The organism is Morganella sp. BCCO 40_0007 (assembly GCF_032989665.1).
In the GTDB taxonomy this organism is placed as follows: domain Bacteria; phylum Pseudomonadota; class Gammaproteobacteria; order Enterobacterales; family Enterobacteriaceae; genus Morganella; species Morganella sibonii.
The window spans coordinates 1-57,671 of sequence record NZ_JAVBIN010000001.1; the positions used below are offsets into that span (position 1 = coordinate 1).

General features: G+C 48.5%; 43 protein-coding genes (1 of these 43 running past the window's edge). 28 read left to right on the forward strand and 15 right to left on the reverse strand.

The window, feature by feature from the left end:
• Positions 1–800: 800 nt before the first annotated feature.
• The 5 genes from narI to R5268_RS00025 form a co-directional block, all read right to left on the reverse strand.
• A complete protein-coding gene (gene narI / locus R5268_RS00005; protein WP_046895246.1) occupies positions 801–1,478 on the reverse strand; it encodes a respiratory nitrate reductase subunit gamma in 678 nt (225 codons plus the stop codon).
• On the reverse strand, positions 1,475–2,209 hold the full coding sequence (narJ, locus tag R5268_RS00010) for a nitrate reductase molybdenum cofactor assembly chaperone (RefSeq protein WP_046895247.1): 735 nt from the start codon (positions 2,207–2,209) through the stop codon (positions 1,475–1,477). Before narJ ends, narI begins: the two co-directional genes overlap by 4 nt.
• Positions 2,206–3,762, reverse strand: coding sequence for a nitrate reductase subunit beta (gene narH / locus R5268_RS00015; RefSeq protein WP_004241167.1), 1,557 nt, complete (start codon positions 3,760–3,762; stop codon positions 2,206–2,208). The genes narJ and narH overlap by 4 nt, the downstream gene beginning before the upstream one ends.
• Complete coding sequence (locus R5268_RS00020) at positions 3,762–7,523, reverse strand: nitrate reductase subunit alpha (protein ID WP_317418598.1); 3,762 nt, start codon at positions 7,521–7,523, stop codon at positions 3,762–3,764. The genes narH and R5268_RS00020 overlap by 1 nt, the downstream gene beginning before the upstream one ends.
• Positions 7,524–7,584: 61 nt before the next feature.
• Positions 7,585–8,967 carry a NarK family nitrate/nitrite MFS transporter gene (locus R5268_RS00025; protein ID WP_218410558.1) on the reverse strand — a complete coding sequence of 461 codons (1,383 nt, stop codon included), beginning with the start codon at positions 8,965–8,967 and terminating at the stop codon, positions 7,585–7,587.
• 298 nt (positions 8,968–9,265) lie between these two features.
• Between R5268_RS00025 and narX the strand changes: the two genes are divergently transcribed.
• The 13 genes from narX (at position 9,266) to R5268_RS00090 (ending at position 35,760) form a co-directional block, all read left to right on the forward strand.
• Positions 9,266–11,008 carry a nitrate/nitrite two-component system sensor histidine kinase NarX gene (narX, locus tag R5268_RS00030; protein ID WP_317418597.1) on the forward strand — a complete coding sequence of 581 codons (1,743 nt, stop codon included), beginning with the start codon at positions 9,266–9,268 and terminating at the stop codon, positions 11,006–11,008.
• Positions 11,009–11,011: 3 nt separating this feature from the next.
• Positions 11,012–11,713, forward strand: coding sequence for a two-component system response regulator NarL (gene narL, locus R5268_RS00035; RefSeq protein ID WP_317418596.1), 702 nt, complete (start codon positions 11,012–11,014; stop codon positions 11,711–11,713).
• A 45-nt stretch (positions 11,714–11,758) separates the two neighbouring features.
• Positions 11,759–12,496: a glycerophosphodiester phosphodiesterase family protein gene (locus R5268_RS00040; protein WP_317418595.1), complete on the forward strand. Its 738-nt coding sequence runs from the start codon at positions 11,759–11,761 to the stop codon at positions 12,494–12,496.
• A 685-nt stretch (positions 12,497–13,181) separates the two neighbouring features.
• Positions 13,182–13,475 (forward strand): helix-turn-helix domain-containing protein, encoded by a 294-nt coding sequence (locus R5268_RS00045; protein WP_046895252.1) that lies wholly within the window; start codon positions 13,182–13,184, stop codon positions 13,473–13,475.
• Between the two features lie 193 nt (positions 13,476–13,668).
• Positions 13,669–14,142: a hypothetical protein gene (locus R5268_RS00050; RefSeq protein ID WP_230060123.1), complete on the forward strand. Its 474-nt coding sequence runs from the start codon at positions 13,669–13,671 to the stop codon at positions 14,140–14,142.
• A 116-nt stretch (positions 14,143–14,258) separates the two neighbouring features.
• A complete protein-coding gene (locus tag R5268_RS00055) occupies positions 14,259–20,762 on the forward strand; it encodes an Ig-like domain-containing protein (protein WP_317418593.1) in 6,504 nt (2,167 codons plus the stop codon).
• 68 nt (positions 20,763–20,830) lie between these two features.
• Positions 20,831–21,799 (forward strand): heme utilization protein, encoded by a 969-nt coding sequence (locus R5268_RS00060; RefSeq protein WP_317418592.1) that lies wholly within the window; start codon positions 20,831–20,833, stop codon positions 21,797–21,799.
• Positions 21,800–22,624: 825 nt separating this feature from the next.
• Positions 22,625–32,587 carry an invasin domain 3-containing protein gene (locus tag R5268_RS00065; RefSeq protein WP_317418591.1) on the forward strand — a complete coding sequence of 3,321 codons (9,963 nt, stop codon included), beginning with the start codon at positions 22,625–22,627 and terminating at the stop codon, positions 32,585–32,587.
• 941 nt (positions 32,588–33,528) lie between these two features.
• Positions 33,529–33,837 (forward strand): helix-turn-helix domain-containing protein, encoded by a 309-nt coding sequence (locus tag R5268_RS00070; RefSeq protein ID WP_052926723.1) that lies wholly within the window; start codon positions 33,529–33,531, stop codon positions 33,835–33,837.
• 352 nt (positions 33,838–34,189) lie between these two features.
• Entirely contained in the window at positions 34,190–34,492 is a 303-nt protein-coding gene (locus R5268_RS00075; protein WP_243846908.1) for a hypothetical protein, read from the forward strand.
• A gap of 67 nt (positions 34,493–34,559) precedes the next feature.
• Complete coding sequence (locus tag R5268_RS00080) at positions 34,560–34,745, forward strand: hypothetical protein (RefSeq protein WP_107679276.1); 186 nt, start codon at positions 34,560–34,562, stop codon at positions 34,743–34,745.
• A gap of 169 nt (positions 34,746–34,914) precedes the next feature.
• A complete protein-coding gene (locus tag R5268_RS00085) occupies positions 34,915–35,385 on the forward strand; it encodes a polymer-forming cytoskeletal protein (protein ID WP_107679275.1) in 471 nt (156 codons plus the stop codon).
• A 36-nt stretch (positions 35,386–35,421) separates the two neighbouring features.
• Positions 35,422–35,760, forward strand: a complete 339-nt coding sequence (locus tag R5268_RS00090; RefSeq protein ID WP_218411023.1) for a sel1 repeat family protein — start codon at positions 35,422–35,424, stop codon at positions 35,758–35,760.
• Positions 35,761–35,809: 49 nt separating this feature from the next.
• On the opposite strand, the gene R5268_RS00095 is transcribed toward R5268_RS00090, so the two are convergent.
• On the reverse strand, positions 35,810–36,211 hold the full coding sequence (locus R5268_RS00095; protein ID WP_107679273.1) for a hypothetical protein: 402 nt from the start codon (positions 36,209–36,211) through the stop codon (positions 35,810–35,812).
• Between the two features lie 468 nt (positions 36,212–36,679).
• Here R5268_RS00095 and R5268_RS00100 point away from each other — a divergent pair, with 468 nt between their 5' ends.
• The 3 genes from R5268_RS00100 to R5268_RS00110 are packed head-to-tail and all read left to right on the forward strand — an operon-like array spanning position 36,680 to position 38,823.
• Positions 36,680–37,864: an MdtL family multidrug efflux MFS transporter gene (locus R5268_RS00100; RefSeq protein WP_218455666.1), complete on the forward strand. Its 1,185-nt coding sequence runs from the start codon at positions 36,680–36,682 to the stop codon at positions 37,862–37,864.
• Complete coding sequence (locus R5268_RS00105; RefSeq protein ID WP_317418590.1) at positions 37,857–38,375, forward strand: LysR family transcriptional regulator; 519 nt, start codon at positions 37,857–37,859, stop codon at positions 38,373–38,375. Before R5268_RS00100 ends, R5268_RS00105 begins: the two co-directional genes overlap by 8 nt.
• Positions 38,362–38,823, forward strand: coding sequence for a LysR substrate-binding domain-containing protein (locus tag R5268_RS00110; protein ID WP_317418589.1), 462 nt, complete (start codon positions 38,362–38,364; stop codon positions 38,821–38,823). The genes R5268_RS00105 and R5268_RS00110 overlap by 14 nt, the downstream gene beginning before the upstream one ends.
• Before the next feature lie 51 nt (positions 38,824–38,874).
• On the opposite strand, the gene ahpF is transcribed toward R5268_RS00110, so the two are convergent.
• Together ahpF and ahpC are read right to left on the reverse strand one after the other, a co-directional pair.
• Complete coding sequence (gene ahpF, locus R5268_RS00115; protein WP_317418605.1) at positions 38,875–40,449, reverse strand: alkyl hydroperoxide reductase subunit F; 1,575 nt, start codon at positions 40,447–40,449, stop codon at positions 38,875–38,877.
• A gap of 86 nt (positions 40,450–40,535) precedes the next feature.
• Positions 40,536–41,099 (reverse strand): alkyl hydroperoxide reductase subunit C, encoded by a 564-nt coding sequence (gene ahpC / locus R5268_RS00120; protein ID WP_046895262.1) that lies wholly within the window; start codon positions 41,097–41,099, stop codon positions 40,536–40,538.
• A gap of 415 nt (positions 41,100–41,514) precedes the next feature.
• Between ahpC and potA the strand changes: the two genes are divergently transcribed.
• The 5 genes from potA (at position 41,515) to R5268_RS00145 (ending at position 47,150) form a co-directional block, all read left to right on the forward strand.
• Entirely contained in the window at positions 41,515–42,630 is a 1,116-nt protein-coding gene (potA, locus tag R5268_RS00125) for a spermidine/putrescine ABC transporter ATP-binding protein PotA (RefSeq protein WP_317418588.1), read from the forward strand.
• Positions 42,614–43,474, forward strand: a complete 861-nt coding sequence (potB, locus tag R5268_RS00130) for a spermidine/putrescine ABC transporter permease PotB (protein WP_046895264.1) — start codon at positions 42,614–42,616, stop codon at positions 43,472–43,474. The genes potA and potB overlap by 17 nt, the downstream gene beginning before the upstream one ends.
• On the forward strand, positions 43,471–44,253 hold the full coding sequence (gene potC, locus R5268_RS00135; protein WP_046895265.1) for a spermidine/putrescine ABC transporter permease PotC: 783 nt from the start codon (positions 43,471–43,473) through the stop codon (positions 44,251–44,253). The genes potB and potC overlap by 4 nt, the downstream gene beginning before the upstream one ends.
• Before the next feature lie 217 nt (positions 44,254–44,470).
• Entirely contained in the window at positions 44,471–45,514 is a 1,044-nt protein-coding gene (potD, locus tag R5268_RS00140) for a spermidine/putrescine ABC transporter substrate-binding protein PotD (RefSeq protein ID WP_046895266.1), read from the forward strand.
• Between the two features lie 1,321 nt (positions 45,515–46,835).
• Entirely contained in the window at positions 46,836–47,150 is a 315-nt protein-coding gene (locus R5268_RS00145) for a helix-turn-helix domain-containing protein (protein WP_046895268.1), read from the forward strand.
• A gap of 47 nt (positions 47,151–47,197) precedes the next feature.
• Here the strand turns inward: R5268_RS00145 and R5268_RS00150 are convergent, their stop codons facing one another.
• Positions 47,198–47,611: a hypothetical protein gene (locus R5268_RS00150; protein WP_317418587.1), complete on the reverse strand. Its 414-nt coding sequence runs from the start codon at positions 47,609–47,611 to the stop codon at positions 47,198–47,200.
• Between the two features lie 23 nt (positions 47,612–47,634).
• A complete protein-coding gene (locus R5268_RS00155; protein ID WP_317418586.1) occupies positions 47,635–48,021 on the reverse strand; it encodes a hypothetical protein in 387 nt (128 codons plus the stop codon).
• Between the two features lie 15 nt (positions 48,022–48,036).
• Here R5268_RS00155 and R5268_RS00160 point away from each other — a divergent pair, with 15 nt between their 5' ends.
• The gene (locus tag R5268_RS00160) at positions 48,037–48,204 is read left to right on the forward strand and encodes a hypothetical protein (protein ID WP_317418585.1); all 168 of its coding nucleotides are present in this window, start codon (positions 48,037–48,039) and stop codon (positions 48,202–48,204) included.
• A 10-nt stretch (positions 48,205–48,214) separates the two neighbouring features.
• Here R5268_RS00160 and R5268_RS00165 read toward each other — a convergent pair whose 3' ends face one another.
• The 5 genes from R5268_RS00165 to R5268_RS00185 form a co-directional block, all read right to left on the reverse strand.
• The gene (locus R5268_RS00165; protein ID WP_317418583.1) at positions 48,215–48,778 is read right to left on the reverse strand and encodes a hypothetical protein; all 564 of its coding nucleotides are present in this window, start codon (positions 48,776–48,778) and stop codon (positions 48,215–48,217) included.
• A complete protein-coding gene (gene sctJ, locus R5268_RS00170) occupies positions 48,771–49,508 on the reverse strand; it encodes a type III secretion system inner membrane ring lipoprotein SctJ (RefSeq protein ID WP_317418582.1) in 738 nt (245 codons plus the stop codon). The genes R5268_RS00165 and sctJ overlap by 8 nt, the downstream gene beginning before the upstream one ends.
• Positions 49,508–49,816, reverse strand: coding sequence for a hypothetical protein (locus R5268_RS00175; RefSeq protein WP_317418581.1), 309 nt, complete (start codon positions 49,814–49,816; stop codon positions 49,508–49,510). The genes sctJ and R5268_RS00175 overlap by 1 nt, the downstream gene beginning before the upstream one ends.
• Before the next feature lie 68 nt (positions 49,817–49,884).
• A complete protein-coding gene (locus R5268_RS00180) occupies positions 49,885–50,148 on the reverse strand; it encodes a hypothetical protein (RefSeq protein WP_218454684.1) in 264 nt (87 codons plus the stop codon).
• 8 nt (positions 50,149–50,156) lie between these two features.
• Positions 50,157–51,212: a hypothetical protein gene (locus R5268_RS00185; RefSeq protein ID WP_317418580.1), complete on the reverse strand. Its 1,056-nt coding sequence runs from the start codon at positions 51,210–51,212 to the stop codon at positions 50,157–50,159.
• Between the two features lie 374 nt (positions 51,213–51,586).
• On the opposite strand from R5268_RS00185, the gene R5268_RS00190 reads away from it, so the two are divergent.
• The 6 genes in view from R5268_RS00190 to sctN are tightly spaced (at most 23 nt apart) and all read left to right on the forward strand, a layout consistent with a single transcriptional unit that may run on beyond the window.
• Positions 51,587–52,057, forward strand: a complete 471-nt coding sequence (locus R5268_RS00190; protein WP_247716691.1) for a helix-turn-helix domain-containing protein — start codon at positions 51,587–51,589, stop codon at positions 52,055–52,057.
• Positions 52,041–53,666, forward strand: coding sequence for a type III secretion system outer membrane ring subunit SctC (gene sctC / locus R5268_RS00195; protein WP_317418579.1), 1,626 nt, complete (start codon positions 52,041–52,043; stop codon positions 53,664–53,666). Before R5268_RS00190 ends, sctC begins: the two co-directional genes overlap by 17 nt.
• Before the next feature lies 1 nt (position 53,667).
• Complete coding sequence (gene sctW, locus R5268_RS00200) at positions 53,668–54,720, forward strand: type III secretion system gatekeeper subunit SctW (RefSeq protein WP_317418578.1); 1,053 nt, start codon at positions 53,668–53,670, stop codon at positions 54,718–54,720.
• A gap of 21 nt (positions 54,721–54,741) precedes the next feature.
• The gene (locus R5268_RS00205) at positions 54,742–56,814 is read left to right on the forward strand and encodes an EscV/YscV/HrcV family type III secretion system export apparatus protein (RefSeq protein WP_317418577.1); all 2,073 of its coding nucleotides are present in this window, start codon (positions 54,742–54,744) and stop codon (positions 56,812–56,814) included.
• A 23-nt stretch (positions 56,815–56,837) separates the two neighbouring features.
• Entirely contained in the window at positions 56,838–57,248 is a 411-nt protein-coding gene (locus R5268_RS00210) for a Type III secretion system protein BsaR (protein WP_182105540.1), read from the forward strand.
• 2 nt (positions 57,249–57,250) lie between these two features.
• A protein-coding gene (gene sctN / locus R5268_RS00215) for a type III secretion system ATPase SctN (protein WP_317418576.1) crosses the window boundary here: on the forward strand, positions 57,251–57,671 show its 5' portion. 872 nt of this gene lie beyond the right edge of the window; the window shows 421 of its 1,293 coding nt (coding positions 1–421); it begins with the start codon at positions 57,251–57,253; the stop codon falls past the right edge of the window.

A 57,671-nucleotide genomic window follows, 5' to 3' on the forward strand; every position in this document is an offset into this window, starting at 1 on the left:
ACATTAAATTCAACTATTTTTTAATGATTACAAAATCATTTTAATAACAAAAAAGCAGTGAAAAATAGCAAATGTGAACATCACAACCGGAATAAAACAGCGTGTTTCTGCTGGTTATGATTTACTGAATTGATTTAGCAGGAATTTTTGATAAGCGTAAAATGTTGAAAATGTTAGCGGGGCGTTACGACGGCTGCGAAAGCAGGGATTTTACCTCTGTGCCGGTAAACCGCTTCAACTTTTGTTGAAAGCCGGATCGCAGGCAATAAAAAAGCGCCCTGAGGGCGCTTTTCTTAAATCTGTCTGATAAATCAGAATGCTTTGCTGTATTTTGCAATGATAGCAGCAGCACGGCTCAGATTAGAGAAGAAAGTTTTGATACTTTTCATAATGAACTCCTGCTTGTGAATTAGGTTAGTAAGCTGTTTTGCTTCGATGGGGGTATGATACCAGTTTTGTGATGCGGGTCAACATTAAATTCAACTATTTTTTAATGATTACAAAATCATTTTAATAACAAAAAAGCAGTGAAAAATAGCAAATGTGAGCATCACAACCGGGATAAAACAGCGTGTTTCTGCTGGTTATGATTTACTGAATTGATTTAGAAGTGATTTTTCTGAGAAGCGCTGATGTTGAAAATGTTAGCGTGGCGTTACGACGGCTGCGAAAGCAGGGATTTTGCCTCTGTGCCGGTAAACCGTTTCAACTTTTGTTGAAGATATCACGCGATAGTAAAAAAAAGGGTGGCCGGAGCCACCCAAAACTGTGCATTTAAAGGATGAGACTGTTGTTGTTAATTAATGACGGTTGCGCACTAACTGGTAGCGGCGCGTAATATATTCGACCGGCGCACTCCAGATATGCACCAGACGGCAGAACGGGAAGATCAGGAACAGTGTCATACCCAGCACCAGGTGCATACGGAAGATAAAGGCAACGCCTTCCAGATGCTCTGATGCACCACCCTGAAATGTCACGACAGACTGTGCCCAGCCGACCAGCTTCATCATTTCACTGCCGTCAGTGTGCTGTGCGGAGAACGGAATAGTACCCAGGCCCAGAATGACCTGGATCACCAGCAGGGTGATGATCAGGATATCGCCTGCTGAAGATGTTGCACGGACACGCGGGTTGGTCAGACGGCGTTTGAGCAGCATACCGCCGCCGATCAGCGTCATCACCCCGCAGGCACCGCCCGCCACCATCGCCAGCATCTGTTTCTGCGCCACGGTGATAAACGGTTCATACATCCAGTGCGGGGTCAGCATCCCGACGAAATGTCCGAAGAAAATACCGATGATCCCGATATGGAACAGGTTGGAAGCCAGACGCATCCCTTTTTTATCCAGCATCTGACTGGAACCGGCACGCCAGGTGTATTGTCCGTAGTCGTAACGCAGCCAGCTGCCGATGATAAACACTGCGCCTGCGATATACGGGTAGATATCAAAGAAAAACGTATTCAGGAAATTCATGGAGTTACTCCTTTCGCCGCAGGGGAAACCGGCGCGTCACCCACCTGAATGTAATTCGGGGCAACACTCTGTGAAAAACGACGCTCATGTTGTGTCAGAACAGAATTATCACAGCCTTTATCGGCCAGGAATGTCACCTGTTCTTCTTCCCAGACTGCATCCAGTGCAGCCGGGGTATCATCACGGGCTTCACCGTTCACCTGACGGGTCAGTGCGCTGAGTGTCAGGTCACTGTCCGCCATTGCCAGCAGCAGGCTGAACAATTCATGGTAATGACTTTCGCGCTGGCGCAGGCGTTCACCGAGCAGGGCGAGGATTGGTGCGATATCTTTCAGTCCCTGACAGGCCTGTTCCGGCGGCATAACAGAGAGATATTCCAGGTAAACCGGCAGATAATCCGGCAGTTCGCGGCTGTTGAGGGTGATCCCGGCCTGCTCGTACTGCTCCAGCAGGGATACCATCGCCTGGCCGCGATCCCGCGATTCACCGTAAACGTGTTCAAACAGCAGCAGAGAGGTGGCTCTGCCGCGATCAAACAATTCACTGTAGCGCGCCTGACTGTCGAGCAGCGGCTCCGAGGTCAGTTCAGCGACGAAGTACATCAGTGCGGCAGCCTGAGTCAGGCGCAGTTCATGCGCCTGTTCAATTTCCGCAATCAGTTCGTCGCGGTGTGCCCACAGCTCCTCATTCGGGTAATCCAGCAGGCAGCCGATGATTTTTAAACTAATCATGATGAATGCCTCTCTGAGATTGGTGCATCTGCCGGTGTTTTCTGCGTGATATCAATGGCATCGATACGGCGGCTGTTAAACAGGTTAAATTTGGTATCGCTGCCGTGGCAGCCGTCACCGAAGCTGAATCCGCAGCCGTTGCGCTCAGGGAATGCCTCGCGGGCCAGTTCGCGGTGTGAAGACGGGATCACAAAGCGATCCTCATAATTCGCGATAGCCAGATAGCGGTACATTTCCTGTGCCTGAGCTTCTGTCAGACCCACTTCTTCCAGTGCACTGATATCCCTGGTTTTATCCACGGTTTCCGCACGTTTGTAGTGACGCATGGCCAGCATCCGTTTCAGGGCACGCAGTACCGGCGCGGTATCCCCGGCGGTCAGCAGGTTGGCGAGGTACTGAACCGGGATGCGCAGACTTTCCACATCCGGCAGTACGCCGCTGTGCGGCAGCATACCCGCATCGCTGACAGACTGAATCGGTGACAGAGGCGGCACATACCAGACCATCGGCAGGGTGCGGTATTCCGGGTGCAGCGGCAGGGCGAGTTTCCACTCCATTGCCATTTTGTAGACCGGCGATTTCTGTGCCGCGTCAATCACACTCAGCGGAATGCCGTCTTTCTGTGCCTGGCGGATCACTTCCGGGTCGTTCGGGTCGAGGAAGATCCCGAGCTGACGCTCATACAGATCTTTTTCGTTATCCGCACTTGCCGCTTCTTCAATACGATCCGCATCATAGAGCAGCACACCGAGGTAACGGATACGGCCGACACAGGTTTCCGAGCACACGGTCGGCTGACCGGCTTCGATACGCGGATAGCAGAAAATACATTTCTCGGATTTGCCGCTTTTCCAGTTGAAGTAGATTTTTTTGTACGGACAGCCGGTCAGGCACATACGCCAGCCGCGGCATTTATCCTGATCGATAAGCACGATACCGTCTTCCGCACGTTTGTAGATTGCACCGCTCGGACAGGTTGCGACGCAGGCCGGGTTCAGACAGTGTTCGCACAGACGCGGCAGATACATCATAAAGGTCTGCTCAAACTGGCCGTACATCTCTTTCTGCATATCGGCGAAGTTTTTGTCCGCACTGCGGCGGCTGAATTCGCCGCCGAGGTCATCTTCCCAGTTCGGGCCGTTCTCAATTTTTGTCATGCGCTGACCGGTGATCAGAGAGCGCGGACGGGCGGTCGGCAGATTGCCTTCCGGGGCGTTTTTCAGATGATCATAGTCGTAAGTGAACGGCTCGTAGTAATCATCCAGTTCCGGCTGGTCAGGGTTGGCGAAGATTTTTGACAGCAGGCCGATTTTGTTACCCATACGGGGAACCAGTTTGCCGCGGATATTTTTGATCCAGCCGCCTTTCCATTTTTCCTGGTCTTCCCAGTTATGCGGGTAGCCCAGTCCGGGTTTGGTTTCGACGTTATTGAACCACGCGTATTCCACACCTTCGCGGCTGGTCCAGACGTTTTTACAGGTGACAGAGCAGGTATGGCAACCGATACATTTATCCAGGTTCAATACCATGCCGACTTGGGAACGTATCTTCATTATGCTTTCTCCTGCCCGCTCAGGGTCTGTTGATAACCATCCTGCTCACCGTCGAGCCAGTCCACATTTTTCATTTTGCGGACCACCACAAATTCGTCACGGTTGGAGCCGACAGTGCCGTAATAGTTGAAGCTGTACGCCAGGTGGCTGTAGCCGCCGATCATATGGGTCGGTTTAGGGCAGACACGGGTGACGGAGTTATGAATACCGCCGCGCATACCGGTCACTTCTGAGCCCGGCAGGTTTATCTGACGTTCCTGGGCGTGATACATAAAGATCATGCCGTCCGGGATACGCTGGCTGACAATCGCACGGGCGGTCAGTGCGCCGTTGCTGTTGAAGGCTTCGATCCAGTCGTTATCCTCAATACCCAGCGAACGGGCATCTTCTTCACTCAGCCATACTACCGGACCACCACGGCCGAGGGTCAGCATCAGCTGGTTATCACTGTAGGTGGAGTGAATACCCCATTTCTGGTGCGGGGTCAGGAAGTTCAGGGCTTTCTCCGGATAGCCGTTCGGTTTCGCGCCCAGCAGCGGCTGTGCCGCACGGGTATCGACCGGCGGACGATACACCACCAGTGCCTCACCGAATGCACGCATCCATTCATGATCCTGATACAACTGCTGACGGCCGCTCAGGGTGCGCCACGGGATCATCTCGTGAACGTTGGTGTAACCCGCGTTATAAGAGACGTGCTCATCTTCGAGGCCGGACCAGGTCGGGCTGGAGATAATTTTGCGCGGCTGCGCCACGATATCGCGGAAGCGGATTTTTTCATCTTCTTTATGGATGGCAAGATGGGTATGGTCGCGGCCGGTTACTTTACCGAGCGCATCCCACGCTTTCACCGCCACATGGCCGTTGGTTTCCGGTGCCAGAGAAAGCACGACTTCTGCCGCATCAATCGCGGTTTCAATCGCCGGACGACCTTCGGCAGCGCCTTCAGTACGGGTGCGGTTGAGTTTTTTCAGGAAATCGACTTCTTCCTGCGTATTCCAGCTGATGCCTTTGCCGCCGTTGCCGAGTTTATCCAGCAGTGGTCCCAGTGAGGTAAAGCGGGCATAGGTGTTCGGATAATCGCGCTCCACCACCATCAGGTGCGGTGCGGTTTTGCCCGGAATCAGATCACATTCGCCTTTTTTCCAGTCTTTCACATCAAACGGCTGCGCCATTTCGGCAGCGGAGTCATGCTGGATTGGCAGGGTGACAACATCCGTCTCTTTGCCCAGGTGGCCCGGACAGAGTTCAGAGAAGGATTTGGCGATCCCTTTGTAGATTTCCCAGTCGGTTTTGGATTCCCAGGCCGGATCAACAGCGGCGGTCAGCGGATGAATGAACGGATGCATATCCGAGGTGTTCATATCATCTTTTTCATACCAGGTGGCAGTCGGCAGCACGATATCGGAGAACAGACAGGTACTGGACATACGGAAATCGAGTGTTACCACCAGATCCACTTTCCCTTCCGGGGCATTATCCACCCATTCCGCTTCTTCCGGTTTCACACTGCCCTGTTCGCCGAGATCTTTACCCAGCAGACCGTTTTCGGTGCCGAGCAGGTATTTCAGCAGATACTCATGGCCTTTACCGGCAGAGCCGAGCAGGTTGGAGCGCCAGATAAACAGGTTGCGCGGGAAGTTCTGCGGATTATCCGGTTGTTCCGCCGCAAAGCGGATAGCACCGCTTTTCAGGGCTTCTGCGGTGTAGGCCTGCGGATCCTGACCGGCTTCTTTCGCTTTTGCCGCGATAGTCAGCGGGTTCACGTTCAGCTGCGGTGCGGACGGCAGCCAGCCCATGCGTTCGGCACGGATATTGAAGTCCAGCAGACTGCCGCTGAAGCGGGATTTGTCCGCCAGCGGGGAGAGAAGCTCCTGCGGCTGAACAGTTTCATAACGCCACTGGCTTGAGTGGTTATAGAAGAACGAGGTGCTGTTCATATGACGCGGCGGACGTGACCAGTCCAGCCCGAACGCCAGCGGTAACCAGCCGGTCTGCGGACGCAGTTTTTCCTGGCCCACATAGTGTGACCAGCCGCCGCCGCTCTGGCCGACACAGCCGCAGAACACCAGCATATTGATGATGCCGCGGTAGGTCATATCCATGTGATACCAGTGGTTGATACCGGCACCGACAATCACCATCGAACGGCCGTGGGTTTTCTCTGCGTTATCGGCAAACTCACGGGCAATGCGGGAGATGTGATGCTGGCTGACTCCGGTCACTTTTTCTGCCCAGGCCGGGGTATAGGCCTTGATTTCGCTGTAATCCGCCGCGCAGTTCACATCATTCAGACCGCGATCGATACCGTAGTTGGCGAGGGTTAAATCGAAGACACTCGCCACACGGACGTCACTGCCGTCTGCCAGACGCACCACTTTCACCGGTAGTTTGTGCATCAGCACTTCATCCAGTGCCACACCTTCAAAGAATTCATTTTCAATGCCGCCGAAATACGGGAAAGCGACATCAGCAACATCATCGTGCTTATCCAGCAGGCTCAGCTGCATGGTGATCTCATCACCGTTTTTGCCGTCACGCGGTTCCAGGTTCCATTTGCGGGATTTATCCCAGCGGAATCCGATAGAGCCTTGCGGTGCCACTAACTGCCGGCTGTTTTCATCAATAGCGATGGTTTTCCACTCGGCATTTTCTTTCTCACCGAGTGAATCCACCAGATCGGATGCCCGCAGCATACGGCCCGGCACATAACCGCCTTCCGCACGCGGCTCCAGCATTACCAGCATCGGCATGTCGCTGTAAGTGCGGACATAATTGGTGAAGTATTCCGCCTGGCGCTTCGCGTGGAACTCATTGAGGATCACATGCCCCATGGCCAGCGCAACGGCACTGTCTGTTCCCTGTTTCGGGTTCAGCCACTGGTCACACAGTTTGGCGATTTCAGCATAATCGGGCGTGATCGCGACCGTTTTGGTCCCTTTATAGCGGACTTCGGTGAAGAAGTGCGCATCCGGGGTACGGGTCTGCGGGACGTTGGAACCCCAGGCGATCAGATAGGAGGAGTTATACCAGTCAGCGGATTCCGGTACGTCGGTCTGCTCGCCCCAGGTCTGCGGGGAGGCCGGCGGTAAGTCGCAGTACCAGTCATAGAAACTCAGACAGGCGCCGCCGATCAGGGATAAATAACGGGCGCCGGAGGCATAGGAAACCATCGACATCGCCGGGATCGGTGAGAAGCCGATAATACGGTCAGGGCCGAATTGTTTGGCAGTCACAATATTGGCTGCCGCAATCATTTCATTCACTTCCTGCCAGTCGGAGCGGACAAATCCGCCGCGGCCGCGTGCCTGTTTGTAGCTTTTGGCTTTTGCTTCATCATTAATAATGGAAGCCCACGCATCCACCGGGTCTGCGTGCTGTGCTTTTGCTGCACGCCACAGCGTGATCAGGCGTTTGCGCACCATCGGATACTTCACGCGGTTTGCGCTGTACAGATACCAGGAATAGCTGGCACCGCGCGGACAGCCGCGCGGCTCATGGTCAGGCAGGTCAGGACGGGTACGCGGGTAGTCAGTCTGCTGCGTCTCCCAGGTCACCAGCCCGTTTTTTACGTAGATTTTCCAGCTGCATGAACCGGTACAGTTCACGCCGTGGGTGGAACGGACAACTTTGTCATGCTGCCAGCGGCTGCGGTAACCATCTTCCCAGTCGCGGTTGACGTTCAGCTCTTGTCCGTGGTCGCCGGAGAAGGTTTCCCCGCGCTGCTTAAAATAACGGAATCTGTCTAAAAACTTGCTCATTCGGTAATCCCCCGATAAGCGCCGGGCGCTCACATTGCTCTGATTATCAGAATTGAATTAATTATTTTTTACGGCCGTATACCAGCCATGTGGTCAGAATGCAGACCACATAAAAGACAACAAACACTTTCATTGCACCGGCAGGCGAGCCGGTCAGCGTCAGTGAAATACCAAAGGCATTCGGGATAAAGAACCCGCCGATAGCACCGATGGCAGAGATAAAACCAAGTGCAGCTGCACTTTCGGTGATAGCTTCATGCTGAGCCTCTTTTTCGGTTCCGCCCTCTGCCAGCACACGCTCAGTGGTGATTTTGCGGAAGACCACCGCAATCATCTGGAATGTGGAGCCGCTGCCGAGACCGGCCGTAAAAAACAGCACCATAAACACGCCGAAGAAGGCGGCAAATGAACCGGCATCATTTTTACCCGGCAGTGTGAAGAACAGCAGGAAGGCGAAAACTGCCATGACCACAAAGTTAATAAAGGTCACGCGGATACCGCCGAATTTATCGGAAAGGAAGCCGCCCAGCGGACGTGCCAGTGCACCCAGTAACGGGCCGAAGAAGGCGAACTTCAGGATAACGATATCCGGGAACTGGGTTTTTGACAGCATGGCAAACCCGGCGGAAAACCCGATAAACGATCCGAACGTGGAGAGATAGAGGAAACTCAGAATCCACAAATGCTTGCGTTTCAGAACCGGTAACTGCTCTTTCAGGGATGCTTTGTTGGCGGAGAGGTCATTCATTCCCAGCCATGCCGCAACAGTAAACAGCAGCAGGAACGGTACCCAGATCCACGCGGCATTCTGTAACCATAACTCAGAGCCGTCAGGCTGGGTCACGCCGGAGCCGCCCATAAAGCTGAATACACCGAACGTCACAATAAACGGGGCGACCAGCTGCATCACGCTGACGCCGAGATTACCCAGACCGCCGTTGATACCCAGGGCGCCGCCCTGTTTTGCTTTCGGGAAAAAGAAGCTGATATTACCCATGCTGGAGGCAAAGTTTGCCCCGGCAAAGCCGCACAGCAGGGCGATAATCACAAACACCGCATACGGTGTTGACGGGTTCTGTACTGCAAACCCGAGCCACACACACGGCACAATCAGGATCAGCGTACTGAATGCGGTCCAGCGGCGGCCGCCGAAAATCGGGATCACGAAGGAGTAAGGAACCCGCAGGAGAGCCCCGGAAACGGAAGGCAGGGCAGTCAGCATAAACAGCTGATCGGTGGTAAAGTTAAAACCGACTTTCGGGAGATTGACCGCAACGGCGCTGAACAGCATCCATACGCAGAATGCCAGTAACAGACAGGGAACGGAGATCCACAGATTGCGTGATGCAACCCGGTGCCCGCTCTCTGCCCAGAATTTTTCCTCTTCCGGGCGCCAGTCGGTAATGACGCCCGCGGCTGCCTTGCCTTTGGATATCTGAGCCATAATACACCTCAAAATTATGCTGAAATTAAAGGCGTTTTACGTGGGTTATAAGGTACTGATACTGATCTTAATCAAAGGGTGAACCGATTGATTTTTAAGCGTAAAACGGTCATTCTACTTTAGAGGTACGGTTGTTAATCTGATGAAAATACGTAAAATCAAAAGGTTAGTATCAGTATTATTAGTGTGGTTTATAAAGGCTAATCCCTCAAGGTTTTAAGGGGTACTACTTTAGTGGTAAGTGTTTTTTCAGATAAATCGGAGAGAATAACCGGTCCGTTCAGAGGAGCATCAGTGAATGCTGAAACACACATCTATTCTCACTCAAATCACCGGTTTCATGGTGCTGCTTACCGTTTTTGCGGTGATTGGCATGGGGCTGACCAATCAGATCACCGAAAGTGTGCAGGGCAATGCACATGCGATTAATAAATCCGGCACATTGCGGATGCAGAGCTACCGTTTCTTATCTGAAATCCCGCTGGCCGGGCATTCACAGCAATATCTCAATGATTTTGAATCGGATTTAACGCTGCTTTCCGGGATGAAAGCGGTGAGTCCTGCAAAAATACAACAGCAGTTTCTGGCTATTGAGCAGACCTGGCGGCAAAAGCTGCGCCCGGCACTGGAAGCGGCAAAACAGCCGGAAGAGGCCCGTGCCCCGGTGGCCGCGTTTGTCGGTCAGATTGACAGCCTGGTATCTGCCATTGACCACCAGACCGAATCCACTATCCGGCTGGTGGCGGCTATTCAGCTGGTTTTTATCGCACTGATGATTTTGCTGCTGCTGTTGTCGGCGCGCCATTTCCGCCGCCGGATACTCCATCCGTGGCAGCGGCTGCTGGCACAGGCTGACGCCATGGGACAGGGGAACTTTCAGCCGCGCTTCGCGGATTACAACCACCGCGACGAAATCACCATGATCGGCAATACCCTTAACCGTACGGCAGAGGAACTGTCTGCGCTCTACGGGGAGCTGGAATCACGGGTGGCGGCGAAAACACAGGATCTGCAGGAAAAAAACCAGATGCTGGCTTTCTTATATAAGAGCGGGCAGCGGCTGAATAACACCAAAGACCTGACCACACAGCTGACGGATATTTTGCGGGATCTGCATCAGATTGTGCCGGAAGGCGTGTTGTGTCTGCGGATTTTTGAGGATAACAACGCCTCCCGTTTCACTGAAATCGGGAACTGCGGCCGGGGGCCGTCACAGGCACAGGAACAGCTGAGCTGGAATCTGAGCGGGCCGATTAACCGTTACGGGGTATTGAAGCTTCTGTTGCCGGCCGGTAAGCAGCTCAACAGCGAACAGCAGAATATGATGCAGATGCTGAGCAAACAAATTATCTCGGCCTTTGCGCTGGCTTATCAGCATGAGCAGCAGCAGCAGCTGATTCTGATGGATGAGCGGTCAGTGATTGCCCGCGAACTTCACGATTCTATCGCACAGTCATTATCCTGCCTGAAAATTCAGATAAGCTATTTACAGATGCATTCCGCGCAGATCCCGGAAAATTGCCAGACACTGCTGACAGAAATGCGCCGGGAAGTAAACGGTGCTTATCATCAGCTGCGTGAGCTGCTGACCACTTTTCGTCTGAAACTGACCGAACCCGGGCTGTTCGCTGCGTTACAGAGTACGCTGGATGAGTTTGAGCAGCGGCTGGGTTACCGTATCGGCTTTGATTTTCAGCTTTCAGGGCGGCTGGTCTCTGCGCACCAGACTATTCATGTGGTACAGATTGTCCGTGAGGCGCTGAGTAACATTCTCCAGCATGCTAATGCATCGGAGGCGCGGGTGGTGTGCCGGTCAGAAGATCAGATGATTTATATCTGTGTGGAAGATAACGGGGAAGGCATCCCCGAGCATCCGGAAAAAAATAACCATTACGGGTTATCCATTATGCGGGAACGGGCAGCAACACTGCACGGAGCCTGCCGGATAACCTCACGGGAGCAGGGCGGCACTCAGGTGCTGATAAGCTTTCCCGCGAATACAACTATAAAAATAAATGAAGACGATTCAGGAGCAAGGTAAACAATGACGAACAGAATACTTTCTGCCGGAGAGATTATACTCAGTGATCCGGATGAAGCCGCTGATCCGGCCTCTCCCGCCACGATCCTGCTGATAGATGATCACCCGATGCTGCGTAACGGCGTCAGGCAATTAATCAGCATGGAGCCGTCACTGACGGTGGCCGGTGAAGCGGGGAATGGCCGTGACGGCATTGCGCTGGCGGAATCACTCGACCCGGATCTGATTTTACTGGATCTGAATATGCCGGAAATGAACGGTTTTGAAACCCTGGATATTTTGCGGCGCAAACCGCTGTCCGGCCGGGTGGTGGTATTCAGTGTGTCCAACTACCGGGAAGACCTGATTACGGCCCTGCGCCGGGGCGCGGACGGTTATCTGCTCAAAGATATGGAGCCGGAAGAGCTGCTGGTGGCACTGCGCCAGGCGGCTGCCGGTAAAATGGTGGTCTCCCCGGCACTGACTGAAGTACTGGCCGGTGCGCTGCGTGAAGTACGCAGTGATGATGAACCGGATATCAATGCACTGACCCCGCGTGAGCGCGATATACTGAAACTGATCGCTCAGGGGCAGCCGAATAAAATGATCGCCCGCAAACTGGACATCACCGAAAGCACGGTAAAAGTGCATGTGAAAAACCTGATGAAAAAGATGAAAGTAAAATCGCGGGTGGAAGCAGCGGTCTGGGTACTACAGAACAAATAATATCCGCATGATTCTTTGACCGGCCTGTATATAAAGGAACAGATTATGATTATTGCAGCACACCGCGGCTTTGCCGCCCGCGCACCGGAAAATACCATGGCGGCATTCCGGCAGGCTGCGGAGTTCGGCTGTCTGTGGATTGAAACCGATGTTCAGCTCAGTGCTGACGGCGTACCGGTACTGATCCACGACGAAACCGTTAACCGCACCACCAACGGCAGCGGAAAAGTGACGGATCTGACCTTACGCGAACTGCGGGCACTGGATGCCGGGTTATGGGCAGGCGAAGCATACCGGGGCGAAAAAATTCCGCTGCTGACGGATCTGCTGGCGCTGGCGGAGGAATCCGGGCTGCATCTGAATCTGGAACTGAAAACAGAGCTCACAGACAGTGACCACGCGATTGCGCAGTTGTGTGAAGCCACAGCAGCCGTTCTTGAAATGCAGAATTTCCCCGCAGAGCGGATTTTGTTTTCCGGCTTTGATACCCGCACACTGCGGTATATGCACAAACGGATGCCGCACATCCGGCGCGGACAACTCTGGGAAAAAATCCCGTCTCAGCCCCTGACGCTGCTTCAGGAGATTGACGCGTTCAGCGTACACTGTGACTGGCTGTTTCTGCGGGAAGATATGGCAAAATCGCTGAGAAAAGCCGGTTATCAGGTTTTTTGCTATACACCGAATTATCCGGAACTGGTTGCGCATTTTGCGGACTGGGGTGTGGGAATGCTGATAACCGATAACCCTGCAATATACAGGGACGAAAATCGTTTTTCTTAATGCTATATTTCATCTGTATTACACCGGCCTCTTCCGACAGGCCGGTGTTTTTATTTAACTGTCATAAAATACAAGTTATTAGAGTTATATTTAATAAATCATAATAAAATTCTTTTTATTATTATCAGATGAACAAAAAGAGGATAAAAACTGTAACAAAGTGATACAGATTTAATCATGCGGGGAGTTATCTCAAATATCCTTTTTCCCGCGCCATCATTACCCATCCTGTTTTTTTTTATATAATAACCTGAAATTACATGGTTATTTCACCCGTTATTACTATTTATGGTTACTCACAGATAGATTTTACCAATTGTTCTTAAGGTAACGAAAGAAGAATGATTATTTGCATGACTGCTCAGGATTCACTTATTCTTTACCCGATCTGATAGTGATGATTTATCGGTATTATTTTGTTATCAGTGATCTTATTGCTGCTGAATAATGGTGATTAAACTCACTTAACTTGTATTTGGCTAAATAATATCAGCTGAAAATAAAAGCAGTGGCTGGCTTCTTTTCCGATAAAGGATGCAGTAATTAACAGGGATCGTTACCTTTCCGGTCTGATTCTCCGGTGAATATAGTGCGTAATAACAGGATTTTTATGTTTATTACTGTCGTTAATTATTCCGGATAAACCTAAAAGGAGTTAAATATCCCGGGTAAATCAGGTTTTGCTATGTGTGATAATAATATATCTCTATTGAAAGAAGTTGGTTTTTTTTTAAAAAGAAGGCGAAAAAGTCAGGGATTAACAGGCTCGGAAGTAGCTGAAAAACTGAATATCAGCCAGCAGCAGATATCCCGCTATGAACGCGGGCTGTCGGTGCTCAGTCCGGATGTCATGCTCAGATACTGTGCGGCGCTGGGAATGACGGAGCGCGAGATCAGCGAACTTTTCTCCATTATCAGCACTCACTATCAGTCTGTTATTTCCGGAGAGGAAAATACAGATGACACTGATAATCCGTAATGCTGACTATCCAACTGTTATGACTCTCCCTTTACTCGTGTATTTAATATCACCAACCTTTTTCTGTCTGATGACATCTGAACACTGTTAATAATATGTTGCATTAACTTCATATCATCGGCAGTCAGGTGTTTTTATTAAACCTGTAATTTCTCTCTGTAAGAGTTAATTTTATAAATAGGAATGAATGAAAATGATGATTAACAAAAAAGCACTCGTTGTAGCCGGTCTTTCACTGGTTATTTCTGCCTGCTCAACATCACCGGTAAAGAAAAATACGGCTGCAGTTAAAAATCCGCCGGTCAAACAGCAAACCCGTTCTGCCACTCCTAATGTGACCGGTAATAACGCGGCACAGGCGTATGTGGGAAGTAAACAATTAGCATCGCAGGGAATTGTTATTGCATCCACCAATAACGCATGTGTTGACGGATTCAATTTCCTTAAGGGTGTCAATCAGGCTGAGTTTAATGATTTTTCATCAAGCTACGGACGTATTAATCAGAACTACACCTTCTTAAACGTCAATAAAGAGATTATGGATAAAGACTCCCGTGAAGTGTTATCCATGACACTGAATAAAAAACTGGACACCTTATGTACTAAAGTTCAGTACGCAGGTTTCATTGGCGTGAAGGATAAAATAAAAGCACTTTCTGATATTTAATTTTTCTGAATTTTTAATCTCATTTCGGGGATGTATTCATGCCTGTTACTTCGTATTACTCAAAAACAAAGAGGGTAACGGCATATCTGTTGCTCTTTTTGCAGTTATTTTTTCCGGTGTCGACGGCAACATTATCTGTTGCCTATGCGGCAGAGCAAAATGACGCATTAGTGATGTCAGAAACGTTTGACGGACTTAATGCACTGATGGATACATCCCCGGAACCGCCTCCGCAACCGCAGGGCGGGAAAACAGCTTCCGGCAGTACGTTCAGCGGTGAGGGATTTACCGTTGAAATGCCGTCCGGCAGTGAATACGGCGTAATGCCGGCCGGTTCAGACAGTGGTTTTATCTCCGGACAGAACGGTATGCCGTTCCCGATGAGTGTCAGCACACTGCCGGACCCGGCAAATCCTGCTCCGCGTGATAACACCGTGCGGACAGATGACGTCTTCAGCGCATTACCGACCCTCGGTCTGCCGGATACCTCTCCGGAAGATGATGCGAAGCAGAATGAATCCCGCTGGGCGGGCAATGCTTCACAGGCGGGGCAGATCCTCTCCAGTGAGGATGCGGTTGACGCATCTATCGGTTACGTACGCGGTATCGGTGAAAACCTGCTGAACCAGCAGGTGAATGACTGGCTGAACCAGGTGGGCCATGCCCGCATTCAGTTCGGCAGTAATAAAACCGGTGATGCGGATGTCCTCGTACCGTTAATTGATAATCCGAACAGCCTGCTGTTTTCACAGGTCGGGCTTCGTGCCAATGAAGAACGCACCACCACCAACCTCGGCCTGGGCTATCGTCAGTATGAAGACGGCTGGATGTGGGGTGTGAACAGCTTTTATGATTACGATATCACCGGCAGCAACTCGCGGGTCGGTGTCGGTGGTGAATTATGGGCTGATTACCTGAAGCTTGCCGCCAACGGCTACTTCAGGGTAACAGACTGGCACCAGTCAAAACTGCATGAAATGCGCGATTACGACGAACGCCCGGCGAACGGGTTTGATATCCGCGCTGAGGGCTATCTGCCTGATTATCCGCAGTTAGGTGCATTTGCAAAATATGAACAGTACTTCGGCGATGGCGTCAGCCTGGCCAGTACCACCTCTTCCGGTGAACTGAAAAGTAACCCGTCGGTCTCCACCATCGGGCTCAGTTATACTCCGTTCCCGCTGATCACGTTTAAAGGTCAGACATCCCGCGGTGATTCCAATGACAGCCAGGTCGGTATGGAGCTTTCCTACCGTTTCGGCGTGCCGTTATCACAGCAGCTGGATACCGACAATGTTGACCTGATGCGCAACCTGGCGGGTAACCGTTACGACTTTGTCGACAGAAACTACAACATTGTGATGCAGTACCGTAAGCAGGAACTGCTGCGGATCGCACTGCCGCCTGCACTGCGCGGCGAAGCAGCACAAACACTGCCGGTGACGGTCAGTGTGCTGAAAGCCAAATACGGCCTGAAATCACTGCGCTGGTCAGCACCTGAACTGCTGGCAAACGGTGGTGAAATCAAACAGACCGGGCTGACCACGGCGGATATTACTCTGCCTGCTTATATGTTTGCTAACCGCAGCGGAGAACCTCAGGGCTACCGTGTAACAGCCGTTGGTGAAGATAACGAGGGTAACCCGTCTAACACCGCAGAAATGTGGGTGAATGTGATCCCGTCTGTGGAAACCATCACTAAGCTGACCGTGACGCCGAACCAGTCACTGGTGGCGAATAACCGTGATCAGTTCACAGCGGTGGCGCTGTTACAGAATGACAAGGGCGAAGTGCTGGCGAATAAAGCCGTCACGTTCAGTGTTTCCGGCCTGAAAAATCCGGAAGGCGTGACCATTTATGATGCAGACGGCAATAACGGCCGGACCCTGACCGTGATCTCCGGGCCGGACGGCACGGCGACCGTGAAAATCATCAGTAAATCTGCCGGTAAAGCGCAGTTGCAGGCGAAGATGCGTAACGGTAACAGCCGTGCAGAATCGATCATCTATATTGCGGATCTCAGTACCGCAAAAATCAAAACCCTTGAGTTAACCAATAACAAAGCGGTGGCTGACGGCCAGGCGAAAAATATCGCCGTGGCAACAGTGACTGACCAGTTTGATAACCAGGTGGAAAACTTCCCGTTAACCGCCAGAGCGGATAACGGTGCAACAGTCGCTGATCCGAACCAGCAGACTGATGATAACGGCCAGGTCACTGTCCGGTTCAGCAGTGAGACTGCCGGGGATTCAAAACTGGTGGTTGAAGGTACGGGCACGTCGAAGAGTGTGACCTCGCAGTTTGTCGCCGATATGAGTACCGCAGAAATTCACAGTGTAACCACTGAAACTGACGGTGCGGTGGCAAACGGACAGGCGAAGAACAGCGTACTGGTGACTGTGACAGATAACCGCAATAACCCGCTGGCGGGTGCACCGGTGACTATCAGCGTACCGGGAACTGCCCGTTATCAGACTCAGCCGGCAAGCGGAATGACAGATAACCAGGGTCGTCTGCGTGTTTATATCACGAACACCAAAGCCGGTTCTGATGACTATACCTTCAGCATCAATAACAGCAGTGTCACCAAACAGTTGTTGTTTAAACCGGATGAATCTACGGCCTCCATCACTGACTCACAACTGAAAATCGTGACTGATGGTCAGAAAGCAGACGGCACATCGGCAAACCGGGTACAGGCAACTGTCACGGATGCTTATGGTAACCGCATTCCGGGCTATACCGTACAGTTCATCACGGATAACAATGCACAGCCGTCGCAGTCTCAGCTGACGACGGACAGCAACGGTGAAACCCTCTTTGACCTGACGAACACCAAAGCCGGGAAAACGAAGGTTATCGTGCAGGTTAACAATAAACAGGCATCCGCAACGGTGACATTTACGGCTGACAGCACCACAGCAAGAATTGCGGATATGACGATTACGGCGGATAACCGTCCGGCGAACGGTGACGCACAGAACGCTGTGGAAGTTACTGTCACGGATATTTCCGGTAACGTTGTACCGTATGTGGCTGTCCTTTTCACCACAGATAACAGTGCACAGCCTGCATCACAGTCACTGATGACGGATGAGAACGGTAAAATCGTATTCAGCCTGACCAATACCGTGGCAACGCAGGTCAATGTGACTGCCAAAGTGAACAACAGTGATATGAGTGCGGTGGTGACGTTTAAGGCCGATACCACCAATCCGGATGCCGGTAAATCTTCGCTGTCGGCTGATCCGATGACCATTGTGGCAGATGGCCATACTGAATCGGCACTGACATTTATCCTGAAAGATAAATTCGGAAACAATATCCCTTCTCAGGATGTGAAGTTTAAATCTGACCTTGCTGACAGCAACCTGAGTACAACAACGGAAAATCCGGACGGAACTTACAGTGCAACACTGACGGGAACCAAAGCCGGTAATGCCAAAATCACGATTGTACTTAACGGAAAAGCGTTCGCTGTTGCGCCGCTTACCGTAAAACTGACCGCTGACAGCACGAATCCGGATGGCAGCAAATCAGAGCTGAGTGCCGCGCCTGCAACGATTGTGGCGAATAATTCACAGCAATCGGCACTCAAACTGATCCTGCGGGATGCGAACAATAACCTGATCTCCGGACAAACGGTGACATTTACCACCGTGCTTAACGGTGTGACTATCTCCGGAACGGCAGAGGATCAGGATGGTATTTATACTTCATCCCTGAAAGGTACTGTCGCCGGTACGGCACCGGTTAAGGTCTCTGTCAACGGCACGGAACTGGCGGTAAATACGGTGAGTGTGGAACTGACAGCCGACAGTTCAAAACCGGACAGCGGTAAGTCACTTCTGGAAGCCGCACCTGCGACCATCGTGGCTGATAATACCAAGGAATCAGTACTCAAACTGACACTGCGTGATGTCAACGGTAACCTGATTCCGGGACAGACGGTTCTGTTCAAAGCGGATCTGGGCGGTACGGTTATCAGTGGTACGTCTGAAGATTCTGCGGGTATCTATACCGCAGCACTGAAAGGCACCAAATCCGGCGATGCGCATATCACCGTTACACTGAACGGTAATGCATTCAGCGTGGCAGGCACCACCGTCACACTGACCGCAGACAGCACGAATCCGGACAACGGTAAGTCTGAACTGACAGCAACACCGGACACGATTGTCGCGGACGGCGCTGACAAATCGGTACTGAAACTGATCCTGCGTGATGCCAACGACAACCTGATCACCGGACAGGATGTGGTATTCATTGCAACTCCGGGGAATGTTTCTGTCAGCGCGGCAGCAGAGAACAGCAGCGGTACTTACACTGCTGACCTGAAAGGCACCACCGCAGGTACGGTGGCGGTGAAGGTCACCGTCAATGGTACGGAACTGCCGGCAACGTCGGTGAATGTGACACTCACCGGTGATAAAAACCATCCTGATATCAGTAAATCAGAACTGACGGCATTACCGGATACGATTGTGGCTGACGGCAAAGATGGTTCTGCGCTGAAACTGATCCTGCGTGACGTTAACGGTAACCTGATCACCGGCCAGACTGTATTGTTCAGTACGGCACTGGGAAATACCGCAATAACGGACAATGCGGAAGCGCAGGGCGGTACTTATACCGCGACACTGAAAGGGACAACGGCCGGTACAGCAACCATCAAAGTCAGTTTAAATGGTACTGAACTGGCGGGTATGACCAAAGATGTGACGCTGATTGGTGATAAGACTAACCCTGATATCACTAAATCTGAACTGACAGCAACACCGGATACGATTGTGGCTGACGGTCAGGAAGGATCAGCACTGAAGCTTATCCTGCGTGACGTCAACGGTAACCTGATCACCGGCCAGACCGTATTGTTCAGCACGGCACTGGGAAATACCGCAATAACGGACAATGCGGAAGCGCTGGGCGGTACCTATACCGCGACGCTGAAAGGAACAACGGCCGGTACGGCAACCATCAAAGTCAGCTTAAACGGGACTGAACTGGCAGGTATTACCACCGATGTGACACTGATTGGTGATAAGACTAAACCGGACAGCACAAAATCTGAGCTGACCGCATTACCTGACCAGATTGTGGCTGATGGCAAGGAAGGCTCTGTACTGAAACTGACCCTGCGTGATGTCAATAACAACCTGCTGCCGGGCCAGACCGTGGAGTTCATTACCGCGCTGGGAAATACGGCAATAACGGACAATGACGAACCTCAGGATGGCGTTTATACCGCGACGCTGAAAGGGACAACGGCCGGTACAGCAACGATCAAAGTGAAGGTAAACGGTACTGAACTGACGGGTATTACCACTGATGTGATACTAATTGGTGATAAAAATAATCCGGATGCGACTAAATCAGTACTGACGGCACTGCCTGATACGATTGTGGCTAATGGTACCGCTGAATCGGAACTGAAACTGGTTCTGCGGGATATCAACGGTAACCTGATCACCGGCCAGGTAGTCAGTTTCGAATCAACGCTGGAAAATACCACGGCCGGCAGTACATCTGAAAATACCGGCGGGACGTATACCGCCAGCCTGACAGGGACGACATCCGGTAAGACAACGATCAGTGTGACGGTCAACGGTGCTGCGCTTGCAGTCACTGCGGCAGAGGTCACGCTGACGGCAGATAAGGATCATCCGGACAGCGGTAAGTCAGAGCTGACGGCGGAACCGGATACGATTGTGGCAAATGACACGGATGAATCAGTACTGAAGCTGACCCTGAAAGATGCCAACGGTAACCTGATCTCCGGACAGACGGTTGTGCTCAAAACAACGCTGGAAAATACGGATATCACAATGACGCCGGGAGATCAGAACGGTGTCTATACCGGAACCCTGAAAGGCACAAAAGCCGGAACGGCGACGGTCACTGTGACGGTTAACGGAACAGAACTGGCGGGGCTGACCAAAGATGTCACACTGACCGGAGATAAGAACAATCCGGACAGCGGTAAATCAGAACTGGTGGTAACACCGGAGACGATTACAGCCAATGATACAGAGACATCAGCACTGAAACTGGTTCTGCGCGATGTTAACAATAACCTGATCACCGGACAGACTGTTGAATTCACTACAGAATTAACCAATACCACTATCACTGCTAAACCGGAATCACCGCAGGGTACATACAATGCTGTGCTGAAAGGAAAAACAGCCGGTAATGCGGAGATCAAAGTGAAAGTGAATGGTGCAGATTTCGGCATTGCATCAAAAACAGTGAAACTGGTTGCGGATAAGAGTACGGCAAAAATGGTTATCACGAATTTAAATCAGGATAAACATGCTGTTGCCGATACGGTATCGGTCAACAATTTAGAGATAAAAATTGTTGATGCAAATGATAACCCGATTAGTGGCGTGAATATCAAAGTCACCGAAAAAACGCAGCCTGCAATGGTGATGATAGACAATGCGGAAGGTGTTACCGGTGCGGACGGGGTATTTAAACCGGGCGTCAGAAGTAAAATTCAGAATGTCAGTTTATCTGTATCAGCAAAAGATACAGACGGAGTCGACATTAATGAAGATTATGCACTGATATTTGACCTGGTGAAATTCACTCTGAAGTCAGCCATCGTAACCAATTAATCCGTTACTGAATTGCCGGTATCAATATTGTACCGGCAATTCAGCTCTGTTTTTATAAGGGTAATGCAATGAAAAATAAAATAATTGCCATGGCATTGGTTGTGTTGTCGGGCAATGCATATGCACATTATCAGGTCGAGAATGTAAAAACGACCACAAGGATATTTTCATTTGAATTGGTACATAAGTATCTGAGTGGTCATGAAACTCATCCTAATACATGTAAAAAAAACTACACAAATAACATACTGGAATCCTGTACGCTGAATTATAAAGTGACATCCGGCGGGAATAATAAAGTGATTAAAACCGGTTTTGTTGATTTGCGGGGAAACGGCAGTTTTGATCAGGAACTGATGAATGCCGCAACACATTATGATGCATTACGGGTGGCAGAGGCTCATGGCGTTGATTTAACTCAGCTTGTTGAGATTCCGCGAAACGATATTACATCACTGACCGGCGGCAACAACCGATATACAGTTGATACGTCATCGGCGGGTCGCGTGTGTAATGCAGATTCTCCGGCAACATGTAAAGATGGTTCAGGTACTGGTTATACCAATAACACATTAAATTTCACGACAATGACAGATTTACAGGTTGCCTGTGAATTCACCAGTAAGGATGTATCCGTGAAAACATCATTATCTGAGGATAACCTGTATTTATATGATGGCGCTGCCAATCAGAAAATACTGTCCTATAACTATGATGTGGATAATGTGTCGGTTGACTGTGTTAACTGGCTTTCAACGGCAATATCAAAAGATGTTACGCTCAAATATGATGTTCTGGAAAAAACAGTGGCTGACGGCGACACTCAGCTGACCTGTAAATTATTCGGTAACAATACCGGAACAACGTCACCGTCATCGTCAACGAATAAGATGACGATTTCAGGATTTTCGACAAAAGATGAGACGTTTAAAATTCCGGAAGCATTTTTGGGCTTTTATGTCTCCTCACCTTCAGGGAGTGCACAAACGTCCGTTTCATTCGATTGTAATTTCCCGTTATCAACAGAGATAAAATAATAGACACTGACTGAATCAGTGCAATAACTCATCTGTACGGACGGACACTAAATGAGTGTCACTGTATTAGTGTTCGTCCGTATCAGATAATCGTGTTTTCCTTTTTATCCCCCTCACTTAGTTATTTATTAACTAAAACTCCTTTAGTTGGTATTTTTTGGTTGTTATATTTTAATAAACCGAAGCCTTAACTCAAATAATAAGTAATGATAATTTTATCAATTATTTAATGATGAAATTTGCCGTGATAATTCTTATATTTAATTTTTTTTGTAAAAAATAGTTAAATAAAAATCTATTGAGTGAGTAATTCACGGTGTTTCAGGTTTGAATTTTGGTTAACAAATTGATTTATTAGTGTTTTTGTTGATTTTTGACCTGTTTCTGAGCTCTGTATATACTGTGTGATAATGTAAAAGTATGTCTTGTTTTTTACTTTCTGTGATGTGCGTGTAACTCAAATAATAAGTATTAAAGTTAATTGCTGATATTAAATCCGGCAAGGTGATTTTATTATTCCCTGCTGCCTTTACAGGCGGCGGGTATATGTATTTGTGCTGAGATAACATCCGGGTTGAATAGCGTAACAAGAAATAAATACTCCCATAATATGTAAACATTCAGTGAGAGTAAAAACAACATATTTTTATAAGGTATCCGGTAATTGGATTTATTAGCGGAAATAATGGAAGACGTATCTTTTGATAATTAATTTATGGCTTTAATCTTACTTTCGGGGATGTATTCATGCCTGTGACTTCGTATTACTCAAAAACAAAAAGAGTAACAGCCTATCTGTTGCTCTTTTTGCAGTTATTTTTTCCGGTGTCGACGGCAACATTATCTGTTGCCTATGCGGCAGAGCAAAATGATGCATTAGTGATGTCAGAAACGTTTGACGGACTTAATGCACTGATGGGTACATCTCCGGGTTCGACGCCGCCTCCGCAGCCACAGAGCGGAAAACCGGCTTCCGGCAGTACGCTGAGCGGTGAGGGATTTACCGTTGAAATGCCGTCCGGCAGTGAATACGGCGTAATGCCGGCCGGTTCAGACAGTGGTTTTATCTCCGGACAGAATGGTATGCCGTTCCCGATGGGTGTAAGCACACTGCCGGACCCGGCAAACCCTGCACCGCGTGATAACACGGTGCGGACTGACGATATCTTCAGTGCGTTGCCGACCCTCGGTCTGCCGGATATCTCTCCGGAAGATGAAGCGGCGCAGAATGAATCCCGCTGGGCGGGCAACGCCTCACAGGCGGGGCAGATCCTCTCCAGTGAGGATGCGGTGGATGCATCCCTCGGTTATGTGCGCGGTATCGGTGAAAACCTGCTGAACCAGCAGGTCAATGACTGGCTGAACCAGGTGGGCCATGCCCGCATTCAGTTCGGCAGTAATAAAACCGGTGATGCGGATGTCCTGGTGCCGTTAATCGATAACCCGAACAGCCTGCTGTTTTCACAGATCGGGCTTCGTGCCAATGAGGAACGTACCACCACCAACCTCGGTCTGGGCTATCGTCAGTATGAAGATGGCTGGATGTGGGGTGTGAACAGCTTTTATGACTACGATATCACCGGCAGTAACTCGCGGGTCGGTGTCGGCGGTGAGTTATGGGCCAACTACCTGAAGTTTGCGGCCAACGGCTACTTCAGAGTAACAGACTGGCACCAGTCAAAACTGCATGAAATGCGCGATTACGACGAACGCCCGGCGAACGGGTTTGATATCCGTGCGGAGGGCTATCTGCCTGATTATCCGCAGTTAGGCGCATTTGCAAAATATGAACAGTACTTCGGCGACGGCGTCAGCCTGGCCAGTACCACCTCTTCCGGTGAACTGAAAAGTAACCCGTCGGTCTCCACCATCGGGCTCAGTTATACTCCGTTCCCGCTGATCACATTTAAAGGTCAGACATCCCGCGGTGATTCCAATGACAGCCAGATTGGTATGGAGCTTTCCTACCGTTTCGGCGTGCCGTTATCACAGCAGCTGGATACCGACAATGTTGACCTGATGCGCAATCTGGCGGGTAACCGTTACGACTTTGTCGACAGAAACTACAATATCGTGATGCAGTACCGTAAGCAGGAACTGCTGCGGATCGCACTGCCGCCGGCACTCAACGGTGAAGCGGCACAGACACTGCCGGTGACGGTCAGTGTGCTGAAAGCCAAATACGGTCTGAAATCACTGCGCTGGTCAGCGCCTGAACTGCTGGCAAACGGCGGTGAAATCAAACAGACCGGGCTGACCACGGCAGATATTACCCTGCCGGAATATATCTTTATGGATCGCAATGGCGGGCCGCAGGGCTACCGTGTAACAGCTGTCGGTGAAGATAACGAGGGCAACCCGTCCAACACCGCAGAAATGTGGGTGAATGTTATCCCGTCTGTGGAAACCATCACTAAGCTGACGGTAACGCCAAATCAGTCACTAATTGCTAATAACAGCGACCAGTTCACTGCTGTTGCCCTGTTACAGAATGACAAGGGCGAAGTGCTGGCGAACAAAGCTGTCACGTTCAGTGTTTCCGGGCTGAAAAACCCGGAAGGCGTGACCATTTATGACGCAGACGGCAACAGCGGCCAGACCCTGACCGTGATCTCCGGGCCGGACGGTACGGCGACCGTGAAAATTATCAGTAAATCCGCAGGTAAAGGATTGCTGAAAGCCAAGATGCGTAACGGTAACAGCCGTACGGAATCGATCGTCTATATTGCGGATATCAGTACCGCAAAAATCAAAACGCTTGAATTAACCAATAACAAAGCAGTGGCTGACGGCCAGGCGAAAAATATCGCCGTGGCAACGGTTACTGACCAGTTCGATAACCAGGTGGAAAACTTCCCGTTAACCGCCAGAGCGGATAACGGCGCAACAGTCACCGATCCGAACCAGCAGACTGACACTAACGGCCAGGTCACTGTCCGGTTCAGCAGTGAGACTGCCGGTGATTCAAAACTGGTGGTAGAGGGGACGGGCACGTCGAAGAGTGTGACCTCGCAGTTTGTCGCGGATATCAGTACCGCGAAGATCCAGAGCGCGGTCGTGACTCAGGATGGTGCGAAAGCCGACGGCAAAGCGAAAAACGAGGTTCTGGTGACTGTCACTGACAGCCGCAATAACCCGTTAGCCGGTGCGCCGGTAACTATCAAAGTACCGGGAACCGCACGCTATCAGACCCAGCCTGTCAGCGGTCTGACAGACAGCCGTGGTCAGCTGCGTATCAGTATCAGCAATACCAAAGCCGGTTCTGATAACTATACCTTCAGCATTAACGGCGATGATGCGGTACGCGCACTGAAATTTGTGGCGGATGAAACCACAGCAACCATTACGGATGCAAGCCTGGTTATCGTCACCAATAATCAGAAAGCGGATGGTGCGGCAGCAAACAGTGTGAAAGCCACTATTGTTGATGCCTACAATAACCCGGTCCCGGGAATTGCCGTGAAGTTTGTCGCCGATCACGGTGCACTTCCGTCTCAGATGCTGATCAATACGGATGCTGACGGTAATGCACTGTTTGAACTGACTAACACCCGTGCGGGTAACACCAGCGTTATTGCACAGGTCAATACTAAATTCGCATCAAAAACCGTGATGTTTACAGCAGACAGCACGACAGCGGAAATTAAGGCATCAAATCTCACGATCACCGCAGATAACAGCGCGGCTGATGGTACATCCGTCAACAGCGTGAAAGCGATTGTCACTGATGCACAGGGTAACGTTGTGCCGTATGTGGCCGTTCTTTTCACTGCTGACAACGGCGCGTCTCCGGCTTCACAGTCTCTGCTGACCAATGAGCAGGGTGAAGTAACGTTCAGCATGACCAGCACCCGTGCGGCACAGGTTGCGGTTAAGGCGAAGATTAATTCCAGTGAGCCATCTGTTACTGTCACCTTTAAGGCAGACAGTGCGAACCCTGATGCTCAGAAATCCTCGCTGACAGCCGATCCGGTGACGATCGTGGCAGATGGTCAGACAACATCAACGCTGCATTTCATCTTAAAAGATCGTCAGGGGAACCTGATCCCGGGTCAGACCGTGGTCTTCGGAACCGCGCTGGCGGGAACCACTGTGAGCGGTACTACCGAAAATCCGGATGGTACTTACACGGCGACACTGAAAGGTGTTAAAGCCGGGGATGCGAAAGTCAGCATCACGCTGAACGGAAAAGCGTTCGCGGTTACACCGGTCACCGTAAAACTGACGGCGGATAACGGTAATCTGAGTGGTGATAAATCAGAGCTGACTGCTGTTCCTGACACGATTGTGGCTGATGGCAAGACGTCTTCAACGCTGACTCTGAGCCTGAAAGACGTGAACGATAATGCCGTGAGCGGCCAGACTGTGGTATTCAGCAGCGCCCTGGCGGATACCGTGTTCAGTACGGTGAGAGATAATGCGGACGGTACTTATACAGCCACTCTGAAAGGCACTAAAGCCGGAACTGCAAAAATCAAAGTCACCGTGAATAATGCCGTGCTGGCTGTGACTGAGGTGAGTGTAAAACTGACCGCAGACACCAGTAAGCTGGATAAGGATAAATCCTCACTGACAGCAGTACCGGACACCATCGTGGCAGACGGTAATACGACATCTGCAATAACGCTGACGCTGCGGGATGTGAATAACAACCCGGTTGCGGGGCAGACTGCACTGTTCACTACCGGCCTGCAAGGCACGACCTTCGGTACGGTAACGGATAATCAGGACGGCACCTATACCGCGACGCTGAAAGGAACCAAATCCGGTAATGCACAAATCAGCGTCACGCTGAACGGCAAGGCTTTTGCTGTCGCACCGGTGACCGTGAAACTGACGCCGGACAGCAGCAATCTGGATAAAGATAAATCCTCGCTGACCGCAGTACCGCTGAGCATCGTGGCAAACGACTCCACAACGTCAGCGCTGACGCTGACACTGAAAGATGCCAACGACAACCCGGTCCCGGGACAGACGGTGCTGTTCAGTACCACGCTCGGCGGAACCACTTTCAGTACGGTAAAAGATAATCAGGACGGTACCTATACCGCTACGCTGAAAGGCAAAACCGCCGGTGATGCGGCACTGAAAGTGACCGTGAATGGTGCTGTTCTGGCCGTTGCACCGGTGACGGTAAAACTGACCGCGGACAGCGGTAATCTGGATAAAGATAAATCTGTCCTGGAAGCAGCACCGCTGAGCATCGTGGCAAATGACACCACCACGTCCGCGCTGAAGCTGACACTGAGGGATGTCAACGGTAACCTGGTTTCCGGACAGACGGTGTTGTTCAGTACCACGCTCGGCGGAACTACCTTCAGTACCGTGAAAGATAATCAGGACGGTACTTATACCGCAACGCTGAAAGGGAAAATTGCCGGTGATGCAGTAATTAAAGTCACCGTGGGCGGTAATCCGCTGGATGTGGCGCCGGTCACTGTTGTCCTGACCCCGGACAGCACGAATCTGGATAAAGACAAATCCTCGCTGACCGCAGTACCGCTGACGATTGTGGCAGATGATGCATCATTATCGGATCTGAAACTGACCCTGAAAGATGCCAACGGTAACCTGGTTCCGGGACAGACGGTGCTGTTCAGTACCACGCTCGGCGGAACCACCTTCAGTACGGTGAAAGATAATCAGGACGGTACCTATACCGCAACCCTGAAAGGTAAAACTGCCGGTAACGCATTACTGAAAGTCACCGTTAACGGCACAGAGCTGGCGGTTACACCGGTCACGGTGAAACTGACCGCAGACAGCGGTAATCTGGATAAAGATAAATCTGTCCTGGAAGCGGCACCACTGAGCATCGTGGCAAACGACTCCACGACGTCAACGCTGAAGCTGACACTGAGAGATGCCAACGGTAACCTGGTGTCCGGACAGACGGTACTGTTCAGTACCACGCTTGGCGGAACCACGTTCGGTACCGTGAAAGATAATCAGGACGGTACCTATACCGCGACGCTGAAAGGGAAAACGGCCGGTGATGCAGCAATTAAAGTCACCGTGGGTGGTAATCCGCTGGATGTCGCGCCGGTGACTGTTGTCCTGACTCCGGACAACACAAATCTGGATAAAGACAAATCCTCGCTGACTGCGGTACCGCTGACGATTGTGGCAGATGATGCATCATTATCGGATCTGAAACTGACCCTGAAAGATGCCAACGGTAACCTGGTTCCGGGACAAACGGTGCTGTTCAGTACCACGCTTGGCGGAACCACCTTCAGCACGGTGAAAGATAATCAGGACGGCACCTATACCGCGACCCTGAAAGGGAAAACGGCCGGCGATGCGTTACTGAAAGTGACTGTAAACGGTACAGTACTGGCCGTTGCGCCGGTCACGGTGAAACTGACCGCGGATAACGGCAATCTGGATAAAGATAAATCTGTCCTGGTTGCGACACCGCTGAGTATCGTGGCAAATAACAGCACGACCTCGTCACTGACACTGACCCTGAAAGACGTCAACGGTAACCTGGTGTCCGGACAGACCGTGCAGTTCACCACCACACTGGCAGATACCACATTCGGTGTGGTGAAGGATAATCAGGACGGGACTTATACCGCGACGCTGAAAGGCTCCAAATCCGGGGATGCTCCGCTGACCGTTATTGTTAACGGCACCGGACTGTCAGTTGCACCGGTAACGGTGGTTCTGACGCCGGACAGCGCAAATCCGGATAAAGATAAGTCAGTGCTGACTGCAGACCCGCTGACCATTGTGGCGGACAATACCAAGACTTCGTCACTGAAACTGACCCTGAAAGATACTTTCGGTAACCTGATTCCGGGACAGACCGTGCTGTTCAGCACCACACTGGCAGATACCACGTTCAGTACCGTGAAAGATAATCAGGACGGTACCTATACCGCGACCCTGAAAGGGACCAAATCTGGTACTGCGGCACTGAAAGTGACCGTGAACGGTGCGGAACTGGCAGTGGCACCGGTGAGTGTGAAACTGACCGGGGATAAAGATCATCTGGATAAGGATAAATCTTCACTGACAGCAGCACCGCTGAGCATCGTGGCAAACAACAGCACGACCTCTTCACTGACGCTGACACTGAGAGATGTCCATGACAACCCGGTGATCGGTCAGACCGTGCTGTTCAGCACCACACTGGCCAACACCACGTTCGGTACCGTTAAGGATAATCAGGACGGGACTTATACCGCGACGCTGAAAGGGAAAACCGCCGGTGATGCATTACTGAAAGTCACCGTTAACGGCACAGAACTGGCAGTCGCTCCGGTCACGGTGAAACTGACGGCAGACAGCGGTAATCTGGATAAAGATAAATCTCTCCTGGAAGCAGCACCGCTGACGATTGTGGCAAACGACAGCACGACATCAGCGCTGAAACTGACGCTGAAAGATGCCAACGGTAACCTGGTTGCCGGACAGACCGTGCTGTTCAGTACCACGCTGGCCAACACCACGTTTGGTACGGTGACGGATCATGGCGATGGAACCTATACCGCGACGCTGAAAGGGAAAACCGCCGGTGATGCAGTAATTAAAGTCACTGTGGGTGGTAATGCGCTGAATGTGGCGCCGGTTACGGTGAAACTGACGGCTGACAGTACGAACCTGGATAAGGACAAATCCGTACTGACAGCGGCTCCGCTGAGTATTGTGGCAGATAATGCGACGGAATCCGCACTGAAACTGACGCTGAAAGATGTCAACGGTAACCTGGTGTCCGGACAGACGGTACTGTTCAGTACCACGCTCGGCGGAACCACGTTCGGAACAGTGAAGGATAATCAGGACGGTACCTATACCGCGACGCTGAAAGGGAAAACGGCCGGGGCTGCGGAGATCAAAGTCACCGTTGGCGGTAATGCGCTGGCCGTTGCACCGGTAACGGTCACCCTGACCCCGGACAGCAGTAAGCTGGATAAGGATAAATCCTCGCTGATCGCTGTACCGCTGAGCATCGTGGCAAACAATACGACGGAGTCCGCGCTGACACTGACCCTGAAAGACGTCAACGGCAACCTGGTTCCGGGACAAACGGTATTGTTCAGCACCAGCCTGGCCAACACAACGTTCAGTACGGTGAAAGACAATCAGGATGGTACCTATACCGCGACACTGAAAGGGAAAACGGCCGGTAATGCGTTACTGAAAGTGACGGTAAACAGTGCTGAACTGGCTGTGACGCCGGTGACAGTGAAACTGATCGGCGACCAGGATAACCTGGATAAAGATAAGTCGGCACTGACGGCAGATCCGCTGACTATCGTGGCAAACGACAGCACGACGTCTGTGGTGAAACTGACGCTGAAAGATATCCACAATAACCCGGTGACCGGACAGACTGTATTGTTCAGCACTGAACTGGCCAATACCACGTTCGGAACAGTGAAGGATAATCAGGACGGTACCTATACTGCGACCCTGAAAGGGAAAACCGCCGGGGCTGCAGTGATTAAAGTTACTGTGGGCGGTAATGCACTGGAGGTGGCACCGGTCACGGTGAAACTGACAGCGGACAGCAGTAAGCTGGATAAGGATAAATCTGTCCTGACTGCAACACCGCTGACTATCGTGGCGGATAATGCGACAGAATCCACGCTGACACTGACGCTGAAAGACGTCAACGATAACCCGGTTTCCGGACAGACTGTGCTGTTCAGTACCGCCCTGGCCAACACCACCTTCGGAACAGTGAAGGACAATCAGGATGGTACCTATACCGCGACCCTGAAAGGGAAAACCGCCGGTGATGCGTTACTGAAAGTCACCGTTAACGGCACTGTGCTGGCCGTTGCACCGGTCACGGTGAAACTGACGGCGGACAGCAGTAAGCTGGATAAGGATAAATCTGTCCTGACGGCCGACCCGCTGACTATCGTGGCAAACGACAGCACGACGTCAGCGCTGAAGCTGACGCTGAAAGACGTTAACGACAACCCGGTTTCCGGACAGACTGTGCTGTTCAGTACCACCCTGGCCAACACCACGTTCGGAACGGTGAAGGATAATCAGGACGGTACCTATACCGCGACCCTGAAAGGAAAAACCGCCGGTGATGCGTTACTGAAAGTCACCGTTAACGGTACGGAACTGGCCGTTGCACCGGTCACGGTGAAACTGACGGCAGACAGCAGTAAGCTGGATAAGGACAAATCTGTCCTGACAGCCGATCCGCTGACTATCGTGGCAAACGACACCACAACGTCAGCACTGAAGCTGACACTGAAAGACGTTAACGGCAACCTGGTTTCCGGACAGACCGTGCTGTTCAGTACCACCCTGACCAATACCACCTTCGGAGCAGTGAAGGATAATCAGGACGGTACCTATACCGCCACACTGAAAGGGAAAACCGCCGGTGATGCATTACTGAAAGTCACCGTTAACGGTACGGAGCTGGCAGTCTCACCGGTCACGGTGAAACTGACGGCGGACAGCAGTAATCTGGATAAGGATAAATCTGTCCTGACAGCCGATCCGCTGACTATCGTGGCAAACGACACCGCGACCTCGGCGCTGAAGCTGACACTGAAAGACGTTAACGGCAACCTGGTTTCCGGACAGACCGTACTGTTCAGTACCACCCTGGCCAACACCACGTTTGGTACGGTGACGGATCATGGCGATGGTACCTATACGGCGACACTGAAAGGGAAAACCGCCGGCGATGCTCCGCTGACAGTGACGGTTAACGGAACAGCACTGCCGGTTGCGGGTGTAACAGTCAGCCTGACAGGTGATGCCGCAACAGCGACTATCACGAAGGTGAAGCTTAACGGTGCGCTGACACGGAAGATTGCAAACGGTACAGATTCCTTTGAATTTATTGCCGAAGTCCGTGATGCGAACGGCAACCCGGTGAGTGGTGTGACCGTTAACTGGACCAGTACAGCCGGTGCTTCAGCTAAATTATCTGAGACTTCACAGCAGACCGATGCAGCGGGTAACGCGACTGTCAAACTGACCAGTACCAAGACACCGGTCTATGACATTGTGATCAGTGCTGCACAGGGAAGCCAGACGGTTAAAGCGGATAAGGAAGTTTCCTTTGAAGAGCTGTTCTCAACGTCAGTGCTGGTGATTGATGCGATTGCAGCCGGAGATAAGCCGGTTAACGGAGCACACGTTAAGATCTTCTCGGAAGATGGAACAGAATTGCTGTTCGAGACGACAACGGATGCAACCGGTAAGTTTAAGGTTGACCTGGTTGGCGGAAAGTATGCCGTTAAGATCACGGCGAATAATTACGACGACTACGATGACTTTATGGTCGTGAAGAGCGGTGCGGATACCAACTTTAAGTTTGCGTTATCTCCGGCGCTGGGAACAGAGTTCGGCCGTATTATTCTGCAGTGGAGTGAAGCACCTAACGATCTGGATGCGCATTTACTGGTTCCGCCTGTCGGGGGAGGAGCAAGAATCCATGTTTACTACCCTTCCGCCTCTAAAAATCCGGCGGGTGCGGACGCATCACTGGATAAAGATCAGCAAAGTCCGCCTGGAGTCGAAACGATTACGATCAGGAAAGGGCATAAGGGGACTTATACCTACTTTGTTAAACGCTATTCCACAGGTGCTGATGCTAAACTATCAACAGCGAAAGTATTACTTTTCCTGAATAAGGATTTAACACTGAAATCAGGTACATCCAGGATGATGAGTTTTGATGCACCGGATGTGGTTGTACCTGCGAAAGCACAATGGATTGTATTTGATATTATTGTTGATGAGAATAATGAGGTTCAGGTAGTACCAAAAGGAACGGTAACATCAGTTGAGCCAACTTAATAAGAAAGGTTACTATTAATCAGTAACAATAATAAAAGCCACAGACAGAAATGTCTGTGGCTTCTTTATTTTGTGATAACGATATGATTCTGGTTAATTATCTTGGTGGTTATTGATTTATATGAATAATATTCTGGTTTTGTCATCTGATTTAGTATTATTTTAAGGAATAAAATTTTAATAATATGTTGTAAGTTCGTATTCCGTTTTGTGGCAAAGGTAATAAAAAATGCTTATTTTGTAACAGAGTGCTTCAAACGTAATCGCGAGAGGAGTGGGCGGGATATTTAGGATAAATCGTATTTATTGTGTAAAAACAGGCACTTCAATTTAACTTACTGATGTAATTAGTAAATTTGACTTATTATGCTATTTTTTAGATATGGATAAATTTTTATTGATAGGTTTAAGCTATTGTTAGATTTGAATGGAGAGGTGAATAAAAATTTGCACACACCGCCATAAGTCATTTACTCTTTACATGAAAATAAAATAAATTATATAAAGAAGGTTATTAACGATAACGGGTAAATGGCGACAAAATGATCTGCGGGAGCGTCTTGTAATACCAATTCCCTCTGTGATAAAAAAGAAATACAGCTGACATATCAGTGACGATAATGTTTATTTATGCACGGGATAGCAGAGAGCATTAATCTCTGCTGTTGTGATATTGTTATCAATAAAATAGTTAGCTACTTAATAAAATCAATACTGAAAATAGCATTTTTACTCTCATCCGGAGTGTAAATGTATTACTATTCTGATCTCTTAATCTGAGGGGGGGAGGTATCCGAAAACAGAAAAGGAAACGCAGTATATTGATTTATCTTTTCAGAGATTATCATTATTTCACATGGCATATAAAACAGAATACTGATTCGTATTGTTTTATTTATAAAAATAGCAGTCAGAGTGTAATGTAGTCGTCAGGAGGATTTGTGATTAAAAATATTCATCCTATTTCCAGTGTAATAGGGCAAGCTCTTAAAAATAAACGCCGGCAGCTCGGGTTATCAGGGATTGAACTTTCAAGAATTTTAAGTATCAGTCAGCAACAGATTTCCCGTTACGAAAGAGGTGTGAATTGTTTTAACCTGGATATGCTTATGCGCTATTTTGCTGCACTTCAAATGACACCAAACGATGTTAATAATTTATTCTCTGTATTAGGCAGCTATTATCACCACAAGGTCGGTGAACACGAAGGACGGATAGAACAATCTTACTATAATGATTACGGAAAATGATTTAAACAATAACAAAGTATATTTATACAGAAATAATGAATAAAAACATTATGATGGGGATATCGTAAGTACTTATTGATAAGTTATTTTATCATCATTAACTCTGAACATCCGGGACCGGGACATATTTATGTTTGAGTCATATAACACGTTTAATATGAAAAAAATAAGATTGTATCTGCTGTTTTCTTTACCATTTATTTTTCCTGTTTCAGTCGCAGTATCATCTGCATCGAAGCCGGTTATCAAACAATCTGAGCCGGTGATATCGGAAACAATAGAGGGTATCGGTGCAGTTGTCGCCGTGTCTCCGGATGATCTGAGGAATCGTTTTTTATCCGGCAGACGGGGTATGCCGTTTCCGATGGATCTGACCATACTGCCGGAACCTGCCGGAAAATTACCGCCCGGCAGCCGGGCTCCGCACAGTGATGTGTTCAGTTCATTACCGGCAGTTCCGGTGCAGCGCGATGAATCCGGCGATCAGTTTTATTCTGATGAAGTAGCCGGTGCCTGGCAGGCTTTTTTTGATAACACAGAAAATGATGCACAGGCCGGATTTAACGGTGATCTGGAAAAAGACCTGAAAAATAATCAAAAAAATAACCTGTTAAATACCAGCAGTTACATGGTCATCTATGATGAAAAACCATAGGTTCGCTTTATGCAGTTCTGTTTATATTTATGTATCGTCACTTTAAGTCTGTACATCAGGAGGAATTATGATTTTTGATGATATGAAAACCGATTTGGCAAATATTATGAAAAAATTTGTTAAACGGGATTGTGATATTAAGTATCATTATGATGGCGATAATGTTGTTTTTTATATTGATGAAGATAATGGTGTGCATATCCAGATCAATATAAATTGTATCAGTGATGTGCCTGTATATCAGCAGGCATAATGATGCTGAATAAATGAAAATACATTTTTATTTATATAGCCTCTGGCTTCTCTGGGGGAGTGTGCTGATAGTTATTCTCTCTTCCGGGAGAGAATTGTATTTTCATATGGGCATATATTTTTTTCTGCTCTTTGTATTATTTTCAATCACAACAGGAAGGCGTTTTTTTATGGCACTATTCAGTAAAGATGATAAAAAAGACAAAGCAGAACCCGTAAAAACGGAACAGGTAAAAGCTGAGCCGGTAAAAAACGAACCTGCCGGTAAGAGTATTACGATCGTAGGAAGCGGTTGTGAAATTACAGGAGATATTATGCCGGGTGGTAATATCGAAATATACGGAAAAGTAAAAGGAAATATCAACGCCGGTACTTTTAAGGTTTCTGTTATGGAAAAAGGTGTTATTGAAGGCGACGTGACTGCGGAGTATGTTTCAGTTAATGGTCTTATGATGGGCACCTGCTGCGCTAAAAATACGGAAATTTTACAAAAGGGCGAACTTAATGGTGTTTGCCGTGCTGAGACATTTTCTATTATTACCGGCGGGCGTTTTGTTGGTCAGTCCGAACCTTATAAGAGTAATAAAGTGACTCCTGACATCGTTGTTGCCGGTAAAGAAAAGACAATAAATCAAAAGTAATCTTTACCCCGGCACACAGTTAACGGATAAAGGAAAATGAAAATATATTCACGGGTTCTGATTGCCATGCTTTTTATCCCGCTGCTTTGTTCTGCGGGGGAGCGACCGCAATATATGGAAATGCTGAGTATAAAAGCGGGGCAGGGAGAGACAAATGCTCAGTTTTTAATGGGAACACTGTATCTTACCGGGCGTTATGGTGTGGAAAAAGATGTTGAAAAAGGAAAATACTATTTGCTTATTGCGGCCGGAAAAGGCGATTCAGATGCAAAACGTTTTCTGGCACTCCAGTATTATAATGAAAAAAATTACTTTTCATTTCTCCGTCTGTTTTCTGAGTATTGCGGGGGAGTTATCGGGAAGCATCCGGAGTAATAGTAAACGGATATTAAAAAGGCTTGTGTTGACTGCAAGCCTTTTTTGTTTATGATCCGGCATTCAGGCTGGATTTTTTCTTGATTGAACGGAATGCGCTCAGCTTTATATCACTGCATACCTTACCAAGCTTTATCGTCAGGCTGTTTCTCATATAAATTTTAATATCATTATCCATGATACTTTCATTTTCCCGCAGGAAATTAAATTCGTTCATTACTTCACTGTATTTACCGGATAATACACGGTAGTCACCGGCATTGGTTTTACGCAGCAGATACATATCATCAATACAGCTATTGCTGGTGGAGTTCTGTGCCGGAGCCGGAAGCAGTTTTGCCGGCTCTGCCGCAGGTTGTGCGGGCTGAGACGGTACCTGCCGTGACGCGGTGGTACAGCCGGATAGTGTGGTCAGTAATCCCGAAATCAGAATTAATGTTTTAAAACGCATAATAACTCCTCTGGCGGGTATGTCTTTTATCTTATTTTAAAAACAGAGAGGGCTATACATTAAAGGATATTTATAGTGTTTGTATATGAATAGAGTGTGACGAAATAAACATAATATCATGTTTGTGATTTTCGTTATTGGAGTGATAAATGTAGCGATGAGTGTTTTTTTCATTATTTAATATGGTGTGACTCAGTATAGTAAATACTGTACCGGGAAATATGATTATATACACGTTACGGGAGTGATAATAAATATCATATTATAAACAGGCCGTCTCAGCGATAATATATAACCGGTATTTTTCCGCTGAGCAAATAAAAAAGTATTTGTTCCCGTGAATGCGGTTGTGTCGCGGAAGGAAACGCGCTTTTCCATAACGGAAAATCCCCTTTTACCATTCGTCAGTAGGGTAATAAAAAACAGATAGTTACAATCACACAGGTAATCCCGGATAAGGACGGTGTGATGCTTAAATATGTGATTTTCAGTTTCTGGATTGTGCTGATGTACCCGCTCGGGGTTGATCTGCATCTGACCGGTATTCCGCAGATTGCGGCAGATCTTAATGCTCCGGAGAGCGCGCTGCATATTGCTTTTTCCGTGTATCTCGCCGGAATGGCGGCGATGATGCTGATTGCCGGGTGGTGTGCTGATCATATCGGACGCAGGCCGGTGGCACTGGCCGGGGCCGTTATTTTTTGTCTGGCGTCGGTGGCTGCGGGAGCGGCAACCACAACCGGGTTTTTCTTCGGCACCCGTTTTGCTCAGGGCGCCGGGGCCGGGTTTTGCTATGTAGTGACATTTGCCCTGTTACGTGATGTGCTTTCCGGTCCGGCAAGAACAAAAGTCCTTTCTGTGATGAATGGCATTACCTGTATTGCACCGGTGCTGGCCCCGGTTATCGGCTTTATTATTCTGCGGTACTTTCACTGGTCTGTGATGTTTTACTTTTCTGCGGGTTATGCCCTTGTGAGTATTCTCTTTTGCCTGTTCTTTATTAAGGAAACCCGGCCGGATAAACAGACAACAGAGATAATTCCGCCTGCCGGAAACAGACAGCAGGAAAGCTTTCTGAATGCTTTTTTTCTGACACGGCTGGCGGTTTCCTGTTTAGGTATGGGCGTGATCCTGACCTATGTGAATGTTTCGCCGATTATTCTGATGGGGCAGATGCAATTCACCTCCGGTCAGTTTTCGGCGGCGATGGCGTTGCTCGCCGTGGTCAGCATGAGTGTTTCTTTTTCCATGCCGAAAATAATGGCTCTCTTCCGCACTGATACCATTTTGTATACTGCGCTGGGATTATTTCTGCTGAATGCGGTATTGCTGAGCCTGTTTCTGGCCGGTGCGGAATACACGCTGATACTGATGATCGTATTTGCCTTGTGTGGTGCCGGTTTTTCACTGATGTTTGGTATCATTATGAGTCAGGCACTGTCTCCGTTTGCAAAGCGCGCCGGTGTGGCCAGCTCAGTGCTGGCTATCGCCCAGCTGAGTTTTGCGTCGCTCTATATCCGGCTTATGGCAGCTGCGGAAACCGGTGCGGTGACGATGCTGCTGATTATTCTGCTGACAACCCCTGTGGCAGGTGCGATATTACTGAAACGATATCCTGTCAGCAGCGGAGAGCGCCGGTCGCTTTATGAATAACCCTCTGCACCGTCTTGATTTAAATCTGCTTATTATCCTCCAGTATCTGCTGGAAGAACGGAGTGTGAGCCGGGTTGCCGCACGGCTTGCCGTTACGCCTTCCGCTGTCAGTAAAGCGCTGACCAAACTGCGCACCTGGTTTGATGATCCGCTGTTTATCCGGAGCCCGCAGGGGCTGGTTCCGACACCGCTGATGCTGCGGCTGGAAAGTGTGCTGCCGGAATTTCTGCATACCGCAAAATCGGTGTCGGAGATCCGCGGCAGTGATAACCCGAAAGGGGTTCAGTTCAGGTTACTGATGGAAGAGCCGCTGAACCTGATGATGCTGCATGATCTGGCAGTCGGTATTCTGCACCACTATCCGGAATCAGCGGTCAGCATCCGTGACTGGGATTATAACTCGCTCAGTGAGGTGATCGCGGGAGAGGCGGATATCGGGCTGCTCGGGCGTGAGAGTTACCCGAAATCACGCGAAAGCATCAGTACTATTCCGGATATTGTTAATTTTTGATCTGCTGTTTACGGACAGACCGCTGGCATTTATCCGGCGCGGGCATCCGCTGCTCAGTGAGGCATGGACAGTCAGTAATCTGATCAAATATCCGCATATCAGTACCGAATATGCGAACCGTATTCCGTGGGCGCTGGATGATTTACTGCATGATCTTGGTCATTCCCGGCAGATCCGGCTCTCTTATTCTTCATTTGAACAATCTTTGCAGATGGCGGCACATCCCGGACATCAGCTGATTACCTGTGCACCGGGTTATTGCCGTCATTATGTGACGAAATTTCAGCTGGATCTGGAATGCCGTCCGCTGCCGTTTGAGGAATCGTTTTACCGGCAGCTGGATATTCCGTTTCTGATGCTCTGGCATAAGCGTAATGCGCATAATCAGAAAACCCGCTGGCTGCGCGAACAGATCCGGCAGCGGGTAACGGCATTTACCGGGAAATAAAAAAAGGCATCCGCCCCCGGATGCCTTTGGGTACAACAACTGAACAGCGGACTATTCAGCGGTTCTGGTACTGGTACGGATCAGATAGTCAAAGGCACTGAGTGACGCTTTGGCACCTTCGCCTGCCGCGATAATAATTTGTTTGTACGGAACCGTGGTACAGTCACCGGCACCGAACACCCCTTTGATGCTGGTTTCGTTACGGGCATCGACCACAATCTCACCCATCGGGTTCAGATCCAGTGTTCCTTTCAGCCACTGCGTATTCGGCAGCAGGCCAATCTGAACGAAAATTCCCGCCAGTGTCAGAGTGTGAACATCACCCGACACGCGATCTTTGTACTGTAATCCGGTGACTTTACTGCCGTCGCCGAGGACTTCGGTGGTTTGTGCATTCACAATGATGTCCACGTTTGCCAGGCTGCGTAATTTCTGCTGTAAAACCGCATCAGCTTTCAGTTCCGGGGCAAATTCCAGCAGGGTGACATGTTCCACCACACCGGCCAGGTCGATAGCCGCTTCCGCGCCGGAGTTACCCCCGCCGATTACCGCGACAGATTTACCTTTGAACAGCGGGCCGTCACAGTGCGGACAATACGTCACGCCTTTGGTGCGGTATTCCTGCTCACCCGGAACACCCATGTTACGCCAGCGGGCACCGGTACTGATAATGACACTGCGTGCTTTCAGAGTGGCACCGGATGCTGTCTGTAACTGATGCAGACCGCCCGGTTCCGTGGCCGGGATCAGCGCTGTGATGCTCTGGTTATCAATCACATCTGCGGTGTAATCTTCCACGTGTACTTTCAGTGCCGCTGCCAGTTTTGCGCCTTCGGTTTTTGGTACGGAGATATAGTTTTCAATATCCACGGTATCCAGTACCTGGCCGCCGAAACGTTCACCGATAAGCCCGGTACGTATCCCTTTACGGGCCGAATATACGGCTGCGGATGCCCCGGCAGGGCCGCTGCCGACAATCAGGACTTCATAAGGTGCCTGCTGATTCAGAGCGTCAGCCGCACGTTTACCGGCATTACTGTCCACTTTATTGACGATTTCCGCCAGTGTCATACGACCCTGACCGAACTCGTTACCGTTCAGGAAAACTGCCGGAACGCCCATGATGTTGCGTTCGGTGATCTCATTCTGAAACAGGCCGCCGTCAATTGCGGTATGAGTGATATTCGGGTTGAGTACCGCCATCAGGTTCAGCGCCTGCACCACATCCGGGCAGTTATGGCAGGAGAGTGAATAATAGGTCTCAAACCGGAATTCACCTTCCAGATTACGCACCTGATCCAGTAATTCCTGTGCTTCTTTCGACGGATGGCCGCCGACTTGTAACAGTGCTAACACCAGTGAAGTGAATTCATGACCCAGCGGGGAACCGGCAAAACGGATACCCTGAGTCTGTCCCGGATTTACAATCAGGAATGACGGCTTACGCGCGCCGGTGCTGTTATCTTCACGAACGGTAATTTTCGGCGATAACGCAGCAATTTCCTGTAATAATGTCCTGATTTCACCGGACTTAGCACTGTCGTCAAGGGTTGATACCAGTTCAACCGGACGGGTTAATTTTTCGAGATACGCTTTAAGCTGCGCTTTCATGGTGTTATCGAGGATAGTGTTATCGAGCATGATTATTCCCTTAAAAAATCGGGTGCAATGCACCCGATAACAGTAAATAAGAAAGAAGACGGAGAGGTGGCTTAGATTTTACCGACCAGGTCCAGTGACGGAGACAGAGTCGCTTCACCTTCTTTCCATTTGGCTGGGCAGACTTCACCCGGATGGCTGGCAACATACTGAGCCGCTTTCACTTTACGCAGCAGGTCAGATGCGTCACGGCCGATACCTTCAGCAGTGATTTCAATCGCCTGGATAATGCCCTGCGGGTCAACAACGAACGTACCGCGGTCAGCCAGACCTTCCAGTTCACGCATGTTTTCGAAGTTACGGGTCAGTGCGCCGGTCGGGTCGCCGATCATGGCATATTTGATTTTGCCGATGGTTTCGGAGCTGCTGTGCCATGCTTTGTGTGTGAAATGGGTGTCAGTGGAGACAGAGTAGATGTCTACGCCCATTTTCTGGAATTCGTCGTAATGGTCAGCCAGGTCACCTAACTCAGTCGGGCAGACAAAGGTGAAGTCAGCAGGATAAAAGAAGAAAATGCTCCATTTGCCTTCGGTGTCTTTTTCGGTAACTTCAACGAATTCACCGTTTTTGAATGCCATGTTTGTGAAAGGTTTGATTGGGGTATTAATTAAAGACATATATGATTCCTCCTGTTTCGTTGAAAATAACAATACGGGAAGCGGCGCAGGGAGGCCAATGGCTTGCTGCTATCGATGTGATAGGTTTTACCTAAGGATGGATTTATTTTAATAGTTTACAGCGCCAAAAAGGCAGATATTGCGCACGGACAATAAGATCGCATTCCTGTTTGAAAATGCATTCAATCAGGGGGATGATTGTTAAGATATGTATGAATAAAGATGAACAAAAAATTAGTGGCGTGATGACGTTTCAGCTTTCATTTTAAGGTCGCTGTGTTTATTATGCCCTCTTCTTTTTTTGACGGCGTAACTGGTTTTGGGCATTGGCCATAAGTAGACCAATCTGCTTTAACAGTCTTTTTTCAGTTACGGTTCTATCTGCATGACCTCCGGGATAGAGTGAATAGCATAAATGACTGAGACAACCTCTCTGACACCACTTGTCACCCTGAAAGGGCTGAGCAAAAGCTTTGATGACAAGAACATAATTAATCATTTCGACCTCACAATTAACCATGGTGAGTTCGTCACCATTCTGGGTCCGTCCGGATGCGGTAAAACCACGGTTTTACGTCTGATCGCCGGGCTTGAGGATGCCGATGAAGGCACAATTATGCTCGGCAACCAGGATATCACCCATATCCCTGCCGAACAGCGCCATATCAATACCGTTTTCCAGAGCTACGCCTTGTTTCCGCACATGACGGTCTTTGAAAACGTGGCATTCGGGCTGCGTATGCAGAAGACCCCGGAAAATGAAATCACACAGCGTGTGGACGATGCCCTGAAAATGGTGCAGCTGGAAGATTTTTCCGGGCGCAAACCGGGTCATCTTTCCGGCGGGCAGCAGCAGCGTGTTGCCATTGCCCGTGCGGTGGTGAATAAACCGGAAGTTCTGTTACTGGATGAATCCCTCTCCGCGCTGGATTACAAGCTGCGCAAACAGATGCAGAGTGAACTGAAAGCTCTTCAGCGCAAGCTGGGGATCACGTTTGTATTTGTCACCCACGATCAGGAAGAGGCGCTGACCATGTCTGACCGCATTATTGTGATGCGTGACGGCAGAATTGAACAGGACGGCACACCGCGTGAAATCTACGAGGAACCGAAAAACCTGTTTGTGGCGCAGTTTATCGGTGAGATTAATATCTTTGATGCGGATGTTCTGCACAGAATCGATGAGCACCGTATCCGCGCCAATGTCGAAGGTCACGAATGTGATATTTACACCACTCTGGATGTCAGGCCGGGGCAGAAAGTCCATGTGCTGCTGCGTCCGGAAGATTTGCGCGTTGAAGAGATCCACGATAATGAACCGATTGCCGGACTTATCGGTTACGTCCGCGAACGTAACTATAAAGGCATGACGCTGGATTCCGAAGTGGAGATGGAAAACGGTAAGCGGGTGATGGTCAGTGAATTCTTTAATGAAGACGATCCGGATGTGGATCATTCTCTGAATCAGAAAATTGCGGTCACGTGGGTCGAAAGCTGGGAGGTGGTGCTGGGCGATGAAAATGACGCGTAAACCATTCCAGACTATCGTGATCACGGGGATTGTCGCCTGGTTACTGCTGTTTGTTTTCCTGCCCAATCTGATGATCATCGGCACCAGCTTCCTGACACGCAATGACGCGAATCTGGTTGATATGGTCTTTACCCTCGACAACTACCGCCGGTTATTTGACCCGATGTATGCTGAGGTTATGCTGCATTCGCTCAACATGGCGGTCATTGCGACTATCTGCTGTCTGCTGATCGGTTACCCGTTTGCGGCATTTATTGCCCGGATGCCGCAGAAATATCGTCCGCTGATGTTATTCCTGCTGATAGTGCCGTTCTGGACCAACTCCCTTATCCGCATTTACGGGCTGAAAATTTTCCTCAGTACGCGCGGCTATATGAATGAGTTTCTGTTATGGACAGGGCTTATCGATAAGCCGTTTAAGCTGATGTACACCTCTGAAGCGGTGGTGCTCGGGCTTATCTATATTCTGCTGCCGTTTATGGTGATGCCGCTCTATTCCGCAATTGAAAAGCTTGATAAATCCTTACTGGAGGCGGCACGCGATTTGGGGGCGAACAAAGTTCAGACCTTCTTCCGTATCATTCTGCCGCTGACCATGCCGGGGATTATTGCCGGATGTCTGCTGGTGCTGCTGCCGGCAATGGGGCTGTTCTATGTGGCGGATCTGATGGGCGGGGCGAAAAACCTGCTGATTGGTAACGTGATAAAAAGTCAGTTCCTGAACATCCGTGACTGGCCGTTTGGTGCGGCAACCAGTATTTTCCTGACCGCAGCAATGGGGCTGCTGCTGTATGTCTATTACCGTGCGGCAAAAATGTTAAATAAGAAGGGTGAACTGGAATGATAGGACGCCTGTTACGCGGTGGTTTTATGACCATTATCTATGCTTATTTATACATCCCGATTGTCATCCTGATTGTGAACTCCTTTAACTCGTCCCGTTTCGGGATCAACTGGCAGGGGTTTACCACAAACTGGTACAGCACGCTGGTCAATAATGACAGCCTGTTACAGGCCGCGGGGCATTCACTGACGATGGCGATTCTGTCAGCCACATTTGCCACAGTTATCGGTTCACTGACCGCGGTGGCACTGTACCGTTACCGCTTCAAAGGAAAACCGTTTGTCGGCGGTATGCTGTTTGTGGTGATGATGTCGCCGGATATCGTGATGGCCATTTCCCTGCTGGTACTGTTTATGATCCTCGGGGTATCGCTCGGTTTCTGGTCGCTGCTGTTCTCACACATTACCTTCTGTCTGCCGTTTGTTGTGGTGACGGTTTATTCACGACTGAAAGATTTTGACGTAAAAATGCTGGAGGCGGCACGTGACCTGGGCGCCGGGGAATTTACCATTCTGCGTAAAATTATCCTGCCGCTGGCCTTACCGGCGGTGATTGCAGGCTGGCTGCTGAGCTTTACCCTGTCGATGGATGATGTGGTGGTGTCCTCATTCGTTACCGGACCAAGCTATGAGATTCTGCCGCTGAAAATCTACTCGATGGTAAAAGTCGGGGTTTCACCGGAAGTGAATGCGCTGGCCACGATTTTAATGGCACTTTCGCTGCTTATGGTGATTATCAGCCAGCTTGTGCTGCGTGACCGCTCACACAAGCAGCAGTAACCTTTCTGTTACCGGCGCGGCCTTACAGCGGCCCGCCGGTTTATTTTGTGAATAATCCTGCATTGCGGCCGGATTTTCAATTCTGTTACCGTTTTATGACGTAATCGTTGCTTTACCCCCCGCTTTTCCGCTTTTATAATTGCTCTGCTTAATTAAAAAAGGGGGCGTTACCGCCTGTGATATTCACTGATTAACCCGGGTTGAGGGAAACACTGAAATGAAAAAGTGGTCCTTGCTGCTTGGTGCCGGAATTCTGGCAGCAGGCTTGAGTTCAGCATCTGCAGATGACAGTAAAACACTCTATTTCTATAACTGGACGGAATACGTTCCGCCGGGGTTATTAGAGCAATTTACCAAAGAGACCGGAATCAAGGTGATTTACTCTACCTATGAATCCAATGAAAGCATGTACACCAAACTGAAGACCTACAAAGACGGGGCTTATGATCTGGTGGTGCCTTCAACCTATTTTGTCGCCAAAATGCGCCATGAAGGGATGTTACAGAAGATCGATAAATCAAAGCTGAGTCACTTTGATAACCTGGACCCGAATCTGCTGCACAAGCCGTTCGATCCGGAAAATGATTATTCGATCCCTTATATCTGGGGTGCAACCGCTATCGGTATCAATGGTGATGAAGTCGATCCGTCATCGGTGACCTCCTGGGCGGATCTGTGGAAACCGGACTATAAAAACAGTCTGCTGATGACTGATGATGCCCGTGAAGTGTTCCAGATTGCGCTGAGCAAACTGGGCTATTCTGCGAATACCACTAATCCGGCAGAAATTGAGCAGGCGTATAAAGAGCTGCAAAAACTGCGTCCGAATATTTTAGCCTTTAACTCCGATAACCCGGCCAATCCGTTTATGGAAGGGGAAGTGAATGTCGGGATGATCTGGAACGGTTCGGCCTATGTGGCGCGTCAGTCCGGCCTGAATATTGATGTCGTCTGGCCTGAGGAGGGCGGTATCTTCTGGATGGACAGCCTGGCCATCCCCGCCAATGCCAAAAATCCGGAAGGGGCGCATAAGCTGATTGATTTCCTGCTGCGTCCGGAAATCGCAGCGCAGGTCGCGCAGACTATCGGATATCCGACACCGAATCTTGCGGCGAAAAAACAGCTTCCGGCTGAGATTGTGAATGACAAATCACTTTATCCGGATGAAGAAACTATCCGTAAAGGGCAGTGGCAGGATGATGTGGGTGACGCCAGTGTACTTTATGAAAGCTACTATCAGAAACTGAAAGCCGGCCGTTAATTTTACGTATCAATAAAAAGCACCTTCAGAGGTGCTTTTTTTATACCTGCAATAACGTGACATAACCCAAATGATTTCCCTGCGATAATATATAAGCAGGAGAATAAAAGTATTTTTAATTATTAAACAGGGTTTTAATCAATAAGCTATTTTACAAAATACCGGTAAGTGATGTCTGTCATTATACCTATTTAGTAGTATAAATAACGATTGCTCTATATCAATTTATATTTAACTTATTGATATGTATCTGAAATAATTTTAATTATCCTGACATAAGTAAAAGATTAAGTGAAAAAAAATAAATAAAAAATTACAATTACAACAAGTAAGTTACAAATTATAAGGAGGATACTACAATATCCTGCTGGATATCTTTTTTTGTTGAGAATAAAAACTTATTATTAAAATAAAATTTTCATGATACAGCATGAAACACTTACTCACTGTTAATGTCAGTTTTTAATAGTTTTTTGTCCGGGCAGCATAACTGATGTCTATCTAAAAATAATTAGATGATTATAATTACAAAAGTGACCAGATGGTGTGTAAATACGTAATGATAAATACGTGTGTCTACTGCCGGTTTTTCAATAAATTCATCCTGTGGATGGCAGGTTGGTTTGTTTATGGTCTTTTTTTCGTCACTTAGCTTTTTTTTTAGACAAAATGACGGTCAAAATGTGACCTTAATCACCAAATTGATGTAGATTGGTGAAAGATATTTCGTTACATGTGATCTATTTCACTTTTTATGTGGTTAGATCAAAGAATCGTGGTCAGAGGATGGATTAGTATATAATCAGACATCCTGATTTACATTTCCTCACTATTTTGACGGATGCTACGGATAGTATAAAAGGACAGGGAAAAAATTAATCATAAATAGACTAAGTAATTATACGAGAAATATTGCTTATCTTTATGTGACTAGTTAATAACCCCTGTCTTATTTTGTTTAGGGAATTGTCTTAAATATTCAGAGTGATTTTAAATTTTGATATCGTAATAAAGATTCTCCCGTTTTTTTTGTGGCGCTTAATCGTTAATTGGCTCAGCCGGTAAAACTGATTGAGCATTTTCATTGGATTTCAGATAAATCTGTTTATTTTTCAGAGACAATGAAACTTCTTTGAATTGTGACATTGATATTAAACTAAATTTAAATGTTACGTCATGATTAAGGCAGTAGTATTCATAATTTTTAGTATTTCGCGAGAAGTACTTTGTTTTTATTCAAAAAATTAATATATAAAAATATAGCTTTTAAGTAATTTTACTTAATTGAATTCACGACTTATAGAGAAAATAGGTAGACATTATGGAAACTTCCGACTTTTATGCAGTCTTAGGCCACAGAATCCAATCAAGACGTAAAGAACTCGGGATTGTAACCGTTAAATTAGCGCAAAAACTGAATATCAGTCAGCAACAATTTAACCGTTATGAGCGCGGTGTCAGTAAAATCAGTCTCCATCATCTTATTGAATTATCTGAATTATTAGATGCGCCGATCGAATGGTTCCTCAGCGGTAAAGCTGAAGCATCAGAACATCCGCATGAACCGCATATTCAGATGCGTTCAAATCAGTTCAGAGCAGAGACTGTTTTACTGAACGGCAAACAATTTATTTAAATTTCGATATTATTCCTGTTGTTATTGCTTTGATATAACAGATATTATCAGCTAAGTGCAGTAAGCCAGTCGTCTTTGTTATTATCCTGGTCAAAATCAGCGGAAAGTACATCCGGTGCTAATCCTAACTGTTTTTGATTTACCATCTTAAGAAGATATTGTTGGTAAAAGGCATGGTAGTTAACAATGTCTCCGCCAACCTGGCTTACTGATTTGCGCATTTCTGTATCGGAATATTCTGGTTTTTTAATTAACTTATTTTCAATAGCAATTAATAACTTTATTTTTTCTTGAATATTGTTACCGGTATTATCGCTATCGATACCTTCTAATTGCATTCCAAGATAAACATCCTCCTTTTTATTGTAATTTTTTATAAGCCAGTCATGCAATCGTTTGGCTTTCCCGTCATCACTATTATGTATTATCTCCGGCTTTCCGGTTGTTACATCTGTTCTCATTGTTGTTATCCTGTTTTGTATCATTATAAGCAATCACCGGGAATAGATACGGAATTTACGGAAACAATACCGGCATTTATCTGCGATATTTTTTCATGTGCAAACGTTTCCGGTGTCAGATAAAGCAACTTTTTACCGGTACGCAATATGACGTTGTGATTAAAGTGAAAAGAAACCGGAACAGCAATATCCGGATATTCAGCCATTACACTTTTAAGCGCTGCCGGAAGCATTAATTCACATTCGCATTCTGCGGAAAACTGTTCAACTAATTGGTGAATCAGCTTAAAACGTATTCCGGTATCATCAAAAAATGAAGATAACTCCGTTTCCAGGCCGGAAATGGCGCCGGCGAGGTTTTGATGAATAACCCATTTATATTCATTTATCACCCGCATCAGTTCAGGCATTGCCTGCGCCAGACCTTGCTGAAAACCGGCATCAAATCCCGCTTTGCGGTGTTGTTCAGCCCTGTCTTCAGCCTGTTTTATCAGGCGGGCAGCATGATGGTTTGCCTGCCGCGTCAGGTCAGTGAGACGGCAGAGCGCGGAGATATGACGGTGCTTGATCAGCACGCCGTGTCTGACGTGTGACAGCAGAGAATCAGGCAGTAAACGGCACATAATGTAATACCAGAGGTAAAAGGGAATCGGGCAGTTGCGGCAACTGTATGTCTGCCTGCGGTAAAGAGGCATCTGTCATCAGCTGAAAACGGGCCGCCAGTGCGGGGGAAAAACCGGATAATAATTGTGTCATGGCGATCAGGCCCGGCAGAACAGCCGGGATATCCGGCAGTGTCTGTGCTTCCGGCCATGCCGGCAGTGACAGAACAGGACACAGAGACAGAAATGCCTGTTGTGACCGATCAGATTCAGTTTCACCGGGAAGATCATAAACATGACGGATAAGACTATCCAGATAGTGACAGACTGCGGGAAGTTGTATCCAGTGGCGCAGCAGCGGGATCGTCAGCGGGGAACAGAGATCAAAATCCTGCTCATGCGGCAGCCGGTAGTAATCCATAATGGCGGCATTCTGCATTCTGCGGTATGACACCGATTGTACTGCGGGCGGCAGTCCGGAAAATAAGCGGCTGCTGTGCAGATAATCCGCGGGCTGGTACATCACCCGGGTAACCGCACCCTGTATATCAAACCGGTTATTCATGACGTTTTACCTTCTGCCGCATCAGAAATGCCCGCAGTTGCGCACGTCGGAAATAACCGGTGACTGCCAGCATTAAACCGGCGGGAAACAACAGGAGAAAGGGTGACAGGCCCGTGCTTTCCGGTTGCGGCGGAAGGGATATCACCGGTTTTCTCGGATACAGGATCACAGAAACAGTCTCATCATTCAGTCCGTTAAAGGCATTCATCACAAATAGCTGAATATCCCGGGTGAACTGCACTTCATCCTCAATCCCTGAATGATAAATCAGTACTGAAGCCCGCGGGATTTCCGGCAGTTTTTTAGCACTTCCGGGCCCGGACAGCGGATAACTGAGATGAACACGGGCTTCGGTAACTGCGTCAAACGACAGCAGCGATTGTTCCAGCCGTTGTTCAATAGCGGAAATCAGGCGGGCTTTTTCTGACTGCGGGGAGGCAATCAGTGAATCCGACGGAAATATGCCTGCAATTTCGATTCGTTCATTACTGGGCAGGTGGTATTCCTGCAAAATATGAATGGCGTGACGGCTCTGTTCTTCCGGCACTGAAATCGTAAACAGCCCTTTTCCCTGCGGGATCTTTATTGCCTGAATCTGATGTTTGTGCAGTGCGGCCAGTACTTCATTAGACTGACGCTGATTCAGCGATGACAAAATGGTACCGTCTTTACAGCCGCCAAGCAGCAGGCTCATTCCGGTTATTATCAGTATAAACAATATCCTGCGCATCACTGTCCCTTAATCACCGTATCTGCGGCATTCAGGGTCAGATGCAGCATACGTGAATAAAAGCTGATCTCAGTATGCCATTTGGCCATCACCGCCTGGTTTTCCAGCATCATCATGACATCGCTGGTGTCAGCAGCCGTTTTTGCTGAGGCCAGAGCCTGTGTTTTCCGGTGAAGATTTTGTCCGGTACTCCCCGGTAATATCAGGTTCCGGTGAGCGGATTGTTCCCGGCCGGCGAGATCGGACAGTAACTCCGTCACACCGGTGATGTTTGAAACAGGTAAAATCTGATTAACTGATGACATCATAAAATCCTTTTTATGGGCAATGACAGGAAAGAAAAATACGGCTTTCCTGTCATTTTTTACGTCATAAATCAGCGCATATTGCCGATCGGTGTCGAGAGGTTTTCTTTGTGCTGGCGAATCATTGCCGAGAGGGCGGAGCACTTAATATTCAGTGATGATGAACAGGCTTGTAACATCGCCATATCATAAGCATTGGCGGTGTCTTTATTACCCGACTGTAAATTGTTCATCAGAGTGTTCAGCTTTACATTGTCTTCATGAATCGGTGACTTAAACTGCGCCGTCAGTGTGGTGAATGTAATGGCATCATTTTTTTTGGCAATATCCGGCATAAATATCCTTATTTATTATCAGAGATAAATTTCGTGTGGTTATCAGACAGGTGAATGTAATTTACTGAACCATATACTCCCGGAAGCATTTCGCGGGGCGTGATTTCCCTGTACTGTACTAATGTGTTTTCCGGTGATGAGAATATCGTGGTATTGATATCCTTAATAATATCGTCTGTTTCCTTATTTCTCCTTTTGTCAGCATAAATGAAAATGGTGTTTCCTGATTTCACGACAGAATACCGGATTGATGTCTTTCCGAACCGGTTATTTATTAATTTAACAATATCACTGAATGATAATGTTTTGATGGTAATGTCGTCTCTGAACTCATCAGGGATAGTCAGTATTTCCGGGTTAATAGTTTTGTTTTTATTGTGTATATAAATGATTTCTTTTCTTTTATTAAGGTCAGGCATAGTAATAATATCATTTTTATCTGTTTTTATGTCTGATTTATTAACTGAATAAATGGTATATCCCGGCAGCTCATCTCTTATTTTATTAATGTTTTTTTCGTTTGGTGTAAATATAAGAATATTATTGTTTTTTATAATGTATTCATTGTTATTTATATGGCTGAGTATAATATATTCATGATTTATCGTATGGTTGTTTTTATCTGTATCATTTTTGCTCTTCCCGGATATGAAGCCTGCTGTCAGTATGACCGATAATATCAGTGCGGCATAAAAAAAAGATCGCCGGGAAAGTCTGCGGTGCCCGGTTGTTCCTTTCAGTGACAGTATGTCTTTGTTCCAGGTGTCATGTTGTTCTTTTATAGCGAAAAAAGGTCTTCCCTGGTAAGAAAACGGCGTGTTATAGCAGATATCCATCGTTATCACGTCGTTACTGTGTGTGATGCAGGAAACATAATAATAGTTCTCATATAATTCTATTTCGATACAGTACAGTGATGAATCAGGAACAGGGAGAGACAAAGGTATCAGCGCTTCATCAGATTCAATAGTATCGTTATTATTAATATGATATTTACCGGAAGGCAATGTTATTTCTTTTCCGGATGAATCCCCCATTATTATTATGTTGTATAATTTTTTCATTAATTATCCCAGGTGATGAATTTGTATGTTTTATAATTCGTGATTATCCGGATGCCCATTTTTTTAAATGGTAGTGAGTTTTATAAAAAAATGGTAGTAAAAATTGGTTTGATATTTTAAATTCACTTGTAAATTTTATATTGTTCAATAAGTGTTTAATGTTGCACGCGTAATTATTATATATTCGTATAAAAAGGATGATGTGAATTCATATGGAAAAGATAAGTCGGATATATATTTATAATGATATATATAATACAGGTGGATGCAGTGGTGGTGAGCAGGCAGATTACTGTTTTCCGCTTTCAAAATGCATAAAATTATTGGCATTTATGGACTGTCATTATCATTTACCACAAAAAGATAATGATGAAATGACAGAGAATACAGTCTGTCAGAATTACGAAGTGATTTTTTCTGTTCAGGGAGATGCGGACAATCCGGAATACAGGGTTGTCTGTGAGATGCTGAATGAAAACAGCGAGATAAAAACGTTTTTGAATACGCTGCGTCACTCTGAACATTACTGGCTGATAAAACATCTGATCAGTGCCGCGGATTGTAAAAATAGTAATATCCGCGATATCAGCCAGCGCTACGGGCTGTCCGGTACCCACTTCAGGCGTTTGTGTCAGCGTTATATCGGTAATCAGAGCAAGTATCAGCTGCGGCACTGGCGCGGCGTGGCTTCTGTGCTGGATATCCTGGTAAAAGAACACTCACTGACCCGTATCGCGGCAGATAACGGCTATTGCTCGGCATCCCATTTCTCAAATGAAATCAAAATATTATTTGGTATGTCTCCCCGGAAAATAAGGAATTTAAATCATGCGGTTAAAAAATAGCACCGGGAGGCTGATCTGTTTTGTTTTCTGTCTGCTTTCTCTGCCGGTGATGGCGGAACAGGTCGTGTTATATGAAAAAAAACCGCCGCTTCAGGAGCAGTATGTGGCGAAAGAAACGCGGCTGGATCATTTTTTCGATGCGCTGGCAGGGCGGTTAGATGTCATGATTATTTCGTCGGATGCGGTGAAAAAGAAGAAAATTTCCGGCACTTTTGATTTATCGGACCCGCAGGCTGCGTTATCGCAGATGCTGAAGACCCTGTCACTGGTGTCATACCGGGAAAACAGGACTCTCTATATTTACAGCAGCAATGAAGTTGAGTCGTCCATGCTGACGCTGAATGCCATTACCCGCAATGAACTGACTGCCTTTCTGAAACAAACCGGGCTGTTTGATGCGCAATATCCGCTGACTTCTGATCGGCAGCAGCGGATTTTGTATATCACGGCTCCTCCGCGCTATCTGAGCCTTATCCGGTCAGCTGCGGATGCACTTGAGGCACAGCACAGTGTGCAGGAACAAGGTATTTCACCGGAAAATGAACATATTCAGCTCGTTAAGCTGGAGAACAGTTTTGTGCAGGACAGGGAAATAACGTCGCGGGGGAAAAGTCTGATCTTGCCGGGGGTGGCGTCAGCATTGCGGGAGTTACTGGATTCCGGGCCTGCGGCAAAAACCGGGCTGGTGCCGCAGGATGCAGAGCAGGAAAGTATTCAGCCTGCCGAAACTGTCTGGCTGGGAGGAGAACGGGTGCGGATTGTACCGTTGCAGGGAGAAAACAGTCTGCTGCTAAAAGGTCAGCGTAATGCGCTGAATTTAATCAATCAGCTGATAAAACAACTGGATACGGCAAAACCGCAGATCGAATTATCACTGTGGATTATTGATGTATCAAAAAATGAAGCTGATCAGCTGGGGATCAACTGGCAGGCCGATTACGGCACAGGAAAAATGAAAATCGCGTTTAATTTCAGTGAGCTTAATCAGTTCACCGGTTTTTCGTTCTTCAGCAAAATCAGGGCGTTGTCAGCGAAAGGACAGGCCAATATGGTATCCAGGCCGATTATTCTGACTCAGGATAACACCCCTGCTATTTTTGATAATAACACTACGTTTTACAGCAAGTTACAGGGAGAACGAATGTCATCTCTGGAGAGTATCACGTATGGCACAAAGGTGAGTGTGACTCCGCGGATAGCCAACCAGCGAAAATCCGTTGAGATGATCATTGATCTGGAAGACGGCGCACAGAAAAAAGAAGCTGACGGAACCGGCAGCGAAGATGCCTTACCGGTCATTAACCGGACAAATATCAGTACGATAGCCAGGGTTGCCCAGGGAAATACATTGCTGATTGGCGGATACACACGGGAAAACACCCGGCGCCATAACGAGAAAATTCCGCTGCTGGGGGATATTCCGCTGGCAGGCCGGTTGTTTCAGTTTGAATCAGTGAAGACAGAAAAAATGGTCCGGCTTTTTTTATTACAGCCCCGTATTCTTCAGCAGGATTTTTTCAGTGATACAGAGATTACCGGACATATTCCGTTTAATAATGAGAATAAACAAGGTATTAAAATGATGCAAAAACTGAAGCAGGACTATTGAGATGATAAATGGTTTACCCGGTACTGTTACTTTTCATCCGTCAGCTGTGCCACAAAAGCCGCAGGGTGAAGCGGTTGCGGAGCAGCGCCCGGCGGAAAACCAGACAGAAAACCATGCCGAACAGATGATGGATGTGATGGATGATATGGCCATGGCACTGTCACAGTTTAACCGGCGGCAGTACGGGAAAGAAGATCATATCAGTCAGTTACCGGCATCTGAGCAGAAGAATGGCGCGGAGGGGACGGAAACAAAGCTGGATCGGGTTGTAAAGTGGTTTGCCGCATCCGGACGCTCTGTCCGTGAGTTTCTTGATTATGTACGCAACCTGTTTCCGGACCCCAGCGACTATGTGATGGCATTGCGCAGCCTGCTGCGCAAACTGCCGTTTTCTGCGGAAGAAGCGGCTGAAATTGATGCGGAAATTGAGCAGTTACTTTATGGCGAATATGCACAGGAAACCCGTGCCGGAATCAATATCGCACTGAAAATCCGTCAGTATGCACCGGTGACACAACTGGAGTGCGCGCAGCTGAGAATGGTGTACCGCAGCTATATCAGCTGGAAGTTCGATATTCTGTATTTGTGGAAAGTGTGGCTGGAGCAATACCGGAAAAGCCGTGTCAAAAGTCTGCTGAATTATGTCCGTGACTCACTGGTGTGTGACATGGCGGCCGCTCTGCCGGGTTGCAGCCATCACAGTGAGTTCGGGGAACTGACTACCCGCCTGCATACACTGAATCAGCTTATTTCACTGAATGATATGTTTCATCAGAAAATTGCCTCTCTTGATTGCACAGAGCCGGTGCTGGCGGATGAACCGCGGATGAATCAGTTGCTGATTTCCGGATTGGGTGACCATGACGCATTTCAGACAGAAACGGAATCATTGCTGGCGGCGGCAGAAGATGACAAAAACAGGCCGCGTATTTTACAGCGTCTGATTGTGATTTTTGGTGAGATACCGGAGGCCCTTTTTTTGCAGGAAGCAGGGAAAGCGGAAGTGGTTTCTTTTCTGAAAGCCCTTATGAGCAAAACTATTAATATCTTATAACTTTTACGGCAATGGATTGCTATGCTGACAACTTTTATTAATGCGGTCAAAAGCAGGCCGGAGATCGCGGTACTGCTGATTATGGTCATGGTGATCGCCATGCTGATCATTCCGCTGCCGAAAATGCTGGTCGATTTTCTGATCGGCCTGAACATCGTGATCTCTATCCTGATGTTACTGCTCTCTTTTTATATTACCCGGATTCTGGGATTTACCTCTTTTCCGGCACTTTTGCTGATCACCACACTATTCCGGCTGGCACTGTCGATCAGCACCAGTCGTCTGATCCTGCTGGATGCGGATGCCGGGAATATCATTCAGTCATTCGGTGAATTTGTTATCGGCGAAAATATTGTGGTTGGTTTTGTTATTTTCGCCATTGTGACGGTGGTGCAGTTTATTGTCATTACCAAAGGTTCGGAGCGTGTGGCAGAGGTGGCGGCGCGTTTCTCCCTTGACGGTATGCCCGGCAAGCAGATGAGTATTGATGCGGATCTGAAATCCGGTCTGATTGATAACGAAGAAGTGCGTAAACGCCGTAAAGAGCTGGAGCAGGAGAGCCAGATGTACGGTGCGTTTGATGGTGCGATGAAGTTTATCAAAGGGGATGCAATCGCCGGTATTGTCATCATTTTCGTGAATTTTGCCGGCGGAATCGGTATTGGTGTCGCACAAATGTCGATGCCGTTCAGTGAGGCACTGAGCACGTACACGCTGCTGACGATCGGTGATGGTCTGGTGGCGCAGATCCCGGCGCTGCTGATTGCTATCAGCGCCGGGTTTATTGTCACCCGGGTCAGCGGCACCAATCAGAATTTAGGGGCCAATATTGTCAGAGAGCTGTTTTCCCATGACTTTACCCTGATAGTCACTGCCATACTGGCATTATGTATGGGAATGCTGCCGGGATTTCCGGCCGGTGTTTTCGGTCTGCTGGCGGGCGGGCTGATGCTGTTTTACGGAATGCGCCTCAGACAAAATAAGCAGACACAGGCATCTGATCCGGCAAAAAGCCGCTCTGACAGCCGCTCAGGCAGCCGTTCTCAGGCCACATCTGCACCGTCTGCGGGCGATTTTGCCCCGCGCGGACTGACGGCAGAAAATAATGAAGCTATTCCGCTGATCATCACTCTTCACAACCGTTATCAGTCTTTGTTTGAAAAACAAAAGATAACGGATTGGTTACAGGAGGAATTTGCGTTCCGCTACGGATTCTTTTTACCCGGTATTATTATCAATTACAGCCGGGAAATACCGGAACATAAAGCGGTGGTTTTAATCAATGAGATTCAGTCCGGTGCGATTTACAGTTATCCGGATAAATACAGAATCACTGAAATTAATGATGCGTTTGATTCACTGAATATTGAATCTGAGATTATTGCGCCGGAAGATGGCGAAAAAACAGTCTGGACGGATAAAAAATACGATGAGGTATGCCGGGCGTCCGGAATGGGAACAGAACATGGTATTACCGTATTTTTTAATGAATTCAGCAGAATAATGACAAAAAATATTCAGGAGTTACTGGGCATCCAGGAAACCAAGACACTGCTGGATAATGTGGAAAATAAATATCCGGAGCTGCTGAAAGAGTGTTATCGCTATTTATCTGTTCAGCGTATTGCCGATGTATTTCAGCGGCTTATTGCAGAGCAGATATCCATCCGCAATATCAAAATTATTCTTGGCGCACTGGTGCAGTGGGCCCAGAAAGAGAAAGATCCGCTGGTACTGGCTGAGCATGTCCGCAGCCATCTGGCCCGCTATATCTCAGAGCACTTTGCCTGTGATCAGGTATTGCGGGCGGTGGTGCTGTCCAACCCGCTGGAAGAAATGATCCGTCAGGGAATACGCCAGTCAGCGGGCGGAACATTTATTAATCTCGAACCGGCGCAGCTTGATCATTTCTATGATGCGATGGCACTGGTGATGACGCCGCTGAAGCACCGGCAGGATATCGTATTACTGACGGCCATGGATATCCGCCGTTTTGTCAGAAAACTGACAGAACTGCATTATCCGGGGATCGCGGTGCTGTCATTCTCTGAAATTGTGCCGTCGGCACAGGTGTCGGTGATTGACTCTGTTTAATGTCATAAAAAAGGAAACGGAAGATGGATCTTGCAACACTGGTAACAGAAGGAATGAAACTGATCGGGCGCGGCGATTTGGTGCCGGAAACCGCCATGCTGGATAACCACTCAACAATCTCATTATCACTGGGGGAACAGCAGGTGATTCATATTGCGGTGGTTGATGAGTATCCGGTTATCTGGGCACCGCTGGCGGCAGATTTACCGGCATTACTGCCGGACGTCAAAGGCGCACTGCTGGATATCCTGACAGAAGAGCCGACCGCACTGTTCTGTCCGGGCTTACCGGCGCTGCGACAGACGGATGACGGTGCGGAGCTGGTCGGCTGCTTCAGCAGCATTGCTGTCAGCGGTGCGGAGTCATTTGTGCAGGCGCTGGATCAGTTTGTCCGTCTCAGTCAGCAGTGTCATGCGCTGATCCTGAGAAGCTGATTATGCTTGATGCATTACTCAGCCGGCGGGCATTCCCGGTGCATATCCGCGGATACTACCTGGAAGCACCGCTGCCGGATGTCTTTATCGGGGAAATTTGTCTGCTGTGGCAGGATTTATCCTGCCGGGTGCTGCTCGGCCGGGCTCAGGTGGTGGGGTTTAATGAGCACAATACCCTGCTGAGCCTGATCGGACAGGCATCCGGGCTGACGCTGACAACCGTTATCGCACCGACCGGCAGCGCGGTGACACTGACATTCACACCGCAGATCCCGGGCTCGGTGATTGATCCCTCCGGTAATACACTGGCCAGGCTGAGTGAAATAACAGAACCGGATAACCGGGTTATCTCACGCCCCGTCAATAGCGAAGCACCTGATGTGCTGTCCCGGCAGCGTATCACGGAGATTCTGCCGACCGGTG

Coding starts and splice junctions, on each gene's coding strand:
- narI (WP_046895246.1), bottom strand. CDS start 1,478: ATGAATTTCCTGAATACGTTTTTCTTTGATATCTACCCGTATATCGCA.
- narJ (WP_046895247.1), bottom strand. CDS start 2,209: ATGATTAGTTTAAAAATCATCGGCTGCCTGCTGGATTACCCGAATGAG.
- narH (WP_004241167.1), bottom strand. CDS start 3,762: ATGAAGATACGTTCCCAAGTCGGCATGGTATTGAACCTGGATAAATGT.
- R5268_RS00020 (WP_317418598.1), bottom strand. CDS start 7,523: ATGAGCAAGTTTTTAGACAGATTCCGTTATTTTAAGCAGCGCGGGGAA.
- R5268_RS00025 (WP_218410558.1), bottom strand. CDS start 8,967: ATGGCTCAGATATCCAAAGGCAAGGCAGCCGCGGGCGTCATTACCGAC.
- narX (WP_317418597.1), top strand. CDS start 9,266: ATGCTGAAACACACATCTATTCTCACTCAAATCACCGGTTTCATGGTG.
- narL (WP_317418596.1), top strand. CDS start 11,012: ATGACGAACAGAATACTTTCTGCCGGAGAGATTATACTCAGTGATCCG.
- R5268_RS00040 (WP_317418595.1), top strand. CDS start 11,759: ATGATTATTGCAGCACACCGCGGCTTTGCCGCCCGCGCACCGGAAAAT.
- R5268_RS00045 (WP_046895252.1), top strand. CDS start 13,182: ATGTGTGATAATAATATATCTCTATTGAAAGAAGTTGGTTTTTTTTTA.
- R5268_RS00050 (WP_230060123.1), top strand. CDS start 13,669: ATGATGATTAACAAAAAAGCACTCGTTGTAGCCGGTCTTTCACTGGTT.
- R5268_RS00060 (WP_317418592.1), top strand. CDS start 20,831: ATGAAAAATAAAATAATTGCCATGGCATTGGTTGTGTTGTCGGGCAAT.
- R5268_RS00075 (WP_243846908.1), top strand. CDS start 34,190: ATGCCGTTTCCGATGGATCTGACCATACTGCCGGAACCTGCCGGAAAA.
- R5268_RS00080 (WP_107679276.1), top strand. CDS start 34,560: ATGATTTTTGATGATATGAAAACCGATTTGGCAAATATTATGAAAAAA.
- R5268_RS00085 (WP_107679275.1), top strand. CDS start 34,915: ATGGCACTATTCAGTAAAGATGATAAAAAAGACAAAGCAGAACCCGTA.
- R5268_RS00090 (WP_218411023.1), top strand. CDS start 35,422: ATGAAAATATATTCACGGGTTCTGATTGCCATGCTTTTTATCCCGCTG.
- R5268_RS00095 (WP_107679273.1), bottom strand. CDS start 36,211: ATGCGTTTTAAAACATTAATTCTGATTTCGGGATTACTGACCACACTA.
- R5268_RS00100 (WP_218455666.1), top strand. CDS start 36,680: ATGCTTAAATATGTGATTTTCAGTTTCTGGATTGTGCTGATGTACCCG.
- R5268_RS00105 (WP_317418590.1), top strand. CDS start 37,857: ATGAATAACCCTCTGCACCGTCTTGATTTAAATCTGCTTATTATCCTC.
- ahpC (WP_046895262.1), bottom strand. CDS start 41,099: ATGTCTTTAATTAATACCCCAATCAAACCTTTCACAAACATGGCATTC.
- potA (WP_317418588.1), top strand. CDS start 41,515: ATGACTGAGACAACCTCTCTGACACCACTTGTCACCCTGAAAGGGCTG.
- potB (WP_046895264.1), top strand. CDS start 42,614: ATGAAAATGACGCGTAAACCATTCCAGACTATCGTGATCACGGGGATT.
- potC (WP_046895265.1), top strand. CDS start 43,471: ATGATAGGACGCCTGTTACGCGGTGGTTTTATGACCATTATCTATGCT.
- potD (WP_046895266.1), top strand. CDS start 44,471: ATGAAAAAGTGGTCCTTGCTGCTTGGTGCCGGAATTCTGGCAGCAGGC.
- R5268_RS00145 (WP_046895268.1), top strand. CDS start 46,836: ATGGAAACTTCCGACTTTTATGCAGTCTTAGGCCACAGAATCCAATCA.
- R5268_RS00150 (WP_317418587.1), bottom strand. CDS start 47,611: ATGAGAACAGATGTAACAACCGGAAAGCCGGAGATAATACATAATAGT.
- R5268_RS00155 (WP_317418586.1), bottom strand. CDS start 48,021: ATGCCTGAACTGATGCGGGTGATAAATGAATATAAATGGGTTATTCAT.
- R5268_RS00165 (WP_317418583.1), bottom strand. CDS start 48,778: ATGAATAACCGGTTTGATATACAGGGTGCGGTTACCCGGGTGATGTAC.
- sctJ (WP_317418582.1), bottom strand. CDS start 49,508: ATGCGCAGGATATTGTTTATACTGATAATAACCGGAATGAGCCTGCTG.
- R5268_RS00175 (WP_317418581.1), bottom strand. CDS start 49,816: ATGATGTCATCAGTTAATCAGATTTTACCTGTTTCAAACATCACCGGT.
- R5268_RS00180 (WP_218454684.1), bottom strand. CDS start 50,148: ATGCCGGATATTGCCAAAAAAAATGATGCCATTACATTCACCACACTG.
- R5268_RS00185 (WP_317418580.1), bottom strand. CDS start 51,212: ATGAAAAAATTATACAACATAATAATAATGGGGGATTCATCCGGAAAA.
- R5268_RS00190 (WP_247716691.1), top strand. CDS start 51,587: ATGACAGAGAATACAGTCTGTCAGAATTACGAAGTGATTTTTTCTGTT.
- sctC (WP_317418579.1), top strand. CDS start 52,041: ATGCGGTTAAAAAATAGCACCGGGAGGCTGATCTGTTTTGTTTTCTGT.
- sctW (WP_317418578.1), top strand. CDS start 53,668: ATGATAAATGGTTTACCCGGTACTGTTACTTTTCATCCGTCAGCTGTG.
- R5268_RS00205 (WP_317418577.1), top strand. CDS start 54,742: ATGCTGACAACTTTTATTAATGCGGTCAAAAGCAGGCCGGAGATCGCG.
- R5268_RS00210 (WP_182105540.1), top strand. CDS start 56,838: ATGGATCTTGCAACACTGGTAACAGAAGGAATGAAACTGATCGGGCGC.